Annotated in this window: 53 protein-coding genes and 1 riboswitch (2 of these 54 only partly in view); of the genes, 7 read left to right on the top strand and 46 right to left on the bottom strand. The window is 72.2% G+C overall.

Going from position 1 to position 57,382, the window contains the following annotated elements:
* From pyk to hisI, 11 genes are all read right to left on the bottom strand, one after another.
* Positions 1-1,011, bottom strand: the 5' portion of a protein-coding gene (pyk, locus tag AC1DW8_RS18175; RefSeq protein WP_056776589.1) for a pyruvate kinase. It extends 447 nt beyond the left edge of the window; only the first 1,011 of its 1,458 coding nucleotides appear in the window; its start codon is at positions 1,009-1,011; the stop codon falls past the left edge of the window.
* A 185-nt stretch (positions 1,012-1,196) separates the two neighbouring features.
* The gene (locus tag AC1DW8_RS18170) at positions 1,197-2,654 is read right to left on the bottom strand and encodes a glutamate synthase subunit beta (RefSeq protein WP_056826952.1); all 1,458 of its coding nucleotides are present in this window, start codon (positions 2,652-2,654) and stop codon (positions 1,197-1,199) included.
* The gene (gene gltB / locus AC1DW8_RS18165) at positions 2,647-7,212 is read right to left on the bottom strand and encodes a glutamate synthase large subunit (protein ID WP_478095397.1); all 4,566 of its coding nucleotides are present in this window, start codon (positions 7,210-7,212) and stop codon (positions 2,647-2,649) included. The genes AC1DW8_RS18170 and gltB overlap by 8 nt, the downstream gene beginning before the upstream one ends.
* A gap of 202 nt (positions 7,213-7,414) precedes the next feature.
* Complete coding sequence (gene lgt / locus AC1DW8_RS18160) at positions 7,415-8,491, bottom strand: prolipoprotein diacylglyceryl transferase (protein ID WP_478095396.1); 1,077 nt, start codon at positions 8,489-8,491, stop codon at positions 7,415-7,417.
* On the bottom strand, positions 8,488-9,288 hold the full coding sequence (trpA, locus tag AC1DW8_RS18155; RefSeq protein WP_056776581.1) for a tryptophan synthase subunit alpha: 801 nt from the start codon (positions 9,286-9,288) through the stop codon (positions 8,488-8,490). Before trpA ends, lgt begins: the two co-directional genes overlap by 4 nt.
* Positions 9,285-10,544, bottom strand: a complete 1,260-nt coding sequence (gene trpB, locus AC1DW8_RS18150; protein ID WP_478095395.1) for a tryptophan synthase subunit beta — start codon at positions 10,542-10,544, stop codon at positions 9,285-9,287. Before trpB ends, trpA begins: the two co-directional genes overlap by 4 nt.
* A 2-nt stretch (positions 10,545-10,546) precedes the next feature.
* Entirely contained in the window at positions 10,547-11,374 is an 828-nt protein-coding gene (gene trpC / locus AC1DW8_RS18145) for an indole-3-glycerol phosphate synthase TrpC (RefSeq protein ID WP_478095394.1), read from the bottom strand.
* Positions 11,375-11,379: 5 nt separating this feature from the next.
* Positions 11,380-11,649, bottom strand: a complete 270-nt coding sequence (locus tag AC1DW8_RS18140) for an HGxxPAAW family protein (RefSeq protein WP_235508748.1) — start codon at positions 11,647-11,649, stop codon at positions 11,380-11,382.
* 58 nt (positions 11,650-11,707) lie between these two features.
* Positions 11,708-12,325 (bottom strand): Trp biosynthesis-associated membrane protein, encoded by a 618-nt coding sequence (locus AC1DW8_RS18135; RefSeq protein WP_478095393.1) that lies wholly within the window; start codon positions 12,323-12,325, stop codon positions 11,708-11,710.
* Complete coding sequence (locus AC1DW8_RS18130; protein ID WP_056777716.1) at positions 12,322-13,905, bottom strand: anthranilate synthase component I; 1,584 nt, start codon at positions 13,903-13,905, stop codon at positions 12,322-12,324. The genes AC1DW8_RS18135 and AC1DW8_RS18130 overlap by 4 nt, the downstream gene beginning before the upstream one ends.
* A 177-nt stretch (positions 13,906-14,082) precedes the next feature.
* Entirely contained in the window at positions 14,083-14,508 is a 426-nt protein-coding gene (hisI, locus tag AC1DW8_RS18125) for a phosphoribosyl-AMP cyclohydrolase (RefSeq protein ID WP_478095392.1), read from the bottom strand.
* 62 nt (positions 14,509-14,570) lie between these two features.
* Here hisI and AC1DW8_RS18120 point away from each other — a divergent pair, with 62 nt between their 5' ends.
* Positions 14,571-15,260, top strand: coding sequence for a hypothetical protein (locus tag AC1DW8_RS18120; protein ID WP_478095391.1), 690 nt, complete (start codon positions 14,571-14,573; stop codon positions 15,258-15,260).
* 7 nt (positions 15,261-15,267) lie between these two features.
* Here AC1DW8_RS18120 and AC1DW8_RS18115 read toward each other — a convergent pair whose 3' ends face one another.
* From AC1DW8_RS18115 to AC1DW8_RS18105, 3 genes are read right to left on the bottom strand one after another with little or no spacing between them, the layout of a single operon-like run.
* Complete coding sequence (locus AC1DW8_RS18115) at positions 15,268-17,079, bottom strand: ABC transporter ATP-binding protein (RefSeq protein ID WP_056776560.1); 1,812 nt, start codon at positions 17,077-17,079, stop codon at positions 15,268-15,270.
* Complete coding sequence (locus tag AC1DW8_RS18110; protein WP_478095390.1) at positions 17,076-18,941, bottom strand: ABC transporter ATP-binding protein; 1,866 nt, start codon at positions 18,939-18,941, stop codon at positions 17,076-17,078. The genes AC1DW8_RS18115 and AC1DW8_RS18110 overlap by 4 nt, the downstream gene beginning before the upstream one ends.
* A gap of 49 nt (positions 18,942-18,990) precedes the next feature.
* The gene (locus AC1DW8_RS18105) at positions 18,991-20,025 is read right to left on the bottom strand and encodes a GNAT family N-acetyltransferase (RefSeq protein WP_478095389.1); all 1,035 of its coding nucleotides are present in this window, start codon (positions 20,023-20,025) and stop codon (positions 18,991-18,993) included.
* Positions 20,026-20,101: 76 nt separating this feature from the next.
* Here AC1DW8_RS18105 and AC1DW8_RS18100 point away from each other — a divergent pair, with 76 nt between their 5' ends.
* On the top strand, positions 20,102-20,743 hold the full coding sequence (locus tag AC1DW8_RS18100; protein WP_478095388.1) for a TIGR03085 family metal-binding protein: 642 nt from the start codon (positions 20,102-20,104) through the stop codon (positions 20,741-20,743).
* Between the two features lie 25 nt (positions 20,744-20,768).
* On the opposite strand, the gene hisF is transcribed toward AC1DW8_RS18100, so the two are convergent.
* Positions 20,769-21,542, bottom strand: a complete 774-nt coding sequence (hisF, locus tag AC1DW8_RS18095) for an imidazole glycerol phosphate synthase subunit HisF (protein WP_056776551.1) — start codon at positions 21,540-21,542, stop codon at positions 20,769-20,771.
* Positions 21,543-21,596: 54 nt separating this feature from the next.
* Between hisF and AC1DW8_RS18090 the strand changes: the two genes are divergently transcribed.
* From AC1DW8_RS18090 to AC1DW8_RS18075, 4 genes are all read left to right on the top strand, one after another.
* On the top strand, positions 21,597-22,184 hold the full coding sequence (locus AC1DW8_RS18090; RefSeq protein WP_478095387.1) for a uridine kinase family protein: 588 nt from the start codon (positions 21,597-21,599) through the stop codon (positions 22,182-22,184).
* A gap of 2 nt (positions 22,185-22,186) precedes the next feature.
* On the top strand, positions 22,187-23,383 hold the full coding sequence (locus tag AC1DW8_RS18085) for an MFS transporter (protein WP_235509612.1): 1,197 nt from the start codon (positions 22,187-22,189) through the stop codon (positions 23,381-23,383).
* A 175-nt stretch (positions 23,384-23,558) separates the two neighbouring features.
* Entirely contained in the window at positions 23,559-27,428 is a 3,870-nt protein-coding gene (locus tag AC1DW8_RS18080; RefSeq protein WP_478095386.1) for an IPT/TIG domain-containing protein, read from the top strand.
* A gap of 70 nt (positions 27,429-27,498) precedes the next feature.
* A complete protein-coding gene (locus tag AC1DW8_RS18075; RefSeq protein ID WP_478095385.1) occupies positions 27,499-27,990 on the top strand; it encodes a group II truncated hemoglobin in 492 nt (163 codons plus the stop codon).
* Here AC1DW8_RS18075 and AC1DW8_RS18070 read toward each other — a convergent pair.
* The 9 genes from AC1DW8_RS18070 to pnuC are packed head-to-tail and all read right to left on the bottom strand — an operon-like array spanning position 27,978 to position 34,365.
* On the bottom strand, positions 27,978-28,529 hold the full coding sequence (locus AC1DW8_RS18070) for a flavin reductase family protein (protein ID WP_056776542.1): 552 nt from the start codon (positions 28,527-28,529) through the stop codon (positions 27,978-27,980). The two genes, AC1DW8_RS18075 and AC1DW8_RS18070, sit on opposite strands and share 13 nt — an antisense overlap.
* Positions 28,526-29,038 (bottom strand): PH domain-containing protein, encoded by a 513-nt coding sequence (locus AC1DW8_RS18065; RefSeq protein ID WP_478095384.1) that lies wholly within the window; start codon positions 29,036-29,038, stop codon positions 28,526-28,528. Before AC1DW8_RS18065 ends, AC1DW8_RS18070 begins: the two co-directional genes overlap by 4 nt.
* 29 nt (positions 29,039-29,067) lie before the next feature.
* Positions 29,068-29,913: an ATP phosphoribosyltransferase gene (gene hisG / locus AC1DW8_RS18060; protein ID WP_056776539.1), complete on the bottom strand. Its 846-nt coding sequence runs from the start codon at positions 29,911-29,913 to the stop codon at positions 29,068-29,070.
* A gap of 14 nt (positions 29,914-29,927) precedes the next feature.
* Positions 29,928-30,191 (bottom strand): phosphoribosyl-ATP diphosphatase, encoded by a 264-nt coding sequence (locus AC1DW8_RS18055; RefSeq protein WP_028785574.1) that lies wholly within the window; start codon positions 30,189-30,191, stop codon positions 29,928-29,930.
* A gap of 44 nt (positions 30,192-30,235) precedes the next feature.
* Entirely contained in the window at positions 30,236-30,706 is a 471-nt protein-coding gene (gene ribH, locus AC1DW8_RS18050; RefSeq protein ID WP_478095383.1) for a 6,7-dimethyl-8-ribityllumazine synthase, read from the bottom strand.
* The gene (ribB, locus tag AC1DW8_RS18045) at positions 30,703-31,944 is read right to left on the bottom strand and encodes a 3,4-dihydroxy-2-butanone-4-phosphate synthase (protein ID WP_478095382.1); all 1,242 of its coding nucleotides are present in this window, start codon (positions 31,942-31,944) and stop codon (positions 30,703-30,705) included. The genes ribH and ribB overlap by 4 nt, the downstream gene beginning before the upstream one ends.
* On the bottom strand, positions 31,941-32,558 hold the full coding sequence (locus tag AC1DW8_RS18040) for a riboflavin synthase (protein WP_056776526.1): 618 nt from the start codon (positions 32,556-32,558) through the stop codon (positions 31,941-31,943). The genes ribB and AC1DW8_RS18040 overlap by 4 nt, the downstream gene beginning before the upstream one ends.
* 10 nt (positions 32,559-32,568) lie before the next feature.
* Entirely contained in the window at positions 32,569-33,603 is a 1,035-nt protein-coding gene (gene ribD, locus AC1DW8_RS18035; protein ID WP_478095381.1) for a bifunctional diaminohydroxyphosphoribosylaminopyrimidine deaminase/5-amino-6-(5-phosphoribosylamino)uracil reductase RibD, read from the bottom strand.
* Between the two features lie 3 nt (positions 33,604-33,606).
* Complete coding sequence (pnuC, locus tag AC1DW8_RS18030) at positions 33,607-34,365, bottom strand: nicotinamide riboside transporter PnuC (RefSeq protein ID WP_056776522.1); 759 nt, start codon at positions 34,363-34,365, stop codon at positions 33,607-33,609.
* A 117-nt stretch (positions 34,366-34,482) separates the two neighbouring features.
* A riboswitch (FMN riboswitch) is annotated at positions 34,483-34,611 on the bottom strand.
* 221 nt (positions 34,612-34,832) lie between these two features.
* Between pnuC and AC1DW8_RS18025 the strand changes: the two genes are divergently transcribed.
* On the top strand, positions 34,833-35,192 hold the full coding sequence (locus tag AC1DW8_RS18025) for a YciI family protein (RefSeq protein WP_056776520.1): 360 nt from the start codon (positions 34,833-34,835) through the stop codon (positions 35,190-35,192).
* Between the two features lie 27 nt (positions 35,193-35,219).
* Here the strand turns inward: AC1DW8_RS18025 and rpe are convergent, their stop codons facing one another.
* The 22 genes from rpe to carA form a co-directional block, all read right to left on the bottom strand.
* Positions 35,220-35,876: a ribulose-phosphate 3-epimerase gene (gene rpe / locus AC1DW8_RS18020; RefSeq protein ID WP_056777706.1), complete on the bottom strand. Its 657-nt coding sequence runs from the start codon at positions 35,874-35,876 to the stop codon at positions 35,220-35,222.
* A 29-nt stretch (positions 35,877-35,905) separates the two neighbouring features.
* Positions 35,906-36,685 (bottom strand): class I SAM-dependent DNA methyltransferase, encoded by a 780-nt coding sequence (locus tag AC1DW8_RS18015; protein ID WP_478095380.1) that lies wholly within the window; start codon positions 36,683-36,685, stop codon positions 35,906-35,908.
* Between the two features lie 48 nt (positions 36,686-36,733).
* Positions 36,734-38,269 carry an RsmB/NOP family class I SAM-dependent RNA methyltransferase gene (locus AC1DW8_RS18010; protein WP_478095379.1) on the bottom strand — a complete coding sequence of 512 codons (1,536 nt, stop codon included), beginning with the start codon at positions 38,267-38,269 and terminating at the stop codon, positions 36,734-36,736.
* A complete protein-coding gene (fmt, locus tag AC1DW8_RS18005; protein ID WP_478095378.1) occupies positions 38,262-39,209 on the bottom strand; it encodes a methionyl-tRNA formyltransferase in 948 nt (315 codons plus the stop codon). The genes AC1DW8_RS18010 and fmt overlap by 8 nt, the downstream gene beginning before the upstream one ends.
* Before the next feature lies 1 nt (position 39,210).
* Positions 39,211-39,756, bottom strand: a complete 546-nt coding sequence (def, locus tag AC1DW8_RS18000) for a peptide deformylase (protein ID WP_478095377.1) — start codon at positions 39,754-39,756, stop codon at positions 39,211-39,213.
* A gap of 39 nt (positions 39,757-39,795) precedes the next feature.
* On the bottom strand, positions 39,796-41,154 hold the full coding sequence (locus AC1DW8_RS17995) for an MFS transporter (RefSeq protein WP_056776512.1): 1,359 nt from the start codon (positions 41,152-41,154) through the stop codon (positions 39,796-39,798).
* Positions 41,151-41,687: an ArsR/SmtB family transcription factor gene (locus AC1DW8_RS17990; protein WP_478095376.1), complete on the bottom strand. Its 537-nt coding sequence runs from the start codon at positions 41,685-41,687 to the stop codon at positions 41,151-41,153. Before AC1DW8_RS17990 ends, AC1DW8_RS17995 begins: the two co-directional genes overlap by 4 nt.
* 79 nt (positions 41,688-41,766) lie before the next feature.
* Entirely contained in the window at positions 41,767-42,309 is a 543-nt protein-coding gene (locus AC1DW8_RS17985) for a dihydrofolate reductase family protein (RefSeq protein WP_056776505.1), read from the bottom strand.
* A 50-nt stretch (positions 42,310-42,359) separates the two neighbouring features.
* Complete coding sequence (locus AC1DW8_RS17980) at positions 42,360-43,628, bottom strand: saccharopine dehydrogenase family protein (RefSeq protein WP_478095375.1); 1,269 nt, start codon at positions 43,626-43,628, stop codon at positions 42,360-42,362.
* Positions 43,629-43,683: 55 nt separating this feature from the next.
* Positions 43,684-45,720 carry a primosomal protein N' gene (locus tag AC1DW8_RS17975; RefSeq protein WP_478095374.1) on the bottom strand — a complete coding sequence of 679 codons (2,037 nt, stop codon included), beginning with the start codon at positions 45,718-45,720 and terminating at the stop codon, positions 43,684-43,686.
* Between the two features lie 16 nt (positions 45,721-45,736).
* Positions 45,737-46,960 (bottom strand): methionine adenosyltransferase, encoded by a 1,224-nt coding sequence (metK, locus tag AC1DW8_RS17970; RefSeq protein WP_056776501.1) that lies wholly within the window; start codon positions 46,958-46,960, stop codon positions 45,737-45,739.
* Positions 46,961-47,054: 94 nt separating this feature from the next.
* Entirely contained in the window at positions 47,055-48,293 is a 1,239-nt protein-coding gene (coaBC, locus tag AC1DW8_RS17965; protein ID WP_056776498.1) for a bifunctional phosphopantothenoylcysteine decarboxylase/phosphopantothenate--cysteine ligase CoaBC, read from the bottom strand.
* Positions 48,294-48,319: 26 nt separating this feature from the next.
* Positions 48,320-48,583 (bottom strand): DNA-directed RNA polymerase subunit omega, encoded by a 264-nt coding sequence (gene rpoZ, locus AC1DW8_RS17960; protein WP_020143994.1) that lies wholly within the window; start codon positions 48,581-48,583, stop codon positions 48,320-48,322.
* A 101-nt stretch (positions 48,584-48,684) separates the two neighbouring features.
* Positions 48,685-49,305 carry a guanylate kinase gene (gmk, locus tag AC1DW8_RS17955; RefSeq protein ID WP_478095373.1) on the bottom strand — a complete coding sequence of 207 codons (621 nt, stop codon included), beginning with the start codon at positions 49,303-49,305 and terminating at the stop codon, positions 48,685-48,687.
* Positions 49,305-49,622 carry an integration host factor, actinobacterial type gene (gene mihF / locus AC1DW8_RS17950; RefSeq protein WP_020143992.1) on the bottom strand — a complete coding sequence of 106 codons (318 nt, stop codon included), beginning with the start codon at positions 49,620-49,622 and terminating at the stop codon, positions 49,305-49,307. Before mihF ends, gmk begins: the two co-directional genes overlap by 1 nt.
* A 167-nt stretch (positions 49,623-49,789) precedes the next feature.
* The gene (locus tag AC1DW8_RS17945) at positions 49,790-50,176 is read right to left on the bottom strand and encodes a hypothetical protein (RefSeq protein ID WP_478095372.1); all 387 of its coding nucleotides are present in this window, start codon (positions 50,174-50,176) and stop codon (positions 49,790-49,792) included.
* 73 nt (positions 50,177-50,249) lie between these two features.
* Positions 50,250-50,720, bottom strand: coding sequence for a hypothetical protein (locus AC1DW8_RS17940; protein ID WP_478095371.1), 471 nt, complete (start codon positions 50,718-50,720; stop codon positions 50,250-50,252).
* 49 nt (positions 50,721-50,769) lie between these two features.
* Complete coding sequence (gene pyrF, locus AC1DW8_RS17935) at positions 50,770-51,615, bottom strand: orotidine-5'-phosphate decarboxylase (RefSeq protein ID WP_478095370.1); 846 nt, start codon at positions 51,613-51,615, stop codon at positions 50,770-50,772.
* Positions 51,616-51,645: 30 nt separating this feature from the next.
* On the bottom strand, positions 51,646-52,596 hold the full coding sequence (locus AC1DW8_RS17930; RefSeq protein WP_478095369.1) for a dihydroorotate dehydrogenase: 951 nt from the start codon (positions 52,594-52,596) through the stop codon (positions 51,646-51,648).
* Positions 52,596-53,486, bottom strand: coding sequence for a dihydroorotate dehydrogenase electron transfer subunit (locus AC1DW8_RS17925; RefSeq protein ID WP_478095368.1), 891 nt, complete (start codon positions 53,484-53,486; stop codon positions 52,596-52,598). Before AC1DW8_RS17925 ends, AC1DW8_RS17930 begins: the two co-directional genes overlap by 1 nt.
* On the bottom strand, positions 53,483-56,851 hold the full coding sequence (gene carB, locus AC1DW8_RS17920) for a carbamoyl-phosphate synthase large subunit (protein ID WP_478095367.1): 3,369 nt from the start codon (positions 56,849-56,851) through the stop codon (positions 53,483-53,485). Before carB ends, AC1DW8_RS17925 begins: the two co-directional genes overlap by 4 nt.
* A gap of 1 nt (position 56,852) precedes the next feature.
* A protein-coding gene (gene carA, locus AC1DW8_RS17915) for a glutamine-hydrolyzing carbamoyl-phosphate synthase small subunit (RefSeq protein WP_200961802.1) crosses the window boundary here: on the bottom strand, positions 56,853-57,382 show its 3' portion. 733 nt of this gene lie beyond the right edge of the window; the window shows 530 of its 1,263 coding nt (coding positions 734-1,263); the start codon falls outside the window, past its right edge; it ends in the stop codon at positions 56,853-56,855.

The following is a 57,382-nucleotide window of genomic DNA, read 5'->3' as shown; positions in this document are numbered from 1 at the left end:
GTAGCCGTGGACCTCGGTGGACTCGATGATCCGCGCCATGGTGCGCACCGAGTCGATCGGCCAGGCGCCGACGGACGTCTCGCCGGAGAGCATGAGCGCGTCGGCGCCGTCGAGCACCGCGTTGGCCGCGTCGGAGGCCTCGGCGCGGGTCGGGCGGGGGTTCTCGATCATCGACTCGAGCACCTGCGTGGCGACGATGACCGGCTTGGCCTCGCGACGGGCCAGCTCGATGGCGCGCTTCTGCACGAGCGGAACGTCCTCGAGGGGCATCTCGACGCCGAGGTCGCCGCGGGCGACCATGATGCCGTCGAACGCCGCGACGATGCCCTCGAGGTTGTCGACGGCCTGCGGCTTCTCGATCTTGGCGATGACCGGGATGCGCTCACCGAACTCGTCCATGATCGCGTGCACGTCGACGATGTCGTCGGCCGAGCGCACGAACGACAGCGCGATCATGTCGACGCCGAGACGCATCGCGAAGCGGAGGTCCTCGCGGTCCTTGTCGGACAGGGCGGGGACGCTGACGGCCACGCCGGGCAGGTTGATGCCCTTGTTGTTGCTGACCTGGCCGCCGATGACGGTCTCGGTGAGCACGTCGGTGTCGGTGACCTCGATCGCGCGCAGCATGACCTTGCCGTCGTCGATGAGCAGGACGTCACCCGGAGTCACGTCACCGGGGAGGCCGTCGTAGGTGGTACCGACGATGCTGTCGTCGCCGTCGACCTCGCGGGTGGTGATGGTGAAGCGCTGGCCGGGGCTCAGCGTCACCGGACCGCCGGAGAAGCGCCCGGTGCGGATCTTGGGGCCCTGGAGGTCGACGAGGATGCCGACGGCACGTCCCGACGCGTCGCTCGCGGCGCGGCAGTCGCGGTAGACCTGCTCGTGCACGGAGTGGTCACCGTGGGAGAGGTTGAGTCGGGCGACGTCCATGCCGGCGTCGACGAGGGCGCGGAGCTGGGTGGGCGATGAGGTCTTGGGTCCGATCGTGCAGACGATCTTGGCGCGACGCATGCTTCAACCTTATGGGTGCTGTGACGTGGGTCACCACGTGGGTTCGTCCTGTGGGACGCCCCGCGGCGTCGTCGGCGCGGGCTCCGTTGTGGCTCAGGGTGATCATGAGCGTATGCCGTGTCGCCGAGGTGGCGACACGGCATACGTCCGGGTGTGGCGGGGTGGCCGGATGTCGGCCGGCGCGGTCACACCGTGACGGGGCGGTCGCTCGGGCCGATCGGACGCGGCAGCGAGCTCGAACCGGTGAGCCACGCGTCGACGCCGGCGGCGGCGGCGCGCCCCTCGGCGATGGCCCAGACGATGAGCGACTGGCCGCGGCCGGCATCGCCGGCGACGAAGACGCCGGGGACCGAGCTCATGAAGTTCTTGTCCCGCTGCACGTTGCTGCGCTCGTCGAGCGCGACACCGAGCTGCTCGACGACGCCCGGACCCTGCGGCCCCAGGAAGCCCATCGCGAACAGGACCAGCTGGGCCGGGATCTCGCGCTCGGTGCCGGGCTTGGACGTCGGGCGGCCGTCGACGAACTCGACCTCGGTCAGGCGCAGCGCCGCGACGTTGCCGTCGTCGTCGCCGACGAACTCCGTCGTGCTGACGGCGTAGAGGCGCTCGCCGCCCTCCTCGTGGGCGCTCGCGACGCGGTAGAGCATCGGGTAGGTCGGCCACGGCTGGGTGCCGGGGCGGTCCTCCCCCGGCTGCGGCATGATCTCGAGGCTCGTGACGGACGCCGCGCCCTGTCGATGGGCGGTGCCGATGCAGTCGGCACCGGTGTCACCGCCGCCGATGACGATGACGTGCTTGTCGGTGGCCAGGATCTGGCCCTCAACCTGCTCGCCGAGCGCAGCCCGGTTGCCTTGCGGGAGGTAGTCCATCGCCTGGTGGATGCCGCCGAGCCGGCGACCCGGGACGTCGAGGTCGCGCGGGACCGTGGCCCCGAGCGCGAGCACGACGGCGTCGTATCGGTCGCGCAGCTGGCGACCCGTGATGTCGACCCCGACGTCCATCCCGTTGCGGAAGCGGGTGCCCTCGGCCGTCATCTGGTCCAGACGCCGGTCGAGGACCGACTTCTCCATCTTGAACTCGGGGATGCCGTAGCGCAGCAGACCGCCGGGCTTGTCGGCGCGCTCGAAGACGGCGACGGTGTGGCCCGCGCGCGTCAGCTGCTGGGCGGCCGCCAGACCGGCCGGGCCCGACCCGACGACGGCGACCGTCTTGCCGGACAGGCGCTCGGGCGGGAGCGGCTTGACGAGGCCCTCGTCGAAGGCGCGCTCGATCGTCGTGACCTCGACCTGCTTGATCGTCACGGCCGGCTGGTTGATGCCGAGCACGCACGCCGTCTCGCACGGCGCCGGGCAGAGACGGCCGGTGAACTCCGGGAAGTTGTTCGTCGCGTGGAGCCGCTCGATGGCGTCGGACCAGTCCCCGCGCCAGGCGAAGTTGTTCCACTCGGGGATGAGGTTGCCGAGGGGGCAGCCGGAGTGGCAGAACGGGATGCCGCAGTCCATGCAGCGGCCGGCCTGGCGCTGGAGCTGGCCGAGCTCCTGCTCCTCGTAGACCTCCTTCCAGTCCCGAATGCGCACGGGGACGGGACGGCGGGCCGGGAGCTCGCGCTCGCGGGTGGTGAGAAAGCCTTGGGGGTCAGCCACGGGAAGCCTCCATGATCCGGTTCCACACTTCGGGTCCGTCGAGGTCGAGGCCCTGCGCCTCGGCTTCGGTCCGGACGTCGAGGACACGCTGGTAGTCGCGCGGGAGCACGAGCGTGAAGCGCTCGCGCGCCGCCGCCCAGTCGTCGAGCAGCGCTCGCGCGACCGGCGACTCGGTCCACCTGACATGGCCCTCGAGCAGCTCTCGGAGCGGCCCCTCGTCGTCGGGCCGTAGCGGCATGAGGTCGACCATCTCGCGGTTGACGAGGTCGGCGTCGAGGTCGAGGACGTAGGCGAGGCCACCGGACATGCCGGCCGCGAAGTTGCGACCGGTCCGGCCGAGCACGACGGCCGTACCACCGGTCATGTACTCGCAGCCGTGGTCGCCGACACCCTCGACGACCGCATGGGCGCCGGAGTTGCGCACGCAGAAGCGCTCGCCGACGATGCCGCGCAGGAAGAGCTGCCCGGTCGTCGCGCCGTAGGCGATGACGTTGCCACCGATGACGTTCTCCTCGGCAACGAGGGTGGCCTCGCGGTGCGGCCGGACGGCCACGCGGCCGCCCGACAGTCCCTTGCCGACGTAGTCGTTGGCGTCGCCGAAGAGCTGCATCGTGACGCCCGCCGGCAGGAAGGCGCCGAAGGACTGCCCACCGGACCCGGTCATCGTCAGCTCGATCGTGTTGTCGGCGAGACCGTGCGGGTGCGCCTTGGTCACGTGGTGGCCGAGCATCGTGCCGACGGTGCGGTTGACGTTGCGCACCGCGATCTCGGTGCGCACCGCCTCGCCGGACTCGATGGCCGACAGGGCGCGGCTCAGCAGCTCGTTGTCGAGCGCCTTGTCGAGCCCGTGGTCCTGCGTGGCCGACTGGTGGAGCGTGCCACCGGTCGGGTTGTCGGCGACGGCGAGGATGGGGCTGAGGTCCAGGCCGGACGCCTTCCAGTGCGCGATGGCCTTGTCGAGGTCGAGGCTGCCGACCTGGCCGACGGCCTCCTCGATCGAGCGGAAGCCGAGCGAGGCCAGGTGCTCACGCACCTCCTCCGCGATGTACTCGAAGAAGGTCTCGACGAACTCCGGCTTGCCGGAGAAGCGCGAGCGCAGCTCGGGGTTCTGGGTCGCGATGCCGACCGGACAGGTGTCGAGGTGGCAGACGCGCATCATGATGCAGCCCGAGACGACGAGCGGAGCGGTGGCGAAGCCGAACTCCTCGGCACCGAGCAGCGCAGCCACGACGACGTCGCGACCGGTCTTGAGCTGCCCGTCGACCTGGACGACGATGCGGTCGCGCAGGCCGTTGAGCACGAGGGTCTGCTGGGCCTCGGCGAGGCCGAGCTCCCACGGCGCGCCCGCGTGCTTGAGCGAGGTGAGCGGCGAGGCGCCCGTGCCGCCGTCGTGGCCGGAGATGAGCACGACGTCGGCGTGCGCCTTGGACACGCCCGCCGCGACCGTGCCGACACCGATCTCGGAGACGAGCTTGACGTGGATGCGCGCCGCCGGGTTGGCGTTCTTGAGGTCGTGGATCAGCTGCGCCAGGTCCTCGATCGAGTAGATGTCGTGGTGCGGGGGCGGCGAGATGAGCCCGACGCCGGGCGTCGAGTGCCGCGTCTTGGCCACCCACGGGTAGACCTTGTGCCCGGGCAGCTGCCCGCCCTCGCCGGGCTTGGCGCCCTGCGCCATCTTGATCTGGATGTCGTCGGAGTGGGTGAGGTAGAGGCTCGTGACGCCGAAGCGTCCGGACGCGACCTGCTTGACGGCCGAGCGGCGCTCGGGGTCGAGCAGCCGGTCGATCTCCTCGCCGCCCTCGCCGGTGTTGGAGCGCCCGCCGAGGTGGTTCATCGCGATCGCGAGGGTCTCGTGCGCCTCCTTGGAGATCGAGCCGTAGCTCATCGCCCCCGTGTTGAAGCGCCTGACGATCTCGCTGACCGGCTCGACCTCCTCGATCGGCACGGGCAGCCGGCCCGTGACCCCGGTCGGCCGGAAGCCCATGAGACCGCGCAGCGTCATGAGCCGGGACGTCTGGTCGTCGATGCGCCCCGTGTACTGCTTGAAGATGTCGTAGCGGCGCTGGCGCGTCGAGTGCTGGAGGCGGAAGACCGTCTCGGGGTCGAAGAGGTGCGGCTCGCCCTCGCGGCGCCACTGGTACTCGCCGCCGACCTCGAGGGTGCGGTGCGGCTGGTGGACGCCGTCCGGCGGGTAAGCCCGGGCATGGCGCTCGGCCGCCTCGCGGGCGATGACGTCGAGGCCGACGCCGCCGAGCTGGCTGACGGTGCCCGTGAAGTAGCGGTCGACGAGCGGCTGGGCCAGGCCGATGGCCTCGAAGACCTGGGCGCCGCGGTAGGAGGCGACGGTCGAGATGCCCATCTTGGACATGACCTTGAGGACACCCTTGCCGAGCGCCTTGATGAGGTTGGCGACGGCCTTCTCGGCCGTGACGCCCTCGATCTCGCCCGCCCGGACGAGGTCCTCGACGGTCTCCATGGCCAGGTAGGGGTTGACGGCGGCGGCACCGAAGCCGATGAGCAGGGCCACGTGGTGGACCTCGCGCACGTCGCCGGCCTCGACGAGCAGACCCACCTGGGTGCGGGTCTTCTCGCGGATGAGGTGGTGGTGGACGGCAGCCGTGAGCAGCAGCGACGGGATGGGCGCGAGGTCACGGCCCGAGTCGCGGTCGGAGAGCACGACGAAGCGGGCTCCGCGGCGGATCGCCTGCGAGACCTCGGCGAAGATCTCCTCGAGGCGGTCGCGCATGGCGGCCGCTCCCCCGGTGACGTCGTAGAGGCCGCGGACGACGTGCGTGGCGTAGCCGGGCAGGTCGCCGTCGGCGTTGATGTGCACGATCTTGGCGAGCTCGTCGTTGTCGATGACGGGGAAGTCGAGGACGAGCTGCCGGGCGTGGCTCGGGGACGCCGACAGCGCATTGCCCTCCGGGCCCATGTACGTGCCGAGCGAGGTGACGAGCTCCTCGCGGATCGCGTCGAGCGGGGGGTTGGTGACCTGCGCGAAGAGCTGGGTGAAGTAGTCGAAGAGCAGGCGTGGCCGCGACGACAGGACGGCGATGGGCGTGTCGGTGCCCATCGAGCCGAGCGCCTCGCCACCCGACCGGGCCATCGGCGTCAGCAGGATGCGCAGCTCCTCGGCGGTGTAGCCGAAGGTCTGCTGGCGCCGGGCGACCGAGGCGGCCGTGTGCACGATGTGCTCGCGCTCGGGAAGGTCCTCGAGGCGGATGAGACCGGCGTGGAGCCACTCGGCGTACGGCTTGGCGGCCGCGAGCTGGCTCTTGATCTCCTCGTCGCTGACGATGCGGCCGTGCTCGGTGTCGACGAGGAACATTTTCCCGGGCTGCAGCCGGCCCCGCTGGACGATGGTCCGCGGGTCGAGCTCGAGCACGCCGGACTCCGACGCGAGGACGACGAGGCCGTCGTCGGTGACGGTGTAGCGGCCCGGACGCAGGCCGTTGCGGTCGAGGACCGCCCCGACGAGCGTGCCGTCGCTGAAGCAGACGTTGGCCGGGCCGTCCCACGGCTCCATGAAGGTCGAGTGGAACTCGTAGAAGGCCTTGCGGGCGGGGTCCATCGTGGCGTGGTTCTCCCACGCCTCGGGGATCATCATGAGCACGGCGTGCGGGAGCGAACGGCCACCGAGGTGGAGCAGCTCGAGCACCTCGTCGAAGCTCGCCGAGTCGGACGCCTCCGGCGTGCAGACCGGGAAGATCCGCTCGAGGTCGCCCGGGATGATGTCGGACGTCAGCAGGCTCTCGCGGGCGTGCATCCAGTTGCGGTTGCCCTTGACGGTGTTGATCTCGCCGTTGTGGGCGATGAACCGGTACGGGTGCGCGAGGGGCCACGACGGGAACGTGTTGGTCGAGAAACGCGAGTGCACGAGGGCGAGCTCGCTCGCGAAGCGCGGGTCCGACAGGTCGGGGAAGAACGGCTCGAGCTGGCCGGTCGTCAGCATGCCCTTGTAGACGATGGTGCGGGAGCTGAGCGAGGCGAAGTAGACGTCGACCTCGTGCTCGGCGCGCTTGCGCAGGCAGAACGCGAGGCGGTCGAGTCCGAGGGCCACCTGGCGGCCGATCGAGCTGCTGACGAAGAGCTGCTCGAAGAACGGCATGCAGTCGCGCGCGACGGTGCCGACGAGGTCGGCCTCGACGGGGACCTCGCGCCAGCCGAGCACCTTGAGGTTCTCGGCGACCGCGATCTCCTCGATGCGGGCCTTGGCGGCGGCCCGCTCGATGGGGTTGGGGGGCAGGAAGGCGATGCCGGCGGCATACGCCCCGCTGTTGGGGAGCGTGAAGGGGACGTTCGCCCGGAAGAACTCGTCGGGGATCTGCGTCAGGATGCCCGCGCCGTCACCGACGAGCGGGTCGGCGCCCGTGGCACCACGGTGGTCGAGGTTGCGCAGTGCCGTGAGGGCGTGGTCGACGATGTCGTGACCGGCCGTCCCCCGCATCGTCGCGATGAGGGCGACACCGCAGGCGTCGTGCTCGAACTCGCGTCGGTAGAGACCGGAGTTCTCCGGGTGTGCACTGAAGAGGGCACGGGTGCGGGTGTGCGGCGGCATCTTCACCGTCCTTCTGCTGGGTCCCAGGCGGGCGACCGCGACGGGGCCACGCGACATGACTGAGGGCATGTGGACGGCACTGGCCACAGGCGTTGCTGACGACGATATCGGAGGGACCGCTCGTCCTACCTGTTGATACGGCGGATTCCGAATCGTGAGACGCCGTGCTCACGGCCACGGTCGGGACGTGATGCAGACCGCATCAGGACTGCGCCGGACGGTCCACCTTCGCGTCGCTGCCCACGGTGTCGTTCGGCCGGTCCGAGCCGGTCTGCACCGAAGGATCTTCGGGGTCGTCGGCGCCCGGCTCGTCGGTCGGCTCCTGCGCCGACTCGCGACCCGCCGCGTCGTCCTTCTCGTCGGGGTGGTCCCCCGCCCCCTCAAGGGTCGGGTCGTCCGCCGACACCGGGACCGGGGGCTGCTCCATCCGGGCGAAGCGCCGCCACAGGTAGACGCCGAGCAGGAACACGAGGATCGAGACCCACGTGTTGACGCGCTGACCGAGGATGAGGTTGGCCGAGTCGGTGCGCATGTTCTCGATGACGATGCGGCCGATCGGGTAGCCCATGACGTAGGCGGCGAAGACCTGGCCCGCCTTGAGCCGGCGATGCCGGCCGAGCCAGATGAGGAAGGCCGCGAGCAGCAGGCACCAGAGGGCCTCGTAGAGGAACGTCGGGTGGAAGTAGCCCTTGACGACGGGGTTGCCCTGAGCGTCGACGACGGCCCGGCCGAGGGAGGTGTCCCACTCGTAGATGCGCAGCCGCCACGGCAGGTCGGTCGGCGCGCCGTAGATCTCGTTGTTGAACCAGTTGCCGAAGCGGCCCATGGCCTGGGCGATCGCGAGCCCGGGAGCGGCGGCGTCGACGAAGTCGCGGAAGGCGACGCCGTTCTTGCGGCAGCCGATCCACGCGCCGACGGCGCCGAGCGCCACGGCGCCCCAGATGCCGAGGCCGCCCTCGTAGATGGCGAACGCCTTCCACGGCTGGCCGTTCTCGCCGAAGTACGGCTGCGGCGTCGTGATGAGGTGGTAGATGCGTCCGCCGACGATGCCGAACGGCACCGCCCAGGCGGAGATGTCGATGGCGACGCCCTTGCGGTGCCCACGGGCCTCGAGCCGCTTCTGCGTCAGCCAGACGGCGACGACGATGCCCGCGAGGATGCACAAGGCATAGCCGCGGATCGGCAGCGGGCCCAGGTGCCAGACCCCGACGCTCGGCGACGGGATGTCGGTGGGCAGGACGGCGCCCAGCGCGGCCGGGACCCCGGCGAGCAGGCTCATGACCGGCCCCGGCGGACGCCGTCGGCGAGCTCGCGGGCGAGGGCGCCGAGCGCCTCGAGGCCCTGCTCGTCGGAGTCGGCCTCGGTGAGGCAGCGCACGAGCGCCGAGCCGACGATGACGCCGTCGGCGTAGCGGCCCACCTGGGCCGCCTGGTCGCCGGTCGAGACACCGAGCCCGACGCAGACGGGCAGGTCGGTGTGCTCGCGGGTGCGTGAGACGAGGGCGTCGGCGGCCTCGCCGACGCTGGCGCGCGCACCGGTGACGCCCATGACTGCGGTCGCGTAGACGAAGCCACGGCACTGGGAGGTCACGGCCTCGAGGCGCTCGGGGGTCGAGCTCGGGGCCACGAGGAAGACCTTGTCGAGGTCGTGGGCGTCGGCAGCGGCGATCCAGTCGCCGGCCTCGTCGGGGATGAGGTCAGGGGTGATGAGCCCGGCTCCCCCGGCGGCGGCGAGGTCGGCGGCGAAGCGCTCGACGCCGTAGCGCAGGACGGGGTTCCAGTACGTCATGACGAGCGCACCCGCGCCGGCGGCCGAGACCTCATGCGCCGCCGTGAAGATGTCGGTCAGGTGCACGCCGGCCGCGAGGGCCCGCACGGCGGCATCCTGGATGACGGGCCCGTCCATGACCGGGTCGCTGTAGGGCACCCCGATCTCGATGATGTCGACGCCGGACTCGACGAGGACCTTCATGGCGGAGATCGACCCCTCGACCGAGGGGAAGCCGACGGGGAGGTAGCCGATGAGGGCCGCGCGGTTGTCGGCACGGCACTTCTCGATGATGGTGGCGACGCTCACTGCTGCTCCCCCATGCCCTTGGCGCCGTCGTCGTCCGGCAGACGCGGCGAGCCGTCGTCGCCGATGAGGCCGAACCACTCGGCCGCCGTGTGGACGTCCTTGTCGCCGCGCCCCGAGAGGTTGACGAGCAGGACGGCGTCGGGTCCGAGCTCGCGGCCGACCTTCATCGCACCGGCGAGCGCGTGCGCGCTCTCGATGGCGGGCAGGATGCCCTCGGTGCGCGAGAGCAGCGAGAAGGCCTCCATGGCCTCGACGTCGCTGATCGGGCGGTACTCCGCGCGCCCCGACTCGAGCAGGTGGGCGTGCTCGGGTCCGACGCTGGGGTAGTCGAGACCCGCCGAGACGCTGTGCGACTCGACGGTCTGGCCGTCCTCGTCCTGCATGACGTAGGTGAAGGCGCCGTGGAGCACGCCGGGGATGCCGGCCGAGAAGCGCGCCGCGTGCTTGCCGGACTCGACGCCCTCGCCGCCCGCCTCGAACCCGATGAGCCGGACCGAGCGGTCGTCGATGAAGCGGTGGAAGATCCCCATCGCGTTGGAGCCGCCGCCGACGCAGGCGAGGACGGCGTCGGGCAGCCGACCGACGAGGTCGAGCACCTGCTGGCGCGCCTCGACACCGATGACGCGGTGGAAGTCGCGGACCATCTCGGGGAAGGGGTGCGGCCCGGTGACGGTGCCGAGGACGTAGTGCGTGGTCTCGACGTTGGCGACCCAGTCGCGGAACGCCTCGTTGACGGCGTCCTTGAGCGTCTTGCTGCCGTTGTCGACCGCGACGACCTCGGCGCCGAGCAGGCGCATCCGCGCGACGTTGAGCGCCTGGCGCTCGGTGTCCTTGCGGCCCATGTAGACGACGCACTCGAGACCGAGCAGGGCAGCGGCCGTGGCCGTCGCGACGCCGTGCTGGCCCGCACCGGTCTCGGCGATGACGCGCGTCTTGCCCATGCGCTTGGTCAGCAGGGCCTGGCCGAGGACGTTGTTGATCTTGTGCGAACCGGTGTGGTTGAGGTCCTCGCGCTTGAGGATGACGCGGGCGCCGCCGCAGTGCTCGGCGAAACGCGGCACCTCGGTGATGATGCTCGGCCGCCCCGTGTAGGTGCGCTGGAGACGCTCGAGCTCGCCGACGAACTCCGGGTCGACGACGGCCTTGCGCCAGACCTCCTCGAGCTGCTCGAGGGCGGGGATGAGCGCCTCGGGGACGTAGCGTCCGCCGAAACCCCCGAAGCGGCCGTATGCCGGCACGTTGGATGTCGTGGTCATGCTCACTCTCCTGCCGCGCCGGGTCGGGCCGAGGCCCGGACCGCGGTCGCGGCGTCGATGAAGCCGCGGATCGCGGCCTCGGGGGCGCCGTCCTTGACGAGGGCCTCGCCGACGAGCACGGCACCGGCTCCCGCCCGCACGTACGCGGCGACGTCGGCCGGCCCGCTGACCCCGGACTCGGCCACGCCGACGACGCCCTCGGGGACGCGCGGCAGCAGGTCGGTCACGGTGCGGGGGTCGACCTCGAGGGTCTTGAGGTTGCGGGCGTTGACGCCGACGAGGACGGGGTCGAGCGCAAGGGCCCGGTCGAGCTCGGCGGCGTCGTGGACCTCGACGAGCGCGGTCATGCCGAGCTCGCGGGCCTGGTCGTGCAGGTCGCGCATGAGGGCGTCGTCGAGAGCCGCGACGATGAGCAGGATGAGGTCCGCGCCGTGGGCCCGGGCCTCGGTCACCTGGTAGGCGTCGACCATGAAGTCCTTGCGCAGCAAGGGAGTCCGGACCGCTGCGCGCACCTCGTCGAGGTCGGCGAGGCTGCCGGAGAACCGGCGCCCCTCGGTGAGCACGCTGATGGCGCTCGCTCCCCCGGCGGCATACGACCGCGCCAGCAGGCCGGGCTCGGGGATGTCCGCGAGCGCGCCCTTGCTCGGGCTCGACCGCTTGACCTCGGCGATGACGGCGACGCCTTCTGCGGAGCGGATGCCCGGCATCGGGTCGAGCGCCGGGGGCACCGACGCGAGCCGCGCCTCCAGGTCAGCCGGCGACAGCGCGGCGCGACGGCGTCCGAGATCCTCGCGGACGCCGCTGATGATCCCGTCGAGAACCGTCGGCACTGCTCTCAGCTCTTGCCGATGGTCTCGGCGCCCGTCTCGTCGGGGGCGTCGACGATCGAGCCCGCCTGCGCGTGGTGCCCCTTGTTGCCGTAGCCGGCCATGGACATCGTCTTGCCCGCGGCGACACCGGCCACGATGACGACGGCACCGATGATGCCGAGGACGAGGCTGGGGATGACGACCGCGACCGACGCGATGGCCGTGCCGAGCAGGATGACTCCGACCCCGGTCCAGGCTGCGGTGCTGTGACCGTGGTCCTCGTGCTGCTCTTCCATGGCGTCCTCTCTGGTCCGATCGGCGCCACTCGCGTGCGGGCCGACGACGTTCATTCTGTCAGGTCTCGTCAGGGGCGTCGCGCAGGGTCGGGTCCCGGCCCTCGGACAGCTCGTCCCACGTCGTGCGGACCTCTCCACGCGGCCCGCTCGCGGGCTTGTCGCCGCGCTCGTAGCGACCCGAGAGGCCGGCCCACCTGCGGCTCGACACGGCTGCCGAGGCGGACCCGAGGGCCAGCAGGACCGCCGCTGCGACGGCTAGCCAGACCCACACGGTGCTCGCTCCGGTGGCGGCCGGAGCCGTCGTCCGGGCGAGCTCGCGGGCGACAGCGTCGGCGACGGTGTCGACCGGGCGCAGCGCGACGAGGACCGTCATGGCCAGGGCACCGAGCGAGGCCAGCACGAGGACGATCGCGGCGACGGCCCGGATGATGCGGCCACCCGTCATGAGGCCGAGCAGGGCCACCACGCAGACGGTCGTGAGACCGACGACCCCGGGTGCCGCGGTGCCGCCGGTCACGTCGGTGACCGCCTGGCTGAGGACGTCCTTGGACTCACCGCTCGCCCACGTGCGCGTCGTGAGGCCGAGCAGCAGGGCCGCGGGGACGAGGACGACGAGGGCCGCGCGCTTCTTGTCGAGGGCGCCGGGCCGGGTGCCGGACGGTGCTTCGGACGTCATGGGCGGTGGTCTCCCAGCGGTCGCAGGCCCGCGGCGGCCGCCACGGCGCGCAGGGCGGCAGCGGCCTTGTTGACCGTCTCCTCGTACTCGAGGTGCGGCACGGAGTCGGCGACGATCCCCGCGCCGGCCTGGACGTGCGCGCGGCCGTCCTTGATGAGCGCCGTGCGGATGGCGATGGCCATGTCGAGGTCGCCGGCGAAGTCGAGGTAGCCGACGACGCCGCCGTAGAGACCGCGCCGCAGCCCCTCGTAGGCGTCGATGAGGGCCATGGCCCGCGGCTTGGGGGCCCCGCTCAGCGTGCCGGCGGGGAACGTGGCGACGAGCGCGTCGTAGGCGCTCTGGTCGTCGCGGAGGTCACCGACGACCGTCGACTCGATGTGCATGATGTGGCTGTAGCGCCGGATCGACATGAAGTCGACCGTGTCGACGGTGCCGGCGCGGCAGATGCGCTGGAGGTCGTTGCGGGCGAGGTCGACGAGCATGAGGTGCTCGGCCCGCTCCTTCGCGTCGCCGAGCAGCTCCTCGGCGAGGTGCGCGTCGTGGTCGGGACTCTTGCCCCGCGGGCGCGACCCGGCGATGGGGTGGGTGATCGCCTGGCGTCCCGTCACCTTGATGAGCGCCTCGGGGCTCGAGCCGACGATGTCGTAGGCCGTGCCGTCGGGATGAGGGAGCCGCAGGAGGTACATGTACGGGCTGGGGTTGCTGACCCGCAGCGCCCGGTAGACGTCGAGGGCGTCGGCGCGGCAGGGCACCGTGAAGCGCTGGGAAACGACGATCTGGAAGGCCTCGCCGGCCCGGATCGCCTCCTTGGCCTCCTCGACCATCTCCTCGTACTCGGCCTGCGTGTGGCTGCTCGTCGGGTTGCTCGGGGTGGGCTCGATGGTGGCCACGGTGCTCGGCGCGGGGGCCGCGAGCTCGTCGGTCATCCGGTCGAGACGGCTCACGGCATCGGCCCACGCGTCCTCGATGCGCTCGTCGGTCGCGTCGTGGTTGACGGCGTTGGCGATGAGCAGCAGGGAGCCGTCGCTGTGGTCGAAGACCGCGAGGTCGGTGGCGAGCATCATCGCGACCTCGGGCAGGTCGAGCTCGTCGCGGCCGCCGTCGGGCACCTTCTCCCAGCGGCGGACGGCGTCGTACGTGATGGCCCCGACGAGTCCCCCGGTCAGGGGCGGCAGACCCGGCGTGCGAGGCGTCGCGAGGGCGGCGACCGTGTCGCGGACCGCCGCGGTCGGGTCGCCGTCGGTCGGCAGCCCGACCGGCGGCTCGCCGATCCAGTGGACCCGGCCGTCCTTCTCGGTCAACGTCGCCGCGCTGCGCGCCCCGACGATCGAGTAGCGCGACCAGACGCCGCCGTGCTCGGCGGACTCGAGCAGGAAGGTGCCCGGGGCGTTCTTGGCGAGCTTGCGGTAGACGCCGACCGGCGTCTCCGCGTCGGCGAGCACCCGGCGTACGACCGGGATGACGCGACGGTGCTCGAGCGCCAGCTCGGTGAAGACCTCGAGGCTCGGCCACGTGCGTCCCCACGCGAGGTCGGCGTGTGGCGCGGGCGCGGCGGCGAGCGAGGTGTTCGAGTCGGGCACCGAGCCATTCTGGCCCACGCGGTCGTATGCCGTGTCCCCGCCTCACCCGTCGAACACGCCCCGCCGCTCCCCACGCCACTCGAGTGGGCGCGCAAGCACGGTCGAGTCAGCGCCCGGTCACAGGAACGTGGGGCGGAACGCTCAGTCGAGTGGGACGGAGCGCTCACTCGACGGGGGTCAGGGTCCGGTGGTGGTGGTGGTGGTGGTGGTGGTGGGCTCGGGCTCGCCGACGGTGGCAGGGAGCACGCGCGCGTCGAAGCACGTGCGGTCCCCGGTGTGGCAGGCCGCGCCGACCTGGTCGACCGTGACGAGCAGGGCGTCGCCGTCGCAGTCGAGGCGGACACCCTTGACCCACTGGACGTGGCCGCTCGTGTCCCCCTTGCGCCAGTACTCCTGCCGGCTGCGTGACCAGAAGGTCACCCGGCCCTCCCCCAGGGTGCGGCGCAGCGCCTCGTCGTCCATCCAGCCGACCATGAGCACGTCGCCCGTGTCGTGCTGCTGCACGACGGCGGCCACGAGGCCGTGCTCGTCACGCTTGAGCAGACTGGCGATCTGCGGGTCGAGCGTGGTGGGGTCGGAGATCGGGTCGAGGGCATCGGTCACCTGCCCATTGTGCCGGGCCGGTCCCCCGGGCCGCCGGTCCGGTCCGGTCCTACGATCGGCGGGTGGACCCCGACCGTGCGTCCCGGACCCTGCTCGTGCTCCCGAGTCCCCTGCTCCCGGCCTCGGTCCACGACGGCCTGCGCGACGCCCTCGGCCGCCGCGGACTGTCGGCGTCCGTCGCCCCAGGACTCCTCGACACCGGGCAGGGCGCGCTCGACCTCGTCGCGCGCTGGGCGAGCCTCGTCGGACCGGGCACGGTCCTCGTCGCCCACAGCAACGCCGGCTACCTCGCACCACTCGTGCGCGCAGCCGGCGGGACGCCCGGTCCGATCGTGTTCATGGACGCTGCCCTACCGCCGGCCGCCGGGTCGTGCGCCCTCGCACCGGCCCCGTTCCGCGAGTGGCTGGGCGAGCTCGCCGATGCCGAGGGACAACTCCCGCCGTGGACCCGGTGGTGGCCGCGGACCGACCTCGACGAGGTCCTGCCGGCGGACCTCTTCGACGCCGTGGACGCGGTCTGCCCGCGCCTGCCCCTCGACTACTTCGACACGGTCGTCGCGGCGCCGCCCGGTTGGGTCGACGGCCCCAACGCCTACCTCGCCTTCGGCGTCACCTACGGGGACGAGCGCGCCTTCGCCGAGCGTCACGGCTGGCCCGTCGCAGACCTCGAGGGGTTGCACCTGGCCTTCGTCACCGAGCCCGACGTCGTGGCTACGTCGATCGCCTCGCTCGTCGGGCGGATCGGCCCGTAGCAGCCGGTCAGACCGCCTGCTGCTGGGCGACCCACGACTCGTGGAGCTTCGAGTAGACACCGCCGAGGCGGACGAGCTCCGTGTGGTGGCCACGCTCGACGATGCGGCCGGCGTCGACGACGATCACTTCGTCGGCCGCCTGGGCCGTCGAGAGCCGGTGCGCGATCGCGATGGACGTGCGGCCGCGGGTCAGCGAGTCGAGGGCGCGTTGGATCCGCACCTCGGTGCTCGGGTCGACGGCCGACGTCGCCTCGTCGAGGACGAGCAGGTCGGGGTCGGCGAGGTAGGCCCGGGCCAGCGCGACGAGCTGACGCTCGCCGGCCGACAACGACTCGCCGCGCTGGCCCACGTCGGTCGCCAGACCGAGCGGGAGGGTCGAGACCCACGGGTCGAGGCCGAGCTCGGTGAAGGTGAGGCGCACCTCCTGCTCGCTCGCCCCTGGACGGCCGAAGCGGATGTTGTCGAGCAGCGTGCCGTCGAAGAGGAATCCCTCCTGGGGGACGAGCACGACGCGGGACCGCAGCGACGAGAAGCGGATCGTGCGCAGGTCGACGCCGTCGAGGAGCACCTGCCCGCTGCTCGAGTCCATGAGCCGGGTGAGCAGCTTGGCGAGGGTCGACTTGCCCGATCCGGTCTCGCCGACGATCGCGACGCGGCTGCGCGGCGCGATCGTCAGGTCGATGTCGTGGAGCACTGGCGCGCCACCGGGGTAGGCGAAGCCGACCTCGTTGAACTGCACGGTGATCGGTCCGCGCGGCAAGGTGACGCCGGAGTCGCCCGGGTCGGAGACGTCGGCGGGGGTGTCGATGATGCCGATGACCCGGCGCCATCCGGCGACGGCGTTCTGCATCTCGTTGAGGATCTCGGTGGCCTGCTGGACCGGCTGCGTGAAGAGGTTGACGAGGAAGAGGAAGGCGAGCAGCTCTCCCAGCGTCAGGCTGCCGCGGGCGGCGAGCACGGTGCCGACGACGAGGACGACTGCCGTGGTGAGTCCGGAGACGAGCTGCCCCGACGTGAACGCCACGACCGAGCGGGCCTGGGCGCCGATGGCCGCCTTGCGGTGCGCCTCGACCGCGGCATCGATGCGCTCGGCGGTGCGGTCCTCGACGCCGTAGGCGCGGATGGCCTGCGCCCCGACAACGGCCTCGGAGATGGCTCCGAGCATGTCGCCGACGCGTTCGCGCACCTTCGTGTAGGCCCGGCCGACGATGCCCTGGAACTTGCGGATGATGACGAAGAGCGGCACGAAGCACAGCCACACGACGAGGCCGAGGAGCGGGCTGTAGACGACCATGAGCACCGTCGCGAGCGAGATCTGCGCGATGTTGATCATGAGCATGAGCCCGCCGAACTGCACGAACATCGAGATCGTGTCGACGTCGGACGTGACGCGGGAGACGAGCGACCCGCGCCGCTCGGTGTTCTGGGTGAGCATCGCGAGGTCGTGGATGTGCCGGAAGGCCCTGAGACGCAACGTCGCCAGGCCGTTCTCGGACGACCGGAACAGGCGGATGTTGACGAAGTAGGCGGAGACCGCCGTCACGGCGACGCCGACGAGGGCGACGCCGATGTAGACGGCCACGACCTGGGTGTCGGGACCGCCCTCGGCGAGGAGGCCGTTGTCGGTGATGCGCTGGACGACGAACGGCACGAGCACCCGGCCGAGGGTCGAGAGCACGGCGAGGAGCACCGTCACCCAGATGCCCTTGCGCAGCTCGGGTGAGAGCTCGACACCGCGACGCAGCGTCTGCCACGTCGTCATCTCCTTGCCCGTCGCGACACCGTGGTGCTCGACGAGGACCTGCGACCGCATGCTCATCGGGAGACCTCCTCGGCCGCGTCGGCGCCGAGCCCGGGCTCGTCGCGCTCCTCGGCGGACGCGATGGCCTCGCGCTCCGCGGCCTCGCGGGCGTATGCCGTGACGAGCCGCTCGTAGCCGACGCACCGGCCGAGGAGCTGCTCGTGGGAGCCGTGGTCGACGACACGACCGCCCTCGAGGTAGACGATCTCGTCGGCGAGCAGGATCGTGGCCATGCGGTAGGCGACGACGAGGACGGTGGTGCCCGAGCTCGCCTCTCGGAGCCGTGCGAGGATGGCCTGCTCGACGCTCGGGTCGACGGCCGACGTGGCGTCGTCGAGGATGAGCAGCTGCGGCTCACGGATCACGGCACGGGCCAGGGCGATGCGCTGGCGCTGTCCGCCGGAGAGGCTCGCGCCGCGCTCGCCGACGTGGGTCTCGAGACCGTCGGGCAGACGCTCGACGAAGCCGGCGCCCTGCGCCACGTGCAGCGCTCGCCAGACGCTCTCGTCGTCGTGCTCGACACCGAGGGTGATGTTGCCGCGGACGGTGTCGTCGAACATGAAGGTCTGCTGCGCGACGAGCGCGGCGACGTCGCTGATGCCGCCACGGCGCACCTCGCGCAGGTCGACGTCGTCGACGAGCACCGCCCCCGAGTCGGGGTCGACGAGCCGCATGACGAGGTTGGTCAGCGTCGACTTGCCGCTGCCCGTGGGCCCGACGATCGCGACCGTCGCTCCGGGCGCGACGTCGATGGTGACGTCGACGACCGCCGGGTTGCGGTCGGCCTCGCCCGTCTCGGTCTCGATCTCATAGGCGTACGCGAGTCGCTCGGCCTGCAGGTGGCTCGCGCTGCCCCGGGGCAGCGCACGGTCACCGAAGGTCATGCTGCCCGTCGCGTCCAGGACGGCCGAGACGCGCTTCCACCCGACGACGGCGCGCGGCAGCTCGGCGAGGACCCACCCGAGGGCTCGCACGGGGAAGGCGAGGATCGAGAAGAGGTAGGCGATCTGGACGACCTGGCCGGCCGTGAGCTGGCCGCTGCTGACCCGGAGGGTGCCGACGAAGAGCACTGCGAGCGTCCCGATCGTGGGGATGGCCTCGATGGCGGGGTCGAAGCGGCCACGCGTGCGGCCGACCTCGATGTTGGCGTCGCGCAGCTCGTGGGTGACGACGCGGAAGCGCTCGGCCTCGTGGTCCTCTCGGCCGAGTGACTTGACGATGAGCGCCGCCTCGAAGCTCTCGTGGGCCACTTCGGAGACGTCGGCGCGCAGCTGCTGCGCTCGGGTGACCCGCGGCGACATGGCTCGCTGGAAGGCGACGTTGGCCAGGAAGAGCATCGGGAAGACGGTGAGCCCCACGAGCGCGAGCCAGGGGTCGACGATGACCATCTGGACGATGCCGAAGACGAGCATGACGACGACACCGAGGGCCATCGGCAGCGGCGCGAAGATGTTCCACGTCGCCTCGACGTCGGCGTTCGCGTTGGAGAGCAGCTGACCGGACGGGTGCTTGTGGTGCCAGCTGAGCGGGAGCCGGAGGTACTGGCGCGTGACCTGGCCGCGGTACATCGCGCCGAGGTTGTACATCGCGACGCCGCCGGCGATGCGGCGGCCGATGACCCCGATGATCGTCGTGAGCACGACCGCGGCCATGACTCCGCCGATGAACCACAGCTGGGACGCGGTGACGTATCCGGCCTCGATGGCGGGCGAGATGGCGTGCTGGACGACGAAGCCGATGGCCGCCGCCGTCAGGCTCGTCATGACGCCGTAGACGACGCTGCCGACCACGGCGAGGGAGAACCAGCGCGGCTGGCCCTTGATGCCCCGGCCGATGACGGCGAGACCCTCCCGAAGGGTCGAGGTGGGCGGGACGTTCACGGTGTGCTGCTCCCCTGGTGACGTGCTCTGTGGTCGACCCCTCAGCCTCTCACGCGTCACCGACACATCTGGCATCCGACCGTCTGGTCCAGAGCCACTCCGCGCCTGCGCCCGCGTCCGCCGGCTCGTCGGCCCGCTCGAAACCGAGACGCGCGAGGACCCGGTGGCTGGCGACGTTGGCGGGCTCGGTGTGAGCGACCACGGTGAGGCCGGCGGCCTCGAGCGAGCGCACCGTCCCGGACAGGACGTCGGTCATGAGACCCCCTCCCCGGGCCTGCTCGACGAGCCCGTAGCCGATCTCGACCACGCCTTCGTCAGGAGGCCCGAAGCAGCCGATCGAGCCGACGGCCAGCCCGTCGGACCTCCGGACGATGTGGCGCGGGGTCCACGCGTCGGGGCCGGAGGGCATCATCCCGACGGCGTCGAGGTCGTCCTCGCGCGGGTAGCCCTCGGCCCACCCCTCGCGCGTCTCCCCCGCCCGCATCGCCGCGGCCTCCTCGGACGTCACCGGCACGAGCCTCGCCTCCCGTGTCTCGATCGGTCCCGGGCCGATCGGCTGCGCCGGGGCGCCGGTCCGGACCCAGTGCCGCAGGACGCCCTCCCGCTCGTCCTCCAGGACGCCGCCGGACGACGTGATGGTCCGCGCGGAGGCCGTGTTGGTCGCGTCGCACGTCACGAGGACGGGGTCGATCCCGCGGGACGCGGCGAGGCGGAGCGCGAGACCCAGCGCGGCGCGGGCGATCCCCTGGCGTCGGACAGCCGGCGACACGGCATACCCGATGTGTCCGCCCTCGGCGACGAGGGACGGGGTGAGCGCGTGGCGCACGGCGATCGTGCCGACGACACGACCGTCGCGGACGACCCACCGGTTCGACGACGGCACCCGGCCCTGCGGGAGGGCCTCGTCGGACCGCTCCATCCGGCCGAGCCAGTCGACCCACTCCTCGAAGGCGTCGCGGTCGCGCAGCAGCTCGCGGTCGCCCGAGCGGTAGCTCGAGCCGTGGATGGTCGTGTCGGCGAAGTCGTCGACCATCTCCCACCACGAGTCGGACAGGTCGACGGTGGGGCGCACGAGCTCGATCACCGTCCGACCCTAGGCACAGACCTCCGCCCGGGCCACCGAGATTCGGTCGTGGCCGACGCCCTGAGAGGATGGCGTCATGACGCGCCACGCCCAGTCCGAACGCCTCCTGCTCTGCGACGAGCTCGACCGGCTCGGACCCGACCAGCCGACGCTGTGCGAGGGGTGGGAGACGCGTGACCTGGCAGCCCACCTGCTGGTCCGCGAGCACCGGCCCGACCTGACGGCCGGGCGCTTCGTCCCGTTCCTCGCGGGTCACCTCGAGAAGGAGCAGGGCAAGATCGCGCACGGCGACTACACGGCGCTCGTCGACCGCGTCCGCCGGGGCGCCCCGGTGTGGAACCCCATGGCGCACCCCAAGGTCGACGAGGTGACCAACCTCATCGAGTTCTTCGTCCACCACGAGGACGCCCGCCGCGCCCAGCCCGGCTGGGAGCCGCGCGAGCTGTCGCCCCAGCTGTCGGGCAAGCTCTGGTCGGCGCTCAAGCGCTCGTCACGCCTGATGTTCCGGAAGGCGCCGACGGGGATCGTGCTCATCGCCGAGGGTCAGGGCCGCTACGCCGCCAGGCTGCCCGACGAGCACGGCACCGTCGTGCTCCGCGGGACGCCCGCCGAGCTCGTGCTCTACGCCTACGGCCGCAAGAGCGTGGCGCGCGTCGAGTTCGAGGGCGACGCGGACGACATCGCCGCGCTCCAGAAGACCGCCCTCGGCATCAGCTGACCCGCCGGCACCGGCCGGACGGCATTCAGCGGACCGTCACACCGGCTGCGCGCAGGGCGTCCTTGACGTCGCCGACGGTGAGCTCGCGGAAGTGGAAGACGCTCGCGGCGAGCACGGCGTCCGCGCCAGCGGCGACCGCGGGTGCGAAGTGCTCGACGCGTCCGGCGCCCCCGCTCGCGATGACGGGCACCGACACGGCCGCGCGCACGCGCCGGATCAGCTCGAGGTCGAAGCCGTCCTTCGTGCCGTCGGCGTCCATCGAGTTGAGCAGGATCTCGCCCGCCCCGAGCTCCGCGGCCCGCGCGCACCATTCGACGGCGTCGAGGTCGACCGGCGTGCGGCCCCCGTGGGTCGTCATGACGAAGTCGTCGGTGGGCCGGCCGCCGTCGCCGAGTCGCCGGCGGACGTCGGCCGACAGGACGAGCACCTGTGCGCCGAACCGGGCCGCGATCTCGGAGATCAGCTCGGGTCGGGCGAGGGCGGCGGTGTTGACCCCGACCTTGTCGGCGCCGGCGCGCAGCAGGCGGTCGACGTCGTCGACGGTGCGCACGCCACCCCCGACGGTGAGTGGGATGAAGACCTGCTCGGCCGTCCGGCGCACGACGTCGTAGGTGGTCTCCCGGTCACCGCTGCTCGCCGTGACGTCGAGGAAGGTCAGCTCGTCGACGCCCTGGTCGTCGTAGAGCTTCGCGAGCTCGACGGGGTCGCCGGCGTCACGGAGGTTCTCGAAGTTGACGCCCTTGACGACGCGCCCGGCGTCGACGTCCAGACAGGCGATGACTCTCGTGGCGACCGGCATGCGACAAATCTAGGGCAGCCCGGGTGACGGTCACGGGTCGGTAGGGTCACGCCCATGTGGGACGAGGTGACGCGGCCGCCGCGCGAGGATCACGTCGCCGCCGTCGTGTCCCTCGCGCTCGTGGCGGAGCCCCGCTGCGGTGACGTCGTCGTCATCGCCCTCGACGGGCCCAGCGGCGCCGGCAAGACGACGCTGGCCCGCGGGATCGAGCTCGCGCTGGCGCCGAGCGGTCCCGTCGCCGTCGTCCACATGGACCACCTCTACCCGGGCTGGGACGGGCTGGCCCAGGCACCCGGGCTGCTGACGGCGCAGGTGCTCGAGCCGATGGCGCGCGGCGAGCGGGCGACCTACCGGCTGTGGAGCTGGGTCCGCGAGCAGTGGTCGGGCACGCGCGACGTGCCACCGTGCACCTTCCTCGTCGTCGAGGGGTGCGGCTCCAGCGTGGAGCCCGCGGGGTCGTATGCCGCCGTGTCCGTCTTCGTGGACGCCGACACCGCGTTGCGGATGCGCCGCGGGATCGACCGCGACGGTGAGGTCTACCGACCCCAGTGGCAGCGCTGGGCCGACCAGGAGTCGGCGCTCTTCAGCGCCGACGCGACGAGGGAGCGCGCGGACCTCGTCCTCGACACATCTAGTCTCTGATGGTGCTTCGACGAGACCGACCGCTCCGCCCCCTGCCGCCCGTCTGGGTCATGGCCCTCGCGCTCGTCGCCGTCGCCGCGAACCTCCGGATCGCGATCACGAGCGTCCCTCCGCTGCTCGACGCGATCTCCGCCGACCTCGGCCTCAGCCACGCCGCGGCCGGGGCACTCACGACCCTGCCGGTCCTCTGCATGGGGCTCTTCGCGCCCGTCGCGAGCCGGATCGCCCACCACACCGGGGCGGCCGCTGCGGTGCTCGGAGCGGTCATCAGCATCCTCGTCGGCACGGCCAGCCGCTTCGCCGGCGACCACGTCGTCGTGCTCTACGCGGGGACCTTCCTCTGCGGCGTCGGGATCGCCGTCGCCGGCACACTGCTGCCGAGACTCGTCAAGACCTTCTTCCCACCCGAGCGCACCGGTCTCGTCACGGGCCTCTACATGCTCGCGATGATGGGTGGGGCGGCCCTCAGCTCGGCGCTCGCAGTGCCGCTCGCCGACCGACTCGGCAGCTGGCAGGCCTCGCTGGGTTCGTGGTCGGTCATCGCCCTCGTCGGTGCCCTCGCGTGGGCGCCGTTCACCCTGCGCGCCAACCCGCACCACACGCCGGACGAGGAAGGCCCGGGCCGGCTGCCGTGGCGGCACCACACGGCCTGGCTGGTCGCCGGCTACCTCACCCTGCAGTCGTGGTGCTTCTACTCGGCCGTCACGTGGCTCGCCCCGACGTACGTCGAGCACGGATGGTCACGGGGGTCTGCCGGCTATCTCGCCGCGGTCTTCAGCGGGGCCCAGATCGTCTCTGGCCTGCTCGGCCCCGTGGTCAGCGACCGCACCCGGGACATGCGCCGTCTCCTGTGGCTGGCCGCGGTGCTCGGGATCGCCGGCTCCGTCGGGATCTGGGTCGCACCGCTCTCGGCGCCGTGGGTGTGGGCGGTCGTCACCGGGCTCGGCCAGGGCGCCGCCTTCTCGCTCGCGCTCGTGCTCCTCGTGCGCTACGCCCGCACCCCCGAGGCGAGCGGGCGCCTGACCGGCATGGCGTTCCTCATCTCCTACGGCCTCGCCTCGATCGGACCCCTGGCGATGGGGCTCGTGCGCGACGTCACCGGGAGCCTGTCGCTCGTCTGGGGCATCCTCGCCGCGATCGGGGTCGTCCAGCTCTTCGTCGTCCAGCGTCTGCGGCCCGACCTGCGCCGCGTGGAGTGAGCGCCGCGTGAGGGTCGGGTGACGCCGGGACCGAACCGGTCGTTCGCCTCCCGACCCCCACATCTGGGGCTCGTGGTGCGCTTGGGACGAGCCAATTAGGGCGAAACGGCGTACAAAGGACGATTTGCCTGTGCAGAATGCTCGCCGGACGTGCTGACTGCAAGGAGACGGACGAATGCTGCCCCGCCCCACCCCGCTGCCCGAGCGAGACCGCGACGTCGACCGCAGGACGACCGGGCGCCTGCTCTCCGGCCTCGTCGTGACGGCCCTCCTCGCCGGAGTGCCGGGACTCGCGACCGCGCCGACGGCATCCGCGGCCTCCGTCACCGCCGTCGCGGCACCGTCCCTCGCCGCCGTCACCGGCACCGCCCCCACGGCGATCAGCCTGTCCGTCGTGGCGGGCCCGACCCGAGGCGGCACGACCGTCGAGCTGTCGGGCACCGGCGTGGGCGCGACGACGACGGCCTGGTTCGGCTCGACCGCCGTCACCCGCATCACGAAGGTCTCGAGCACCCGCGTCCGGGTCGTCACTCCCGCCCACCCCGTCGGCGTGGTCAACGTCCGCGTCGCCACCCCGGCCGGCACGTCGCCCATCTCGTCACGCGCGACCTTCGCCTTCGACGCCGTCCCGTCCGTGTCCTCCCTGTCGTCCCGCTCCGCCACGACGCGCGGCGGCACCACCGTGACGCTGACCGGCACCGGGCTCTACCGCACGAGCGCCGTGCTCTTCGGCACCACCCCCGCGGGGGGCCTCACCCGCCTGTCGGCGACGCAGGTCCGCGTCACGGTCCCGGCACACGCGGCGGGCGCCGTCGACGTCCGCGCCACGACGCCGGGCGGCACCTCCCCGGTGGCCTCCGGCGCCCGCTTCACCTACACCGCTCCCCCCGTCGTCACCCCGCCGACGGTGACGGGCCTCTCCGTCTCCGCCGGTCCGCTGCGCGGGGGCACGGTCGTGACCCTGACGGGCACCCGGTTCACGGGCGCGACCGCGGTGACCTTCGGCGCGACGACGGCCCGCTTCACGGTGCTGTCCGCGACCCAGCTCCGCGTCACCTCACCGGCCCGCCCCGCCGGCCTCGTCAACGTGCACGTCCGGACCGCCGCCGGCATCTCGTACGGCTACTCCGCGAACAGCTTTGCCTACGAAACGGTTCCGACCCTGAATGGGATCTCCTCCGCCTCGGGCCCCACGGCTGGTGGGGTCACCGTGACCCTGACGGGCACCGGTCTCAGCCGGGCCACGAGCGTCGCGTTCGGCTCCACGGCCACGACGAAGGTCGTGCCGGTCTCGGCGACCGCGCTCCGGGTCACGACGCCGGCGCGTCCCGTGGGGACCGTGGACGTACGCGTGACCACCCCGGGCGGCACCTCGGCCGTGACCTCACGAGCCCGTTACGGCTACCAGGCACCGCCGGCCGTCGCGTCGCTGTCGACCACCGCCGGACCGGTCCGTGGTGGCACCGTCGTCACGCTCACCGGGACCCGGTTCACGGGCGTGACCCGCGTCGACTTCGGCGGTACGCCCGCACGCTTCACCTTCGTGTCGGCCACGAGCATCCGGGCCACGACACCTGCCCACGCGGCTGGGGTGGTCGCCGTCACCGTGACGACCCCGTACGGCACGTCGCCCGAGCACACGTCGAGCACCTTCGCGTTCGACCCGGTCCCGGCCATCACCTCCCTGTCCCCCCAGACGGGTCCTCCGTCCGGGGGCACCGTCGTGACGCTGACCGGCACGGGTCTGAGCCGGGCGACCGCCGTCCGCTTCGGCTCGGTCGCGGCGACCAACCTCGTCCGCGTCTCAGCGACGACGCTGCGCGCCACGACGCCGCGCCACGCCTCCGGACCCGTCGACGTCCAGGTCACCACCCCGGGGGGCACCTCTGCCACCGGGGTCGGCGCCCGCTTCGCCTACGGCTCGCCTCCGGTCGTCGGCGCGCTGTCCGCCACGGCGGGCCCGCTCCGCGGCGGCACGGTCGTGACGATCACCGGCGCCCACCTGTCCGACGCCACCGCGGTCCGCTTCGGCGCCGTCGCCGCCACCGGTCTCGTGCGCGTCTCGGACACCAGCCTCCGGGTCACCGCCCCGGCGCAGGCCGAGGGGACGGTGTCCGTACGCGTCACCAATCCCAACGGCACGAGCCCCGAGTCCGCGGGCGGGCGGTTCACCTACGTCGGCGTGCCCGCCGTGTCCGCCCTGTCCGTCCCGGCGGGGCCGCTGCGCGGCGGCACCGTCGTCACCGTCACGGGCACCCGCCTCGGCCTCGCGACGGGCGTGGACTTCGGCGGCGTGGCCGGCACCGGGCTCGTCCGGGTGTCCGACACGACGCTGCGGGTCACGGCACCCGCCCAGGCCGTCGGCACGGTCGACGTCCGCGTCACGACTCCCGGCGGCGTGTCGCCGGCCGCCGCTGCCGCTCGGTTCACCTACCAGGCCGTGCCGACCGTCACGGCGGTCTCCCCCACCCTGGCACCCACGAAGGGCGGCGGCACCGTCGTCCTCACCGGGACGGCCTACGACCGCGTCTCGTCCGTGACGTTCGGCGGCGTCGCCGCCACCGCGGTGACGCGCCTCTCGGCGACCCAGCTGCGGGTCACCCTGCCGGTCCACGCCGAGGCTGACGTGGACGTGCGCGTCACGACTCCCGGTGGCACCTCGCCCGTCGTTCCCGCGGGCCGCTTCAGCTTCCAGGACCCGCCCGTCGTCGCCTCGGTCTCGCCGGCCTCAGGTCCGCTGGCCGGTGGCACGGTCGTCACCCTGCGCGGCACGTCGTTCACCGACGTGCGCGACGTCCTCTTCAACGGGGTCGCGGCGACCTCGTTCACCCGGGTCTCGGTCACCCAGCTGACCGCGGTGGTCCCGGCCCGCATCGCCACCGGCCCGATCCCGATCCGCGTCACGACGCGCGCCGGCACCGTCGTGCGCACCGACGGCTTCACCTACGTCGCGGGGGCCACGCTGCGGACCGGGCAGTACCTCTCCTCCGCCACGGCCCTTCGCTCCTCGACCGGCGCGTACGTCGCGACCATGCAGGCCGACGGCAACCTCGTCATCACGACCTCGGCGGGTGTCCGACGCTGGACGAGCGCGACGCCGGGCGCCGGCAACCGTCTCTCGGTCCGGGCCGACGGGAACGTCGTCATGCTCCGCACCAACGGCACGGTCGCGTGGTCGAGCGGGACCACCGGCTGGACGGGCGGCCTGCTCACGCTGACCAACGACGGCCTGCTCCAGGTGCGCCAGGGCACGACGACCGTGTGGGACCACCGTGGCTACCGCTACGACCGGATGCTGCCCGGCCAGGTGCTGCGATCCGGCGAGTCGATCCTGTCGACGAGCAAGGCGTGGCTGCTGACGATGCGCACCGACGGCAACCTCGTGCTGACCTCCGCCGCCGGAGTGCGCCAGTGGGCGGCCTTCACGACGGGTGCCGGGAGCACGGCCACGATGCAGACCGACGGCAACTTCGTCGTGCGCAACTCGCGCGGGGTGACGCTGTGGTCGACCCGGACGAGCGGGAGCGGGTCGGTGGTGCGCGTGCTCGGCAACGCCAACGTCGCCATCTACCGCTCCACCACCGTCACCTGGGCCATCACCGGCGGCCCGGCACCCACCGGCTGGAAGTGCTACTCCCGTGCGACCCAGGACTGCATCGAGCGGTTCGGCTACTACGGCCAGCGCGCGTGGAACTACCCCGTCGACCCGTGGGGCAACAACTGCACGAACTTCTCCGCGTACCGCCTCTCGCGTGACGGGGTCAAGAACCCCGGCAACCTCGGCAACGCGACGAACTGGGACACGAACGCCCGGGCCAAGGGCTTCGCCGTCGACCAGAAGCCCCGCGTCGGCGACATCGCCCAGTGGAACTCCAACCACGTCGCGTACGTGGACTGGGTCAGTGCCGACGGCGACACCGTCGCGATCTCCGAGAGCGGCTACGGCGGAACGGTCCTCGGCGCGACGTACACGTCGATGAGCGGTCGGCGCATCCTCGAGCGAGGCGGCTACTCCTGGCCTTCGAACTTCATCCACTTCCGCTGACAGAGAGCCCTCGGGACCCCTGCAGTCCCGAGGCCTTGTCGCGTTGCCCGCGGGATGGGAGCCTGCGACGGTGACACGGACCATCTACGACGCCGTCGGCGGGATGCCCGCGCTCGTCGCCCTCGCTCACGCCTGGCACGAGCGCGTCCTCGTCGACCCCGTCGTGTCGCACGCCTTCTCGCACGGCTTCCACCCCGACCACACCATGCGGCTCGCGGCGTACTGGGCCGAGGCTCTCGGCGGCCCGCCCACCTACTCGGGCTCCATGGCGAGCGAGTCGACGGTCGTGCGGCTGCACTCCGGCAACGGTCCGCACCAGGAGATGGACGAGCGGGCGCTCGAGTGCTTCGAGCGAGCCGTCGAGGACGCCGGACTCTCCGACGACCCGGACGTGCGCGACGCGCTCGTCGCGTACTTCAGCTGGGCGGTGGGCTACATGAGCACCTACCACGGATCGGCCGACGACGTGCCCGACGGCCTGACCGTGCCGCAGTGGTCGTGGGACGGCCTGGTGGAGGGCACCGACTCCCGGGCGACGGCCTCGTCGGCTCAGCCCCAGTAGTCGTCGATCGCCGCGGGTCCCTCGTCGCCGCCGGCAGACGTACGCCGCTCGGTGACCGTGAGACGTCCCCGGTAGAAGAGCATCGGCCGGCCCGACTCACCGTCCTCGAGGTCGAGGACCCGGCCGACGACGACGTCGTGGTCCCCGGCGACGTGCACCTGCTCGACCGAGCAGTGCACGCGCATGAGCACGCCCGGGAGGCTCGGGCCACCATGGTGCGACGGCTCCCAGTCCAGGGAGTCGAACCGGGCGCCGCCGGCCGAGCCGAAGCGCGCGATGAGGTCGCGCTGCTCGTGCCCGAGCACGTTGACGGTGAAGCGCCCGTCGTCGCGCATGCGCGGCCACGACCGGCCGCGGTGGTCGGCGCAGAAGAGCACGAGCGGCGGGTGCAGGGAGACCGACGCGAACGACTGGCAGGCGAAGCCGACGGGCTCACCGCCCTCGGCGAACCCGGTCACGATCGTCACGCCCGTGGCGAAATGGCCGAGTGCGTGGCGCATCCGCTCCGGCGTCGGCTCACCCGTCTGCCCAGCCGTCATGCCGGATCCTGCCGGGGACCGGGCTCACGCGCCTCGCCGAACGCCTGGACGAGCGCCGCGAGACGAGAGGCCTCCCGGCCGGCGAGCGGACCGTCGGCCTTCTGGATCGCCATGACCGCGACGGTGTCGCCGTCCTCGAGGTCGAGGGTGACCCAGGGCTCTCCCCCGCCGAACTGGATGCCGACGACCTCGGGCCACTCGAGCGTGCGGGTGAGCACGAGGTTGCGCACGACGAGCCCGGCGCGGCTCGGCACCGCGCGGATCGACGCGTACCGCCAGGCGAGGAAGGCGATCGCGACACCGAGTCCGAAGAACATGAGGCGGTCGCCGAGCCCCCACCGGCCGTCGACCTGCGCCGGCATGACGACGGCGATGATGCCGAAGACGGCGAGCGAGGACCAGACCACGCCGAGGGCGACGCCCCGTCCCCGCTTGGGCCGGAAGGGCGCCCACGCGGCGGAGTCGGCGGCGGGGTCGCGCTCCGGCCGGGAGGAGGGCTGCTGCGTCATCGGTTCACGTCCGTCGTCCCCGTCGTGCGTCACAGCCGGCAGGCGGCGATGTCGGTCACGAGGATCGCCCGCGCGCCCAGGTCGTAGAGCTCGTCCATGAGTCGGTTGCGCCCGATGCGAGGCACCATGGCACGCACGGCGACCCACGCCTCGTCCTGCATCGGCGAGACCGTGGGCGACTCGAGGCCCGGGGTCAGCCGGCAGGCCCGGTCGACGAGGTCCTTCGGGCAGTCGTAGTCGAGCATGACGTACGTGCGGGCCGTGATGACGCCGGCGATGCGCCGCTGGAGCACCTCGATGGCCTGGTCCTCGCCGGGGCGGTCGCCGCGGATGAGGACGGCCTCGGACTGCAGGATCGGCTCGCCGAACACCTCGAGGCCCTGCTGGCGCAGGGTCGTCCCGGTCTCGACGACGTCGGCGATGCAGTCGGCGACCCCGAGGGTGATGGCCGTCTCGACCGCACCGTCGAGGCGCACGACCTCCGCGGCGAGCCCACGAGCGGCGAGGTCGGAACGCACCAGACCGGCATACGACGTGGCGACGCGCTTGCCCGCGATGTCGTCGACGGTGGCCACGTGGCCGGGCTTGCCGGCATACCGGAAGGTCGAGGCGCCGAAGCCGAGCGACATGACCTCGACGGCGCTCGAGCCCGAGTCGAGCAGCAGGTCACGACCGGTGACGCCTGCGTCGACCGTGCCGGACCCGACGTAGACCGCGATGTCGCGGGGGCGCAGGTAGAAGAACTCGACGTCGTTCTCGGCGTCGGCGACGACGAGCTCCTTGGTGTCACGGCGTACGCGGTAGCCCGCCTCGCGCAGCAGCTCGACGGTCGCGTCGGAGAGAGAGCCCTTGTTGGGCACGGCGATTCGCAGCATGGAGTGAACAGTCCTCAGAGGTGGGAGTAGACGTCGTCGAGCGAGATGCCCTTGGCGAGCATGAGGACCTGCAGGTGGTAGAGGAGCTGGCTGATCTCCTCGGCGGCCTCGTCGTTCGACTGGTACTCGGCGGCCATCCACACCTCGGCCGCCTCCTCGACGATCTTCTTGCCGATCGCGTGGACGCCGGCGTCGAGCTGCGCGACGGTGCCCGAACCCTCGGGTCGCGTCTGCGCCTTCTCGGCCAGCTCGGCATACAGCTGCTCAAAGCTCTTCACGGTGCCCCAGCCTACGGGCCGTGCAACCGTGTCCCGGACGGTGCTCACGTCGTGGCGACGCCGCGGAGGGCGACGACGGTCGCGACGGCCGCCGACGCGGCCTCGTGGCCCTTGTCCTCGGCGGATCCGGGGAGCCCGGCGCGGTCGAGCGCCTGGGCCTCGTCGTCGCACGTGAGCACGCCGAAGCCGATCGGCGTGCCCGTGCGCACCGAGACGTCGGTGATGCCGACGGTCGCGGCCTGGCAGACGTAGTCGAAGTGTGGCGTGCCGCCGCGGATGACGACCCCCAGCGCGACGAGCGCGTCGTAGCGGTCGGCGAGGGTCGCGCACGCGACCGGCAGCTCGAACGTCCCGGGGACGCGGACGACGTCGACGTGCGTGACCCCGGCATCCGCGAGGCCACGACGCGCGCCGTCGAGGAGGCCGTCCATGACCACGTCGTGCCAGCTCGCCGCGACGACGGCGACCCGCAGCCCGGTGCCGTCGGTGCTGATGGTGGGGGCGCCGTCCTTCATGCCGTCTCCTTGCCGTGCCGGTCGGTGGGGACCGGGATGTCATGGCCCATGCGCTCACGCTTGGTCGTGAGGTACTGCTCGTTGTCTGCGCCCATCGGTCCGTGGAGCCGCTCGACCGCGACGACGTCGAGCCCGAGGTGGCGCAGGGCCGCGACCTTGTTGGGGTTGTTCGTCAGGAGGACGACCTGCGTCGCACCGAGGTCGTGCAGGATCGCCGCACCGGCGGCGTACTCCCGCGCGTCGACCGGAAGGCCGAGAGCCGTCTGGGCATCGACGGTGTCGGCGCCGCCGTCCTGCTGGGAGTACGCGCGGAGCTTGTCGACGAGCCCGACCCCCCGGCCCTCGTGACCGCCGAGGTACACGACGACGCCGCCGTCGCGCCCGACGCGCGCCAGCGATGCCTGCAGCTGGGGTCCGCAGTCGCAGCGCAGCGACCCGAACGCGTCGCCGGTCAGGCACTCGGAGTGCAGGCGCGTGACGACGGGCCCGCTGCGGCCGCTGCCCTGCAGCCCGCGCGGGCTGACGAGGGCGACGTGCTCGTCGCCCGTCAGGGTGTCGCGGTAGCCGTGGGCGGTGAACGTGCCGTGCACCGTCGGGATGCGGGTGGTCGCGAGGCGCTCGACCCGGTCGAGGCGCTGCCGGTGGTCGATGAGCTGCTCGATGGTGATGACGGGCAGGCCGAACTCGCGGCCGAGCCCGACGACGGCGTCGAAGCGCATCATCGTCCCGTCGTCGTGGACGAGCTCACCGATGACCCCGACCGGCGAGAGGCCCGCGAGCCGGGTCAGGTCGACCGCCGCCTCGGTGTGACCGGGGCGGGTCAGGACGCCTCCGTGGCGGGCGCGCAGCGGCAGGATGTGCCCGGGTCGGATGAGGTCGGCGGGCACCGAGTCGACGTCGGCGAGCACCCGGACGGTGTGCAGGCGGTCGGCCGCGCTGATGCCCGTGGTGACCCCTGACGCCGCATCGACGGACACGGTGTAGGCGGTCCGCAGCGGGTCGCGGTTCTCGGCGACCATGAGCGGCAGCTCGAGCCGGTCGGCGATCTCGTCGGGCATCGGCGCGCAGAGGTAGCCGGACGAGTGGCGGATGGTCCATGCCATCCAGTCCTCGGTGGCGGTCTCCGCCGCGAGGACCAGGTCGCCCTCGTTCTCGCGGTCCTCGTCGTCGAGGACGAGGACGGGCCGGCCGGCCTGGAGGGCCTCGAGGGCCTCCTCGACGGTGGAGAGGGTGGTCATGACTCGACCTCCTGTCGGTCGGTCTGTCGGTGGCTGAGCAGTCGCTCGACGTACTTCGCGATGACGTCGACCTCGAGGTTGACGACGTCGCCGACCCCCTTGTGCCCGAGCGTCGTCAGGTCGAGCGTCGTGGGGATGAGCGAGACGCCGAACGCGTCGTCGCCGACGTGGGCGACGGTGAGCGAGACCCCGTCCACCGTGATCGAGCCCTTCTCGACCACGTATGCCGCGAGGCCCGGTGGGAGCGTGAAGTCGACCGTCTCCCAACGGTCCCCGGGCGTTCGCGCCGTGATGGTGGCAGTCCCGTCGACATGGCCCTGCACGACGTGACCACCGAAGCGACCGTCGGCCGGCATCGCGCGCTCGAGGTTGACGCGGTCACCGGGGGCCAGGGCCCCGAGACTGCTGCGGTCGAGGGTCTCGGCCATGACGTCGACCGTGAAGCCCGCGGCGTCGTGCTCGGTCACGGTGAGGCAGACGCCGTTGACGGAGATGGAGGCGCCGTGGGTGGCGTCGCTGACGACGAGGGGGCCGTCGATGCGCAGCACGGCCGAGTCGGCGCCGTGCTCGATGGCGGCCACGGTTCCGAGCTCCTCGACGATTCCGGTGAACATGACTGTCTCCTCAGGGTTCTGCGTGCACTCGCGGGTGGGCGCCGGCGTGGATGCGGACGTCTCCCCCGACGACCGTCACGTCGACGAGATCGAGGCGTCGGACGTCCGCGATGGAGGTGATGCCGAGGTCGGCCACGGCAGCGCGGCCCGAGCCGAGCAGCGCCGGGGCGACGTAGGCGTAGACGTCGTCGACGAGACCGGCGCGGAGGAACGCCGCGGCGAGCGTGGGGCCGCCCTCGAGCCAGACGTCACGGATTCCGCTGTGCCACAACCGGCCCAGTGCCTCGCTGGGGTCGCGAGTGGTCAGGTGCAGCACCTCCCCCGGAGCGTCGTGGAGGCGCGCTCCGGTCGGAAGTGGACGCTCTCCCATGACGACGCGAAGGGGCTGGCGCGGCGCCAGCCCGCCACCCGGCATACGCACGGTGAGACGGGGGTCGTCGGCGAGCACGGTGCCCGTGCCGACGAGGACGGCGTCGCGGGTCGCACGCAGCGCGTGGACGTCGGCGCGAGCCGCCTCTCCCGTGATCCACTGGCTGCTCCCGTCGGCGGCCGCGCTCCTGCCGTCGAGGGTCGTGGCGAGCTTCCACGTGACGAGCGGTCGGCCGAGGGCCACGCTGCGCGCCCACCGGTCATTGAGCGTGGCCGCCTCGTCGGCGAGCACACCTCCGGTCACGTGGATGCCGGCGGCGTGCAGCACCTCGGCGCCTCCCGCGGCGTCCGGGTTCGGGTCCGACTGAGCGAAGACGACCCGCGCAACACCCGCCTCGACGAGGGCCTCCGCGCAGGGACCGGTGCGGCCCGTGTGCGAGCACGGCTCGAGCGTCACGTAGGCGGTCGCCCCCCGGGCCGCGGAGCCTGCGCAACTCAGGGCCTCGATCTCGGCGTGCGGCGTGCCGGCCCCGTGGTGGTGGCCCTCGCCGACGACCAGGGCGCCGTCGGCCGCGACGATGACACAGCCGACCCGCGGGTTGGGGTCGGGCCACGGCCCGGATGCGGCGAGCCGGAGGGCTCGTCGCATCCATGCCGGGGCGGCCGTGTCACCCATGGGTCAGCTCGACGTTCCGGTCAGCTGCGGCTCGACGTCGCGTTCGGCGACCCGTGACACCTTGACCCACTGTGTGAAGCCGTAGATGACGAAGAGGCCGTAGAAGGTGTACAGCACACCGGTCGGCACGTAGTCGGTCGCGAAGGCGAACGGCACGCCGACGAGGTCGACAGCGATCCAGGCCAGCCAGAACTCGTTCCAGCCGCGCGCCATGGCGTACGTCGCGACGATCGAGCCGACGAAGATCCAGGCGTCGCACCAGTAGAACCACCACTCGGGCGTGAAGAACGGGTTCGGCGAGAGGTTCCACAGCCAGACGAAGGCCTGGTGCACGACGACCGTGCCGACGAGCCAGAAGACGACGACGGCGACGCGCTCGCGGCTCGTGGCCCAGCGAGGCGTGATCGCCACACCGCTCGAGTCATCGGCGTGGTTGAGCCTGCGGACCTGCGACCAGCGCCACCAGCCGTAGATGCTCGTGATGATGAAGAAGACCTGCCGGCCGGCCTGACCGAAGAGCGGGATGCGCTCGTCGGCCCCGAAGACGGCACCCAGGTAGACGAAGAACAGCATGATGTTCGCGAGGATCCCCACCGGCCAGGCCAAGACCCACCGGCGCATGCCGAGGTAGGCGGACGCGAGCCCGATGAGGACACCGATCAGCTCGAGCCAGTGCAGCTGGTACTGGCCGATCGGGATGGTGGCGTCGATGGCCTGTTGGAAGACGTTCTTCGTCTCGTCGGCCAGAGCAAGAGCCTGCATGTGGTGTTCGTCCTTGGTCGTTCGTCGTGGCACGGACGAACTCCGGGGTGACTCCACACGCCCACGCGGTCCGGACCCGGACGGACGATGCCGACGGCCCAGGCCACCACGGCCTGTTTCGTGCTGCCTCCCATCCGGACTTTCACCGTCGGTCCCGGAATTTCACCAGGTCAACCGGCCGCTGGATGCGGTCGGGTCGCGGACTTTAACCGCCGGCTCGGAATTACACCGACCCCGGAGCACGTAGAGCCAGTATGCACCCGCGTCCGTCGGCCGCGCACGCCGCGACCGCGTGATGGCCGCCACGGCAGCCGCGCCTGCCGTCCGTGACGGCGGCGCCCACGCGGTCAGGAGCACGGCCGCGCGACGGAGAATCGCTCCCGGACACCGTGTCGAAATCGCCCGTCCCCGTTCGTGTAGTAGGCATGACGCGGACAACAGGGTCCGCCGGACAGAAGGAGCCAGTCGTGGCCGAGTACCTCCTCTACTTCAACCAGCAGTGGGTGGGCGACCACTCCGAGGACTGGTTCCGCGGTCGCGGACCTCTCGCGATGGCGACCGTCGACGAGATGAAGGCTGCCGGCGTGTACGTCTTCGCCGGGGGTCTCGAGGAGGAGGATGGTCCCGTCTACCACGCCGATCCCTCCAGCGGCAGCGTGATGATCACCGACGGTCCCTACGTCGAGACGAAGGAGTTCCTCGGTGGCTTCGCCATCGTGGACGTGCCCGACGACGAGACCGCCAAGATGTGGGCCGGGAAGATCGCCGAGGCCTGCGGTTGGCCCCACGAGGTCCGCCGCTTCAAGCCGCAGCCGAAGGTCGACTGACCGCGGCGGGTCGCCGCGGCCGTCGGGTCAGTGCCGGTGCGTGAGAGCCAGCGCGCGCAGCTCGTCGACAGCGGCCGCGGCGTCCTCGGCGCCGTAGACCGCTGAGCCGGCGACGAACACGTCGGCTCCCGCCTCGGCGCACTGCTCGATCGTGTCGGCGCTGACGCCACCGTCGACCTGGATCCAGATCTCGCCGCCGTGGCGGCGCACCGCCTCGCGCACCTGGCGCACCTTGGGCATCTGGTCGGCCATGAAGGACTGCCCGCCGAAGCCGGGCTCGACCGTCATGACGAGCACCATGTCGAGGTCGGGCAGCAGGTCCTCGTAGGGCGCGAATGCCGTCCCGGGCTTGAGCGCCATCGACGCTCGAGCACCCGCGGCGCGCAGCGTCCGCGCCAGCGCGCGAGGGTCGCGTGCCGCCTCGACGTGGAAGGTCACCGACTGGCACCCCGCCTCGGCGTAGGCCGGCGCCCACCGGTCGGGGTCCTCGATCATGAGGTGCGCATCGATCGGGATCGGGCTCACCGCGAGCAGCGCCTCGACGATGGGCAGCCCGAGAGTGAGGTTCGGCACGAAGTGGGCGTCCATGACGTCGACGTGCGCCCAGTCGGCGTTCGAGATGCGCCCGAGCTCCGCCTCGAGGTTGGCGAAGTCGGCGGACAGGATGCTCGGTGAGATCTGCACGCGCACAGCCTAGGGGCGGGTGGCGGGCGTCAGGCACCGCCCTTGGTCCACACCGAGACGTGCGACTCCGACTCCGCCGTGAAAGGAGTGCGGTCCCAGTCCGCCCAGCGGTGCGTCAGGGTCAGGCTCGCGATGCGCGCCATGAGGTCGAGCTCCGACGGCCACACGTAGCGGTGCGCCGAGGCGGCATACCTCGCCAGCTCCCGACCCTGTGCGTCCTGTTGCCCCTCCCGGACGTAGTGGTGCGAGACCGACAGCTGCGACACGACGTCGACGGTGTCGAAGCCGACGTGGCGACTCCCGACGTGGAAGGGTACGGCGGTCTGGCCCGGCGGCATCCGACGCAGCTGCGGCACGAAGACCTCGACGACGAAGCACCCTCGAGGTGCAAGCTGTTCGGCGACGGTGCGGAAGCACTCGACCTGCTCGTCCTGGGTCAGCAGGTTCGTGATGGTGTTGTAGACGAGGTACGCGAGGCGGTAGCAGCTGCCCACCCGGGTGGTCGCCATGTCACCGATCGTCACCGCCAGCCGGTCACCACCCGGCTTGCGTCGCAGCTGCGCCACCATGGCCTCAGAGACGTCGATGCCGTGCACCTCGACGCCGCGCTCCGCGAGCGGCATCGCGACCCGACCCGTGCCGATCGCGAGCTCGAGCGCCGGACCCTCCCCGGCGAGCTCGTGGAGCACGTCGACCGTGGGACCGAGGACGGCCGGCGCGAACATGTGGGCTGATCCCGCGTCGTACGTCGGTGCCACCTTCTCGTCGAAGGAGCTGGGCTCGAGGTCGTCGGTCGCGTATGCCGTCACGGCCCCACCCTGCCCATCGCCAGGTCCGCGCGCGAGCGCTTTTCGGGCCTACCGCTTGCGCAGCAGGGCGAAGAACATGGCGTCGGTGCCATGGACGTGCGGCCAGAGCTGGACGTAGGGCCCCTCGCCGAGACCCGGCAGCTCGCGTCCGGAGGCGTCGACGAAGAGCGGGCGTGCGTCGACGAGCTCGACGTCGTCGCGCCGCTTGAGGATGTCGGTGACGACGAAGCGCGTCTCGTTGAGGTGCGGGCTGCACGTCGCGTAGCCGACGAGGCCTCCGGTCGCGGTGGCCTCGATGCCGGACTCGAGCAGCTCGCGCTGCAGCCCGGCCAGGGCGGCCACGTCGCCGGGGCCACGCCGCCAGCGCGCCTCGGGTCGTCGTCGCAGGGCTCCGAGACCCGTGCACGGGGCGTCGATGAGGACGCGGCTGAAGCCGCCCGGTTCGAGCTCGCCGAGCTCCCGGCCGTCTCCGTGTCGCACCTTGAGGCTCGTGTCGAGCTCGCGCGCCTCGGCACGAGCCGCGGCCAGGGTCTGCCAGACGAGGTCGGCACGGTGCTCGCTGATCTCGTTGGCCACGAAGGGGATCCGTCGCTCGATGGCGAGGGCTGCGAGCAGTCCCGCCTTGCCGCCAGGGCCTGCGCAGAGGTCGAGCCACCGCTCGTGCTCGGCGGCCCCACCCTCGGTGTCCGCGGCAGCGAGGGCGAGGACGAGCAGCTGCGAGCCCTCGTCCTGGACCGCGGCCCGCCCGTCGCGTACGGCAGAGATGGCTCCCGGGTCGCCCTCCGGCAGCGTCGCACCGACGGGGCTGAGCCCGGAGCGCTCCGCGCCGGCGTCCTCGAGCTCGTCGAGCGAGGCGAGGCCGGGTCGCGCGACGAGCGACACCTTGGCGGCGGCGTTGTCGCTCTCGAGCAATGCCGTCAGCGACTCCTCGACGTCGGCCGGACCTGCGGCGCCGTGCCCGATCAGGGCGGCTCGGAGTGCCTTGGCGATCCACACGGGGTGCGACGTGCGCAGCGCGAGGCGCTCGACCGGGTCGACGACGTCGCGGGTGACCAGGTCGATCCACTCGTCCGCCTCGCGCTCGCTGATGCGCCGCATGACGGCGTTGACGAAGCCGGCCGCGCCGGCCCCGTTGACCTGCCGGGCCAGGGCCACGGTCTCGTCGACGGCCGCATGGCTGGGGACGCGCATGCCGAGCAGCTGGTGCGCACCGAGCCGCAGGGTGTCGAGCACGTTGGCATCGATCTTGTCGACGGGCCGACCCGCGGCGGACGCGATGATCGCGTCGTAGAGGCCGGAGAGTCGCGTGGCCCCGTAGACGAGCTCGGTGGCGAAGCCGGCGTCCCGCCCGCTGATCCGCTTGTCGCGCAACAGCTTCGGCAGCGTGAGGTTGGCGTAGGCGCCGTCGGCGACCTCACGCATCGCGGTGTAGGCGGCGAGCCGGGGCGCATCTGTGCGCCGGGCCCGCTCGGACGGTCGCTGCTCGGAACGGTGACCGGCAGAGCGCTCGCGAGCCTGCGGCCGCTGGCGCTCTCCGCGGCGCCCGTCGCCCGGTCGACCGCCGCCCCGTTGCTCGTCACTCATCGCCGACCCCCTCCCCTGCCTCGATGCGCGTGCCTCGGGCCCAGTCTGCGGCCGCCATCGGCTTCTTGCCGTGCGCCTGCACCGTGCCCAGACGGATCGGGTCGCTGCCCGTGCCGACGAAGACGGCCTTCTTCGTCACGAGGAGCGTGCCGGCTCCGAGCGGGGCGGAGTCGGGGATCTCTCCCGCGTCGACCACGTTCACCGGCGAGACCTTGAGCCGCTCGCCGCGGAAGGTGGTCCACGCGCCCGGCGCGGGCGTGCAGCCGCGCACGAGCCGGTCGACAGCGGTCGCCGGACGCGTCCACACGATGCGGGCGTCCTCGACCTCGATCTTCGGTGCGAGCGAGACGCCCTCGGACGGCTGGGGGACGGCCACGAGGTCGCCCGACTCGAGGCCGTCCAGAGTCGCGACGAGCAGGCCGGCCCCGGCTCCCGACAGCCGACCCAGCAGGTCGCCGGCGGTGTCGGTGGGCCGGATCGTCTCGGTCATGACGCCGAGCACCGGCCCGGTGTCGAGACCGCGCTCGATGACGAACGTCGACGCACCGGTCACCTCGTCGCCGGCCATGATCGCGTGCTGGACCGGTGCCGCGCCACGCCAGGCGGGCAGGAGCGAAAAGTGCAGGTTGATCCAGCCGAGACGCGGGATCGCGAGCGCGACGGGTGGGATGAGGTTGCCGTAGGCCACGACCGGGCACGCGTCGGGTGCGAGAGCCGTGAGGGCGTCGAGGAAGTCGGGGTCCTTGACGCGCGTCGGGGTGAGCACCGGGATCCCGAGCTCCTCGGCCCGGCGACGGACGGGCGAGGCCTCGAGCCGCCGACCACGGCCCGAGGGTGCGTCGGGGCGGGTGACGACGCCGACGAGCTCGTGGCGCGAGGACGCGATGGCATCGAGGCTCGGCACCGCCGCCTCGGGGGTGCCTGCGAAGACGACTCTCATCTCACATCGCCCGGCCGAAGGTCGAGTGCGGGCTGATCCGTACCTCGGGCGGGTCCTCGGCGAACCACTCCGCCGCACGGATGGCCCGCATCGCCTCACGGCGCGCCTCGGGGCCGAGCCGGTCGAGGAAGAGGATGCCGTCGAGGTGGTCGGTCTCGTGCTGGACGCAGCGGGCGAGCAGCTGCGTGCCCTCGAGCACGACGGGTTCGCCCCACATGTTCTGCCCCTTGGCCACGACCGACAGGGCCCGCTTGGTGTCGAACGCCAGGCCGGGGATCGAGAGGCACCCCTCGGGACCGTCTTGCTCGTCGTCGGAGAGGTCGAGGACGGGGTTGACGAGGTGGCCGAGCACGCCGTCGACCCAGTAGGTGAAGACGCGGAGGCCGACTCCGATCTGGGGGGCCGCGAGGCCGGCGCCGGGGGCGTCGAGCATCGTGTCCTCGAGGTCCTTGACGAGCACGCGCAGCTGCTTGTCGAAGTCGGTGACCTCGGCGGCGGCGGTCCGCAGGACCGGGTCACCGAAGAGTCGGATGTCCTTGATCGACACAGGTCTCCAGGGGTCGGGAAGGCGTGGGGCGCCGCCAGTCTAGGACCGCGACGGCTCGTCGGCCGCCGCACCGGTGGCGTCACGGGTCGCGTCACGGGTCGCGTCACCGGTCGCGTCACCGGTCGCGTCACCGGTCGCCACGCCCGCGGCGGGTCCGACCGCGGCTGGGTCCTCGCTGCTGCGGCCCAGCTCGCGCACCGAACGGGACAGCAGGGCAGAGAGGGAGACGACGACGTAGACGCCGGCGCTGACGAGCATCAGCACCTCGGTGTCGACGGTCGTCGCCAGCCAGCCGTAGAGGAACGTCCCGATGGGGATGGCGACGAACGACCCGAGGGCGTCGTAGCTCGAGACCCGCGACAGCACCTGGACGGGGACGTGCTCGTGCAGGGCCGTGCTCCACCCGACGCCGAAGACCTCCACCGCGGCCCCGGCGAGGAAGAACCCGATGGCGACGGGCACGATCGCCGGCGCGGCGCCCAGGAGCACCATGGGGACGGCGAGCACGCAGATGGCGAGCATCCCGGCGCGCAACGGTCGCCGCAGCTGCAGCCGCAGCATGACGAGGGTCATCAGGACGGTGCCGACGGCCTCGGCGCTGAGCACGATGCCCCACCCTGCTTCGCCGATCGAGGCCGTCGACTTGGCGATGAGCGGACCGAGCACCCCGATGACGCCGGCGTGGATGGCGTTCGTCAGCCCGAAGGCGAGGACGATGACCCAGAGCCACTCGCGGCGGGTGAACTCGCTCCACCCCTCGCGCAGCTCGCGCACCATCGAGTGGTGCGGCCCACCCGCCTCCTGGGACCGGCGGGGCAGACCGACGCGCGTCAGGCAGACGATGGCGACGGCATACGTCAGCGCGTCTGCGGCCAGGGCCCACCCGGGTCCGACGCCGACGACGAGCAGGCCGGCGATCGCCGGTCCGATGATGGACAGGCCGCTGCGGCTGAAGGACAGCAGGGCGTTGGCCTGCTGGAGCCGGGAGCGGTCGACGACGAGCGGGACCATGCCCATCATCGCGGGCATGGTGAACGCCGACACGGCGCCGTTGACGCCCTCGATGACGGTCACCTGGGTCAGGGTCGCGTCGCCGCTGATGATGAGGTACGCCGCGAGCGCCTGGGTCAGGCACGTGAGGACGTGCGAGACCTGGAGCACGACGATGCGCGAGAAGCGGTCGGCGACGACTCCACCGACGAGGAGGAAGACGACCATCGTCAGGGTGCGCACCCCGAGCACCTGCGCGAGGGCCGCCGCCGACTGGTCGATGTGGAGGACGGCGAACGCGAGGGCGACGGGCACCATGACGTTGCCGGCCGTCGAGACCGTGCGCGCCGTGAAGTACCACGCGAACCTGCTGTCGGACAGGGCACCCATCGACTCGCGGACCTTCATGAGCTCTCGCTCCCGTCCCGGAGCCGGAACGCCGCCACGGACAGGGCGGCCCGGACGGTGCCCTCGGTGCGCGGCGGGCGCGCCGACGCGTGCAGCAGGGCGCTCGCCTCGTCGACGAGCGTCGTGACCTGCTCCCAGACCTCCGGCTCGACCCAGAGGTCGGCGTCGGTGAAACGGCTCGGCGCGCCGGGAGCGAGCTCGAGGTAGCGCCGCGGGATCATCTCGGCGAACACGCGCACATAGGCGAGCCGGTCCTCGTCACGAGTGCCCGGCGGACGCACGACCGGCGCGTCCCACGCGTGGCGGTACTTCTTGGCCTTGCCGCCGCGCACCGTCTCCTCCGCGGCGACCTCGAGCAGGCCTGCGGCGTGCAGCAGGCGCAGGTGGTAGCTGGCGTTGGCCTGGGTGACGTCGAGCTCGCGCGCGACCTCGGCGGCGCTCAGCTCGGCGCCGGTCAGCAGCGAGAGCGTCTGCAGCCGCAGCGGGTGGGCCGTGGCGCGCAGGTCGCTGATCCGCTCTTCCTCCAAAGACATGTTTGGGAGTATGCCGTCCGGCCGGGCCAACCGTCAAGCATTCCTTTGGAGGTCGTCCCTGACGATGGGTCGGGAGACCTCAGCCCTGACCGTAGGCGAGGTGCACGACGCCACTGTCGTAGGCCTCGGTCTCGAGCAGGCGCAGGCCCGAGACGGCCTCGTCGGTGAAGAGCCGCTCCCCCGCGCCGAGGACGACGGGGAAGACGAAGAGGTGCAGGCCGTCGACGAGCCCGTCCCGCAGCATGGCCCGGACGAGCGTGCCGCTGCCGCTGACGTAGAGCGAGCCGTCGACCTCGTCGCGGAGCGAGCGGAGGGCGTCCGCGTCGTACGGGCCGATGACGCGGGAGTTGTTCCAGTCGGGGTCGCGCAGCGTCGAGGAGACGACGTTCTTGCGGGCACCGTTGAAGAAGGCCGCACCGGGGTCGTCGTCGTCGCTGCGCGCCGACCAGGCCGGGGCGAACATCTCGTACGTCCGCCGCCCGAGGAGCAGCTCGGAGCCCGGGCCGGTGAGCCGCGCGATGGCCTCGCCCATCCTCGGGTCGAAGGGGAACTCGGCCGTCCAGCTCGGGCTCTCGTACACCCCGTCGAGCGAGATGAACTCGTGGACCTCGATGCGTCCCATGTGGTGCCTCCTGTCAGTCGGTGCTGTTCGGTCGTGCTGTTCGGTGGTGGTCAGTCGTTCGGCTGGTCGTCGCGCTCGACGTCGAAGGTGAAGCCCTGGGCCCGCAGCCGCTCGACGAGGACCTCGCCGAGGGCCGTGGCGGGCGTGCAGACACCGGCCCGGCGCGGCAGGCCCTCGTCCAGCGCCAGGGCGAGCGCGGTCTGTCCGAGCATGACCGCCGTACCGCCGTAGCCCGGGTCGTAGTCGGCGCCGACCCGCGTGCGGTAGCGCGCACCCGTCGTCGTCGTGGAGCGGATCTCGAGGCGGAAGCGTCCGGCGGCCTGCGCCTCGGGGCTCGGGCCCTCGCCCGGCTTGGGCAGGAAGCGGTCGATGACGGCCCGCGTCGGACGGAACGCCATACCGGCCACGACGCCGCCGAGTCCGACCGCCATCCCGCCGGCCAGGACCGGCGACATCGGGCCCGAGCCGAAGTCGGTCGCCTCGCGGTAGCGCAGGTCGCGACCGTAGGACCAGTCGGTCAGCGTGTTCGACAGTCGCACGATCCGGGTGTTGAACGCCGCCATGACGAACGGCCCGGTCCATCGTCCCGTGGACGGGTCGCGGTCGACGGGCACGAGCCGGCGCAGCCGATCGAGGACACCGCTGGACGCCCGGCGACCCGAGGACGGCTCCTCGGCGCGTCGGGGGCTCAACGCGTACGAGTCGCCGAGCACGCGGCGGGCGCCGGCGTCCGCCCGGGCCGTGATGGCCTGCTGTCGGGCGGAGTCGATGGTGCCGCCGGAGAAGCCACCCTTGAGCGACCGGACGAGCAGCGTCGTCTCGGCGAGCGTGCCCTCGCCGTCCGCGGCCACGCGCTGGGCCGTCGTCAGGACGCCGAGGTCGGAGGGGATGGAGTCGAAGCCGCACGCGTGCACGACGGCGGCGCCGGTCTCGCGGGCCCGGGCGTCCAGCTCGTCGAGGGACCACCGCACGAAGAGCACCTCACCCGTGAGGTCGGCGTAGTGCGTCCCCGACTCGGCGCAGGCCCGCGCCACCTCCTTGCCGTACGTCGCGTACGGGCCGACCGTCGTGGCGAGCACGCGCGTGCGCGCGGCGAGGGAGCGGAGGGCGGGAGCGTCCGTCGCGTCCACGGCCACGAGCTCCCAGGAGGCCGCGGCCCGCCCGAGCTCGACGCGCAGCGCCTCGAGCTTGGGACGCGACCTGCCCGCCAGAGCGATCCGGACGTCAGGCCCCGCGTGGGCGGCGAGGTGGGCGGCGGTCAGTGCCCCGACGAAGCCGGTGGCGCCGTAGAGGACGATGTCGAGCTCGCGTTCGGGCATGCCGTCACTCTGTCACGGCGGCGTGCCCGAGACGCCTCGGAGACGCGACGGCAGGTCAGAACGTGTCGAGCGGGTCGACCCGCACGGCCACGACGTCCGTTTCCTTGCGAGCCGAACGGAAGGCCTTGAGCGCCAGCAGGGCCCGGGTCAGCGACTCGGTCTCGGAGGCCGGCACGCGGACGAGCACGTGGTGGTCGGCGACGGCACGTTCGGGCTCCCCGTCGGCCGGGGCACGGCGGGGAGGTGCACCCGCGTGCGAGAGCCGGACCGGGCCGAGCACCTGGGCGACGTCGGGCAGGTCGGCCTGTCCGAGCGCCTCCTCGAGCGGGCGCCGGCCACCGGTCAGCTGGGCCACGCGCACGGCCGGCGGAAGGCCGAGCTCACGCCGCTCCGCCAGCTCGCGGGCCGCGAGCCAGGCGGGGTCCCACCGCACGAGCGCCTCGACGGCCGGCAGCGCCACGGCCTCCGGGGCGCCGCTCAGCACCACGGCACGCCCCTCGCGGGCCAGTGCCGCCGCGGCCATCCACCGCCGCACTGCCTCGAGCGGCGCGTCGAGCACGGGCAGGTCCAGGCTCGCCCACGCATCGAGCAGCAGCACGGCGGTGTAGCCGCCGTCGGCGACCGGCTCGGCCCCCGGCGTCGCGATGACGAGGGACGGCTCGCGCCCGACGACGGCGAGCACCTCGCCGGAGCCCGACGTGTGGACCGGGAAACCCGGGAAGGCGCGCCCGATCTCCTCCGCCGTGCGCCGGGCGCCCGTGATCGAGGAACGCAGCCGACGCGAGCCGCAGTGGCCGCACTCGAAGCCGTGGCCGCTCAGCGCCAGACCGCACCACCGGCAGGCCGGGGCCGTCCCGGAGGCTCCGAGCGCCACCGGCCCCTGGCAGCGCACGCACCGCACCGGAGTGCGGCACTCGGCGCAGCTGAGCGACGGCAGGTAGCCGCGGCGCGGCACCTGGACGAGGACCGGTCCGTCGACGAGGGCGTCCTTGGCGACGCGCCACGCGCGTGAGGGGATGTGGGCCCGGGAAGCCGGGCCGTCGCGCTCCTCGTCGACCCCCTCACCGGCGATGGTGACGCGTGGTGCGGCCGCCCGCACGGTCGCGGCATCGGCCTCGACCGGCACGAGCGCGCCCGCCTCGACGGCCACCTGGACGCGCAGGCTCCGCCCGAACCCTCCGGTGAGCAGGGCGGCGCCGGTCGCGGACGCCCTCAGCCCGAGCACGACGCCCACGTGGTGGTAGGGCGCCCGCGGCTCGGCGAGCAGGTCGTCGCCGTCGTCCCACCACGCGACGAGGCCGAGGTCGTGGACGGGGGCGAAGGCGGCCGCGCGCGTGCCGATGACGACCCGGACGTGGCCGCGGAGCACCTTGAGCCAAGCGGTGTAGCGCGCCTGCGGACCCTGGTCCGAGGTGAGCCGCACGTGGCGCCCCTTGCCGAGCACGGCGGTCAGGGCGGCGTCGAGCCGGTCGACGTCCCGGTGGTCGGGCACGACGACGAGCGCGCCCCGGCCCGCGGCCAGTGCCGTGGCCACGGCGACGGCGAGCGCCGCCGGCCAGTCCGCGTCTCCTGCGCGTCCCGGCAGGGCGGTCCACGCCGCGGCGGGACCCTCCCCGGAGGCGACCCGACGCAGCCACGCCGGCCCGGCCGGGTAGGCCGCCCACGCACCGGGGTCGGGTGCTGCGAGCTCGTCCTGGGGCGGGCACTCCATCGGGAGGTTGCGCTCGGCCGTGGCGTGGCGCTTGGGCACCGCGAGGCGGAGGACGTCGCTCAGGGTGCCGGCATACCGGTCGGCGACGGCGCGGCAGAGGGCGAGGACCTCGGGGGTCAGCACCGGCTCGGCGCTGACGACCCGGCGCAGCGGCGTCAGCCGGCCGTCGTGCAGGGGCTGGTCCCGGCGCTCGACGACGAAGCCGTCGAGCTCGCGACCCGAGAAGCGCACCCGCACGCGCGCGCCGGGCACGGCGTCGGCATCGAGCTCCTCGGGTACGGCGTACTCGAAGACGCGGTCGAGGTGCGCCAGCGGGGTCTCCACGACCACGGCAGCGACCGGCCGTCCGGCCGGTCGCTGCTTGGTCTCGTCGTCGCCCACGGGGGCGAATCTAGCCTCAGCCGGAGACGGCCGTGCGCAGGGCCTCGATGCGGTCGGTGCGCTCCCACGTGAACGGGTTCTCGACGCCGTCGGCCTTGGTGCGACCGAAGTGGCCGTAGGCGGCCGTCGGGCGGTAGATCGGGCGCAGCAGGTCAAGCGCGTCGACGATGGCGGCCGGGCGCAGGTCGAAGACGTCGCCGATGGCCTGCTGGATCTTGTCGACCGGGACGGTCTCGGTGCCGAAGGTCTCGATGTAGAGGCCGACCGGCTGCGCCTTGCCGATGGCGTAGGCGACCTGGACCTCGCAGCGACGGGCGAGGCCCGCGGCGACGACGTTCTTGGCGACCCAGCGCATGGCGTACGCCGCCGAGCGGTCGACCTTGCTCGGGTCCTTGCCCGAGAAGGCACCGCCGCCGTGGCGGGCCATGCCGCCGTAGGTGTCGACGATGATCTTGCGTCCGGTCAGGCCGGCGTCGCCCATCGGGCCACCGATCTCGAAGCGACCGGTCGGGTTGATCAGGGCCCGGTAGCTCGACACGTCGAGGTCGGTGCCGCTCTCGCGCAGCTCCGCGAGGACGGGCTCGATGACGTGGGCGCGGATGTCGGGCTCGAGCATGCCCTCGAGCGAGACGTCGGGGGCGTGCTGGGTCGAGAGCACGACGGTGTCGAGGGAGACGGCGCGGTCGCCCTCGTAGGCGATGGTGACCTGCGTCTTGCCATCGGGACGCAGGTAGGCGAGCTCGTCGCTCTTGCGCACCTGCGTCAGGCGCTCCGAGAGGCGGTGGGCCAGGTGGATCGGCAGCGGCATGAGCTCGGCCGTGTCGTCGCACGCGTAGCCGAACATCAGGCCCTGGTCGCCGGCGCCCTGCTTGTCGAGCAGGTCGTCGACGTCACCCGTGCGGTGCTCGTGCGCCGTGTCGACGCCCTGGGCGATGTCGGGCGACTGCGCACCGATGGAGATCGAGACGCCGCAGGTCCGCCCGTCGAAGCCCTTCTGCGAGCCGTCGTAGCCGACCTCGAGGATGGTCTCGCGCACGATCTTCGGGATCTCGACGTAGGCCGTCGTGGACACCTCGCCGGCGACGTGGACGAGCCCGGTCGTGACCATCGTCTCGACCGCGACGCGCGCCTGCGGGTCGTCGGTGAGCAGCGCGTCGAGGATCGAGTCGCTGATCTGGTCGCAGATCTTGTCCGGGTGTCCCTCGGTGACGGACTCGGACGTGAACAGACGTGCGGACACTTGCTCTCCCTCGGTCGGGTGCGGAGTTGGTGCGGGTGGTTCGGCGGCCCCGGTCCTGCGGATGGCAGGCCATGCTGGGGCGAGAGTCTAGTGCTCAGTCGAGCAGGGGCGAGATGGTGTCCCACAGCGCGGTGGCGACGGCGTCCTTGGAGGTCGGTCCGACCGTCGTCGCCTCGTCGCTGCCGCGCCGGAGCAGGTGCACCGTCGTGTCGTCCTTGCCGAAGGTCAGGTCGGCGCCGACCTCGTTGACGACCTGCAGGTCGCTGCCCTTCCGGGCGAACTTCGCCCGCGCGTGGTCCATGACGCTGCCGTGGGCATCGCCTGTCTCGGCGGCGAAGCTGACGATGAACGGCGTGCCCGTCCCACGGGCGTCGCGCTCCGCGACGAGCCCACGGACGATGTCGGGGTTCTCGACGAGCTCGACCCTCAGGCCGGCGTCGGGGTCGGAGGACTTCTTGATCTTGCTCTCGCTCACGAGCGCCGGGCGGAAGTCGGCCGGAGCCGCGGCCATGACGACGACGTCGGCATCCGACGCCGCCTCCTCGACCGCCCGCTGCAGCTCGAGCGTCGTCTCGACCCGCACGACGTCGATGCCCTCGGGCACCGGGACCGCGACATTGGCGGCCACGAGGATGACCTTCGCCCCGCGCTCGGCGGCGGCGCGAGCGATGGCCACGCCCTGCTTGCCGGACGAGCGGTTGCCGAGGTAGCGCACCGGGTCGAGCGGCTCGCGCGTGCCACCGGCGGACACGACGACGCGGCGGCCCTCGAGGTCGCGCAGCGGCGCCCCGGCCACCGCGGTCCCGTCACCCGAGACGATCGCGAGGCATGCGGCATACAGCGCTTCGGGCTCGGGGAGGCGGCCGGCGCCGGAGTCCTTGCCCGTGAGGCGACCCACCGCGGGCTCGATGACGTGCGCTCCGCGCGAGCGCAGCGTGGCGACGTTGGCCTGCGTGGCCGGGTGCTCCCACATCTCCGTGTGCATGGCCGGCGCGAAGGCCACCGGGCACCGGGCGGTGAGCAGGGTGTTGGTCAGGAGGTCGTCGGCCAGGCCGTGTGCGGCCTTGGCGAGCAGGTCGGCCGTGGCCGGTGCGACGACGACGAGGTCGGCCGCCTGGCCGATGCGCACGTGCGGGACCTCGTGCACGGACGTCCACACCTCGGTGCTGACGGGCTTGCCCGAGAGGGCGGACCACGTCGGCGCCCCGACGAACTGGAGCGCCGCCGCAGTGGGCACGACCGTGACGTCGTGCCCGTGCTCGGTGAAGAGCCGGAGCAGCGAGCACGCCTTGTAGGCGGCGATGCCGCCACTCACCCCGAGGACGACGCGCATCGGCTGCTCCGGACCCTTCGGGGTGCTCAGGCCTCGGTGGGCGTCGAGGTCAGCAGGCCCTCGTTGATCTCGCGCAGCGCGATCGACAGCGGCTTCTCGTGGACCTCGGTCTCGACGAGCGGGCCGACGTAGTCGAGCAGGCCCTCCTGCAGCTGGGAGTAGTAGGCGTTGATCTGACGGGCGCGCTTGGCGGAGTAGATGACGAGCGCGTACTTCGAGTCGGCGGCGGTCAGGAGGTCGTCGATCGGCGGGTTGGTGATGCCGATGGGAGCAGCCTGGGTACCGGACACAGTGATCTCGTTTCGTTGGTTTCAGCGGGCTTGAGGTGTGTGCCGCGACGTCGACGGCGGTGCGGTCGTAAGCCGTCGGCTGGCACACATCACGTCGGGACTCACCGGTCGGCGCGTCCCGATCTCATCAATGATACGAGTTCTTCGCTGGCCCGACGAACATCGTCGTTGACGATGACCTCGTCGAACTCGCTCTGGGCCGCCATCTCGCCCCGTGCGGTGGACAGGCGACGCTCGCGCTCGGCCTCGTCCTCGGTGCCGCGCCCGACGAGTCGGCGCACCAGCTCGTCCCAGCTCGGCGGTGCGAGGAAGACGAAGAGTGCCTCGGGCCACGTGTCGCGCACCTGGCGCGCGCCCTGCAGGTCGATCTCGAGCAGGGCGTCGCGGCCCTCGCGGATGACGCGCTCGACCGGACCCCGTGGCGTGCCGTACTTGGCGGCGCCGTGGACGACGGCGTACTCGAGGAACTCCCCCGCCTCGACCAGACGGTCGAACTCGTGGTCGTCGACGAAGTGGTAGTGCACCCCGTCGACCTCGCCCGGTCGCGGTCGGCGGGTCGTCATCGAGACGGAGAACCAGACGCCCGGGAAGTGCGTGCGCACGTAGGCCGCGATGGTGCCCTTGCCGACCGCGGTGGGGCCGGCAAGCACCGTGAGCCGACCACGCCGGGGGGCTGCTGGGTCGTGCTGGGGCTCCGCGGGCGACGTCGGGTCAGCCGACATCACGGCTTCTCGAAGCGGTGGAGCAGGGCTGCGACCTGGTTGGCCCCGAGCCCGCGCACGCGTCGCGACTCGGCGATGCCGACCTCGGCCATGATCGCCTTGGCGCGGACGCGGCCGACGCCGGGCATCGACTCGAGCAGCTCGGTGACCTTCATCTTGCCGATGACCGGGTCGGCCTTGCCGTCCTCGAGGACCTCGGAGAGCGAGCCGCTGGAGTACTTGAGCCGGTTCTTGACCGCTGCTCGCTCCCGACGTGCGGCTGCAGCCTTCTCGAGTGCTGCGGCCCGTTGCTCAGGGGTGAGCGGTGGAAGCGCCACGGTCTTCGGTCTCCTCGCTGCCTGCGGGGAGCGCCCTGCGCCCCCTGCCGTTCTTCACGTCTCGCGTGTTGTCTCCGCCGAACCTAGCGATCCGGCCGTGCGCGCCGCAACGCGGGGGCCGTGCCGGGACACCTCCCGCTGCCGTTCAGCCGACGTTCGGACGCCGCTCAGCTGCCGAGGTCGATCCCGCACGTCTCCTTGGCATGGGTCTCGATCCGCTTGGCCGAGCTCTCGAAGCCCTCCATGTGCTTCGTCAGCTCCGTGAGGTCGGGCTTGGCCACCGTGAACTTCGCGGCGAGCACCCGCAGCGAGGCCCAGTCGGTCTTGACCTCCTCGGGGGCACTCGCCTCGACCGTGGTGATGGTGGCGACGAAACGCGCCGCCGAGGCAGGGTCCTTGAGGGTCGCGCCCGCATCCTTCCAGTCCGCCTCGGCGGCCGTCAGGGCGTCGCAGTAGGAACCGGTCGACCCCGACGAGCAGGCCGCGACCGAGGTCGCCGTGAGGAGCAGCGCGAGGGCCACCGAAGAGCCCTTGCGCAGGGCGGTCGTTCGCATCACCACACCGTATGCCGTGTCGTCGGCGACGTCCTGCGACTACCCGAGGCAGCGCGCTGCCCGGGTCCGATGGTCAGGAGATGTCGAGGTTGCAGGTCGCCTTGGCGTGCGCCTCGATCTTCGTGCTCGAGGCATCCATCTTCGCGGTCGCCGCGGAGACGGCGCTCTTGTCGCCCGACGCCGCCGCGTCGACGAAGGCGATGAGGTCGCCCCAGGCCTGCTTGACCTCGTCCGGCGCGGCGGCCTCGATCTTCTGGAGCACCACCTTGCCCTGCTCCAGGGCGGCCTTGTCGCTGATCTTCGACGACATCGACTCGAGCTCCTTCTGCCCGGACTCGAGCGCCGCGCAGTAGGCGGAGTCGGCCGCTGCCGAGGCGCTCGTCGTGGTGCTCGACGCCGACGAGGACGCCGACGAGGACGCCGACGCGGTGCTGCCGGCTGTCGAGGACGGCTGGGTGCTGGAGCCGCACGCGGTGGCGAGCGGGATCGTCGCGGTGAGGGCGACGGTGGCGAGCAGTCGGCGTGCGCGTCGAGTGTGCGTCATGCCACAACGCATACCCGGCTGGGAACTTCCTGTGACACGGGTGGGAGCGTCAGTGCGCTCTCAGCGTCTCCGCGACCTGCGCCGTCCGGGACACGAGCCGGCTCGGCTCGGGGCCGGCACCGAGGATCTCGCGGCTCGACGACGCGAGCACCTGGCCACGGGCCGCACCGAAGGTCGTGGCGAGCGACTCGATCGTGCCGCCCTGGGCACCGAAGCCCGGGGCGAGCACCGGCGTCGCGGCACTCACGAGGTCGAGCCCGAGGTCGTGCACGGCACTGCCGACCGTGGCGCCGATGACGAGTCCGATGCTGCCCAGCTCGCCGCGGCCTCGCGCCGCGGTGTTGTCACCCGCAGCGCCCTCGACGACGGACGCAGCGACGGACCGGCCGTCGCGCACCGCGTGCTGGACGGTCGCGCCTTCGGGGTTCGACGTCAGTGCGAGGACGAAGAGCCCGCGCCCCGTCTGCTCGGCGAGGTCGATCGCGGGCCGGAGCGACTCGTAGCCGAGGTACGGGCTCACGGTGAGCGCGTCCGGAGGGGCGACGGCGTCCGGGCCCAGGTAGGCCTCGGCGTAGGCACCCATGGTCGAGCCGATGTCGCCGCGCTTCGCGTCGAGGATCGTCAGCGTCCCGGCCTCGCTCAGGTCGGTCAGCACGCGCTCGAGCACGGCCAGGCCCCGACTGCCGAAGACCTCGAAGAAGGCGGACTGCGGCTTGACTGCGGCGACCCGGCCGGCGAACGCCTCGACGCAGGTCAGGGCGAAGCGCTCGAGGCCGGCGACGTCGTAGGACAGGCCCCACGACTCGACGAGCGCTCGATGGGGGTCGATGCCCACACAGAGCGGGCCGTAGGTCGCCATGGCGTCGTGGAGGCGGGCTCCGAAGGCTTGGGTCATCGTTCGGTCTCCGTTCACGGGTCGGGTGGCTCAGCGGCCGTGGGCCACGGCGACGGCGTCGGTGAAGCGCTCGAAGCCCTTGGCGTCGAGCAGCTCGCAGAGCTCGCGCAGGACACGGACCGGCGCCGACGGGTCGTTGAAGACGGCGGTGCCGACCTGGATCGCGCTCGCGCCGGCGGCGACGAGCTCGAGGGCGTCACGGCCGGTACGCACGCCCCCGACGCCGATGATCGGCACGGTGGGGATGCGGCCCTCGAACATCGCCTGACGCACCTGCCAGATGGCCCGCACCGCGACCGGTCGGATGCCGGGTCCCGACAGGCCGCCGGTGACCCCGCCGAGCTGCGGACGCATCCGGTCGGTGTCGATGACCATGCCGAGCAGGGTGTTGATCATCGTCAGGCCGTCGGCGCCGGCCTTGACGCAGGCGGCCGCGATGGCGGTGATGTCGGTGACGTCCGGGCTCAGCTTGGCGAACACCGGGATGTCGCGCGGGAGCTGCTCGCGCACGAGGGCGATGACCTTGGCCGAGGCGAGCGGGTCGCAGGCGAAGACGAGGCCGCGGTTGGCGACGTTGGGACACGAGATGTTCACCTCGACGCCGATGACGGCGTCGAAGGCCCGGCTCGCGCGCAGCGTGGCCGCGACGTGGGCGTACTCGGTGCTCGAGCTGCCGGCGATCGAGGGCAGCACGCGCGCGCCGACGGACTGGAGCCACGGCAGGTCCTCGTCGACGAACGCCTCGATGCCCGGGCCCTGCAGGCCGATCGAGTTGAGCATCCCCGATGGCGTCTCGGCCATGCGGGGGGTGCCACGGCCGGACCGCGGGTCGGCCATGACGGACTTGGTGACGAACGCGCCGAGGTCGGCGATGTCGAAGAAGCGATGCAGCTCCCTGCCGTTGGCCGCGCAGCCCGAGGCGGTCATGAGCGGGTTGGGCAGCCGGTGGCCGCCCCCGAGGTCGACGGAGAGGTCCACCATCAGTGGCCACCCACCTTCGGGGCGCCGACGGCATCGTCGGGGACGCGGGCATGGCCTCCGTCGAAGGCGTCCCAGCGGACGCGGTCGCCGCGGAAGACGGGCCCCTCGACGCACGAGCGCACCATCCGGGTGCGGCCGTCGGAGCCGACGACCGGCATGACGCACGTCATGCAGACGCCGACACCACAGGCCATGGACTCCTCGACGGCGACCTGTGCGACGGCGTCGTGCGCCTGGGCGACCCGGGTGATCGACTCGAGCATCCCCATCGGGCCGCAGCCGTAGACGACACCCGCCTTCGTGCGCTCGATGATCTCGGGCAGCGGGTCGCTGACCCAGCCCCGCTGACCGGCCGAGCCGTCGTCGGTCGTCACCGTGACGCCGTCGCAGCTGCGGCGGGCCTCGACGACGCCGAAGAGACGGTCCTCGCTCGCAGCACCCAGGACCATCTCGACGTGGCAGCCGCGCTCGCGCAGCTCGGCCGCGAGCCAGAAGAGCGGTGCGCTGCCGTAGCCGCCGCCGACGAGGACGCAGGCCACGGGGTCGGTCGGCAGCGGGAACGCCTTGCCGATCGGGCCGACGACGTCGATCGTGTCGTGCGGCGCGCGGTCGACGATCCACCGGGTGCCGGTGCCGACGGCCGAGACGACGATCTCGACCGTGCCGCCGTAGGTGCCGCTCGGGCTGACCTTGTGGATCGAGAAGGACCGGCGCAACAGGGTGCCGGACGTCTCGCCGCCGACGGCGAGCGCGACGAACTGACCCGGGCGGGCCAGCTCGGCGACGCCGGGGGCGACGAGGGTGAGGTGCTGGTACGCGCCGACCCGCCGGGTCGCGATGACCTCCGCGACCTCCTGCGTCACCCGGGCGCGCAGCTGGCGCTCGCTCATGCGGTCGCTCCAGCCGTCGCCGTCGCCGTGGCCGATGCCGGCGCGGTGGACGGCGCCGCTGCCGTGCCGCGACCGTAGAGGTCGAGGTCGCGCGCGTGGTCCTGCAGCGACTTGACGCGGATCTCCTCCGTGAGCCCCGCCTCGATGCCGAGCACGGCGGCGGCGAGCGTCGCGATGGTCGTGATGATCGGCTTGTCGGCGCTCGTCGTGGCCGCGCGGATCGCGTAGCCGTCGGCACGGGCGTCCTGGCCCGACGGCGTGTTGACGACCATCTGCACGGTGCCCTCGCGGATGAGGTCGACGATCGACTTCTCCCCCGGGGCGTCACCGTCGCGCTCGGTGATCTTGCGGACCAGCGTCGCGGGGATGCCGTTGCGCTTGAGCACCGCGGCCGTGCCACTCGTCGCGAGGATGGTGAAGCCGAGGTCGACGAGGCGCTTGACCGGGAAGAGCATGGCGCGCTTGTCCCGGTTGGCCACCGACACGAAGATCGCCCCGGAGCGCGGCAGCGCCGACCCACCGCCCTGCTGGGCCTTGGAGAAGGCCGAGCCGAAGTCGACGTCGATGCCCATGACCTCGCCCGTCGAGCGCATCTCCGGGCCGAGGAGCGAGTCGACCGCGACGCCCTCCTTGGTGCGGAAGCGCTTGAAGGGCAGCACCGCCTCCTTGCACGAGACGGGAGCGTGGTCGGGCATCCGTCCGCCGTCGCCGGTCGGGGGCAGCATGCCCTCCTCGCGCAGCTCCTTGATCGTGGCGCCGAGCATGACCCGGGCCGCGGCGCTCGCGATGGGCACGCCCGTCGCCTTGGCGACGAACGGCACCGTGCGCGACGCGCGGGGGTTGGCCTCGATGACGTAGAGGATGTCCTGGGCCAGCGCGAACTGGACGTTCATGAGGCCGCGGACGCCGATGCCCTCGGCGAGCTTGCGCGTCGCGACGCGCACGCGCTCGAGCTCACCGTCGCCGAGCGTGGCGGGCGGCAGCGTGCACGAGCTGTCGCCCGAGTGGATCCCGGCCTCCTCGACGTGCTCCATGATGCCGCCGAGGTACATGTCCTCGCCGTCGAAGAGCGCGTCCACGTCGATCTCGATCGCGTCGTCGAGGAAGCGGTCGATGAGGATCGGGTGGTCGGGCGAGGCCTCGGTCGCCTTCTCGACGTAGGTCACGAGGGAGTCGTCGTCGTAGACGATGACCATGCCGCGACCGCCGAGCACGTAGGACGGGCGCACGAGCACCGGGTAGCCGATCTCGCGCGCGACGACGAGGGCCTCGTCCGAGCTGTAGGCCGTGCCGTGCTTCGGGGCGATGAGGCCCGCCCGGGCCAGCACCTGGCCGAAGGCACCACGGTCCTCGGCGAGGTGGATCGCGCTCGGCGACGTGCCGACGATGGGCACCCCCTCGTCCTCGAGCGCCTGCGCGAGTCCGAGCGGCGTCTGACCGCCGAGCTGCACGATGACGCCTGCGATCGGCCCGGCCTGGCTCTCGGCGTGGATGACCTCGAGGACGTCCTCGAGCGTCAGCGGCTCGAAGTAGAGACGGCTGCTCGTGTCGTAGTCGGTCGAGACCGTCTCGGGGTTGCAGTTGACCATGACCGTGTCGAATCCCTTGTCGCGCAAGGAGAACGACGCGTGCACGCAGGAGTAGTCGAACTCGACACCCTGCCCGATGCGGTTCGGTCCCGAGCCGAGGATGATGACGGCCGGACGCTCGCGCTGCGCGACCTCGGTCTCCTCGTCGTACGAGCTGTAGTGATAGGGCGTCGTCGCGGCGAACTCGGCCGCGCACGTGTCGACGGTCTTGTAGACCGGGCGCACCCCGAGGGCGTGGCGCACGCCGCGGACCACGGCCTCCGGCATACGCCGGACCGAGGCCACCTGGGCGTCGCTGAAACCGTGGCGCTTGACGAGGCGGAGCAGCTCCGGCGTCAGCTGGGGGGCGTCGGCGAGCATCGTCGCGACGTCGTTGATCAGCGCGATCTGGTCGAGGAACCACGGGTCGATGCCGGTGGCGTCGTGGACCTCCTCGACGCTGCACCCGCCGCGCAGCGCCTGCTGCACGAGCACGATGCGGCCGTCGGTCGGGATCCTGGCCTCCTCGAGCGCTCGCTCGGCGGCGGCCTTGGTGATCTCGCCGTCCCAGTGGAAGCTCGCGCCCTTCTTCTCGAGCGAGCGCAGGGCCTTCTGCAGCGCCTCGGTGAAGTTGCGCCCGATCGCCATCGCCTCGCCGACCGACTTCATCGTCGTCGTCAGCGTCGGGTCGGCCGCCGGGAACTTCTCGAAGGCGAAGCGCGGCACCTTGACGACGACGTAGTCGAGCGACGGCTCGAAGCTCGCCGGGGTCTCGCGGGTGATGTCGTTGGGCACCTCGTCGAGCGTGTAGCCGATGGCCATCTTCGCCGCGATCTTGGCGATCGGGAAGCCGGTCGCCTTGGAGGCCAGCGCGCTCGACCGCGAGACGCGCGGGTTCATCTCGATGACGATGATGCGTCCGTCGTCGGGGTTGACGGCGAACTGGATGTTGCAGCCGCCGGTGTCGACGCCGACCTCACGGATGACGGCGATGCCGATGTCGCGCAGCCGCTGGTACTCGCGGTCGGTGAGCGTCAGGGCCGGCGCGACGGTGATCGAGTCACCCGTGTGCACGCCCATGGGGTCGAGGTTCTCGATGGAGCAGACGACGACGACGTTGTCGGCGTGGTCACGCATGACCTCGAGCTCGTACTCCTTCCAGCCGAGGATCGACTCCTCGAGGAGCACCTCGGTCGTGGGGCTGTACTGGAGCCCGGCACCGCCGAGGAGGCGCAGGTCGGCCTCGTCGTAGGCGAAGCCCGACCCGAGGCCGCCCATCGTGAACGACGGGCGCACGACTACCGGGTAGCCGAGCTCGTCCGCGGCCGCGAGCAGCTCGTCCATCGAGTGGCAGATGAGGGACTTGGCCGACTCGGCACCACACCGCTCGACGACGCCCTTGAACTTCTCGCGGTCCTCGCCGAGCTGGATCGCCTCGACGTTGGCCCCGATGAGCGGGCAGCCGTACTTCTCGAGAACTCCGTTCTCGTGCAACGAGATCGCGCAGTTGAGCGCCGTCTGCCCGCCGAGGGTGGCGAGGACGGCGTCGGGGCGCTCCTTGGCGATGATCGCCTCGACGACCTCGGGCGTGATCGGCTCGACGTAGGTGGCGTCGGCGAACTCGGGGTCGGTCATGATCGTCGCCGGGTTGCTGTTGACGAGGATGACGCGGATGCCCTCCTCGCGCAGCACGCGGCAGGCCTGGGTGCCGGAGTAGTCGAACTCGCAGGCCTGGCCGATGACGATCGGACCCGACCCGATGACGAGCACGCTCTGGATGTCGCTTCTCTTTGGCATGTTATTTGCTCCCTCCGGTCGCGGGTCCGGCGCTTGGTGTCGTCACGCCTTCCCTCCTCGGCTGGCTCGCTTCGCTCGCTTCGCTCGTCAGTCCAGGCGCGACGCGCGCCGGACCGTGTTCCATGAGCTCCACGAAGCGGTCGAAGAGGTAGGCGGCGTCGTGCGGGCCGGCCGCGGCCTCGGGGTGGTACTGCACGGAGTACGCGGGACGGTCGAGACACTCGAGCCCCTCGACGACGTCGTCGTTGAGGCACACGTGCGAGACACGGACGCGGCCGTATGCCGTGTCGCTGTCCTCGTCGAGGGGTGCGTCCACGGCGAAGCCGTGGTTGTGAGCGGTCACCTCGACCTTGCCGGTCGTGCGGTCCATGACCGGCTGGTTGATGCCGCGGTGGCCGTACTTCAGCTTGTACGTGCCGAAGCCGAGGGCGCGACCGAGCAGCTGGTTGCCGAAGCAGATGCCGAAGAACGGGATGCCGCGGTCGAGCACCTCACGCAGCAGCGCGACCTCGCGCTCGGCGGTTGCAGGGT

It is taken from the genome of Terrabacter sp. P2_E3, from assembly GCF_056403915.1.
Note: the sequence above shows the minus strand (reverse complement) of the source record. Positions and strands in the feature narration are given on the sequence as shown.

Bases quoted from the DNA above. Each gene is read 5' to 3' on its own strand.
- AC1DW8_RS18080 (WP_478095386.1), top strand. From the start codon at position 23,559: ATGCTGCCCCGCCCCACCCCGCTGCCCGAGCGAGACCGCGACGTCGAC.
- ribB (WP_478095382.1), bottom strand. From the start codon at position 31,944: ATGACCACCCTCTCCACCGTCGAGGAGGCCCTCGAGGCCCTCCAGGCC.
- AC1DW8_RS17925 (WP_478095368.1), bottom strand. From the start codon at position 53,486: ATGAGCGAGCGCCAGCTGCGCGCCCGGGTGACGCAGGAGGTCGCGGAG.
- AC1DW8_RS18010 (WP_478095379.1), bottom strand. From the start codon at position 38,269: ATGAGTGACGAGCAACGGGGCGGCGGTCGACCGGGCGACGGGCGCCGC.
- AC1DW8_RS18100 (WP_478095388.1), top strand. From the start codon at position 20,102: ATGACGCGCCACGCCCAGTCCGAACGCCTCCTGCTCTGCGACGAGCTC.
- AC1DW8_RS18140 (WP_235508748.1), bottom strand. From the start codon at position 11,649: ATGGAAGAGCAGCACGAGGACCACGGTCACAGCACCGCAGCCTGGACC.
- pnuC (WP_056776522.1), bottom strand. From the start codon at position 34,365: ATGCAGGCTCTTGCTCTGGCCGACGAGACGAAGAACGTCTTCCAACAG.
- hisG (WP_056776539.1), bottom strand. From the start codon at position 29,913: ATGCTGCGAATCGCCGTGCCCAACAAGGGCTCTCTCTCCGACGCGACC.
- trpB (WP_478095395.1), bottom strand. From the start codon at position 10,544: ATGACCACGACATCCAACGTGCCGGCATACGGCCGCTTCGGGGGTTTC.
- AC1DW8_RS18065 (WP_478095384.1), bottom strand. From the start codon at position 29,038: ATGACGCAGCAGCCCTCCTCCCGGCCGGAGCGCGACCCCGCCGCCGAC.
- AC1DW8_RS18090 (WP_478095387.1), top strand. From the start codon at position 21,597: ATGTGGGACGAGGTGACGCGGCCGCCGCGCGAGGATCACGTCGCCGCC.
- gltB (WP_478095397.1), bottom strand. From the start codon at position 7,212: ATGCCGCCGCACACCCGCACCCGTGCCCTCTTCAGTGCACACCCGGAG.
- hisF (WP_056776551.1), bottom strand. From the start codon at position 21,542: ATGCCGGTCGCCACGAGAGTCATCGCCTGTCTGGACGTCGACGCCGGG.
- AC1DW8_RS18070 (WP_056776542.1), bottom strand. From the start codon at position 28,529: ATGACGGCTGGGCAGACGGGTGAGCCGACGCCGGAGCGGATGCGCCAC.
- carB (WP_478095367.1), bottom strand. From the start codon at position 56,851: ATGCCAAAGAGAAGCGACATCCAGAGCGTGCTCGTCATCGGGTCGGGT.
- ribD (WP_478095381.1), bottom strand. From the start codon at position 33,603: ATGGGTGACACGGCCGCCCCGGCATGGATGCGACGAGCCCTCCGGCTC.
- coaBC (WP_056776498.1), bottom strand. From the start codon at position 48,293: ATGCGCGTCGTCCTCGGGGTGAGTGGCGGCATCGCCGCCTACAAGGCG.
- AC1DW8_RS18135 (WP_478095393.1), bottom strand. From the start codon at position 12,325: ATGACGTCCGAAGCACCGTCCGGCACCCGGCCCGGCGCCCTCGACAAG.
- lgt (WP_478095396.1), bottom strand. From the start codon at position 8,491: ATGAGCCTGCTCGCCGGGGTCCCGGCCGCGCTGGGCGCCGTCCTGCCC.
- gmk (WP_478095373.1), bottom strand. From the start codon at position 49,305: ATGTCGGCTGACCCGACGTCGCCCGCGGAGCCCCAGCACGACCCAGCA.
- AC1DW8_RS18115 (WP_056776560.1), bottom strand. From the start codon at position 17,079: ATGAGCATGCGGTCGCAGGTCCTCGTCGAGCACCACGGTGTCGCGACG.
- AC1DW8_RS17990 (WP_478095376.1), bottom strand. From the start codon at position 41,687: ATGTCTTTGGAGGAAGAGCGGATCAGCGACCTGCGCGCCACGGCCCAC.
- AC1DW8_RS18040 (WP_056776526.1), bottom strand. From the start codon at position 32,558: ATGTTCACCGGAATCGTCGAGGAGCTCGGAACCGTGGCCGCCATCGAG.
- ribH (WP_478095383.1), bottom strand. From the start codon at position 30,706: ATGAAGGACGGCGCCCCCACCATCAGCACCGACGGCACCGGGCTGCGG.
- pyrF (WP_478095370.1), bottom strand. From the start codon at position 51,615: ATGACCCAAGCCTTCGGAGCCCGCCTCCACGACGCCATGGCGACCTAC.
- AC1DW8_RS17930 (WP_478095369.1), bottom strand. From the start codon at position 52,596: ATGGTGGACCTCTCCGTCGACCTCGGGGGCGGCCACCGGCTGCCCAAC.
- fmt (WP_478095378.1), bottom strand. From the start codon at position 39,209: ATGAGAGTCGTCTTCGCAGGCACCCCCGAGGCGGCGGTGCCGAGCCTC.
- AC1DW8_RS17985 (WP_056776505.1), bottom strand. From the start codon at position 42,309: ATGGGACGCATCGAGGTCCACGAGTTCATCTCGCTCGACGGGGTGTAC.
- AC1DW8_RS17980 (WP_478095375.1), bottom strand. From the start codon at position 43,628: ATGCCCGAACGCGAGCTCGACATCGTCCTCTACGGCGCCACCGGCTTC.
- AC1DW8_RS17945 (WP_478095372.1), bottom strand. From the start codon at position 50,176: ATGCGAACGACCGCCCTGCGCAAGGGCTCTTCGGTGGCCCTCGCGCTG.
- AC1DW8_RS17995 (WP_056776512.1), bottom strand. From the start codon at position 41,154: ATGAAGGTCCGCGAGTCGATGGGTGCCCTGTCCGACAGCAGGTTCGCG.
- AC1DW8_RS17940 (WP_478095371.1), bottom strand. From the start codon at position 50,720: ATGACGCACACTCGACGCGCACGCCGACTGCTCGCCACCGTCGCCCTC.